Origin of the sequence: Streptomyces sp. ALB3, from assembly GCF_044385685.1 — a bacterium.
Taxonomy (GTDB): Bacteria; Actinomycetota; Actinomycetes; order Streptomycetales; family Streptomycetaceae; genus Streptomyces.
This window is the reverse complement of sequence record NZ_JBISCE010000038.1, coordinates 1-56,697: the sequence shown is the minus strand read 5'-3', so window position 1 is coordinate 56,697 and position 56,697 is coordinate 1. Positions and strand designations below refer to the sequence as shown.

Below are 56,697 nucleotides of genomic sequence, written 5' to 3'. Positions count from 1 at the left end.
CCGGGGCCCCAGAAGTCGAGCTGGAGGCCGCGTTCCTCCGCCGTCTGACCGCCGCGCTGGACCGAGTAGACGACCGGCACACCGAGGCGGCGGTACTCCGCGAGGAGGCGGGAGGTGTTGCGGAGCATGCCGGTGAGCGGCTGCTCCCCGGGCGGGAACGCGCCGAGGAAGTGGTTCTGCAGGTCGTGGACCAGCAGCACGGCCCGCGCGGGGTCGACGGTCCAGTCCACGCGGTTCGCGGGCAGTTCCGCTGCGGTCGGCAGGGCGTAGGACGGGATGGCGGGAAGAGCCATGGGTGGTGGAACCTTTCGGTGCCGCTCTGGGCGGAACTCGGTGCTGATCTCAGTGCCGGCCGGACACGGCGCGGCCGGGGGACGCGTCGGAACGCAGGCCCTTCTTGCTGACCTTGCCGATCCCTGTCTGCGGGAACGCCTCGACGAATTCGACGAGGTCGGGGATCTTGTACGCGGCGACACCGCGTTCACGCACGAGCCGTTTGACCGCCGGTGCCTTCAGAGGTTCGGCGCCCTCGCGCAGGACGACGTAGGCCAGGGTGCGCTCGCCCAGGTACTCGTCGGCCACCCCCACGACCGACACGTCGTGCACCGACGGGTGGCCGAGGATGATGTTCTCGATCTCCTCCGGGGCGACCTTCTCGCCGCCACGGTTGATCTGGTCCTTGGCACGCCCCTCGACGACGAGATGACCCGTCGGGGTGCGGCGCACGATGTCGCCGGTGCGGTAGAAGCCGTCCTCGGTGAAGGCCTTCCGGTTGTGCTCGGGAGCACGCCAGTAGCCGCGGATCGTGTACGGGCCACGGGTCAGCAGGTGGCCGAACCCTCCCTCGGGGACGTCCTCGTCCTCGTCGTCGACGACACGGATCTCGTCGTCCTCCGAGATCGGCAGGCCCTGGGTGGTGACCACGGTCTCGTGGTCGTCGTCCAGGCGCGTGTAGTTGACGAGCCCCTCCGCCATGCCGAAGACCTGCATGAGCCGGCAGCCCAGCGCGGGTTCCAGGCGGCGGGCCGCCGCCTCGCTGTACTTGGCTCCGCCGACGAGGACCAGGTCCAGGCTCGACAGGTCGTGCGCGGAGCCGGGCGCGGCCTCCGTCCACACCAGGGCGAGCGGCGGAACCATCCCGGTCATGGTGACGCGTTCGCGTTCGACGAGGGGGAACGCCGTCGCCGGGTCGGGGCTCGGGCACAGGACCACGGTCCCTCCGGCGTACAGCGTCCCCAGCCACCCCGGGGAGCTCATCGGGAAGTTGTGCGCGGCGGGGAGGAGGACGAGGAACCGGGTGGCGGCGTCGACACCGCAGATCTCGTTCGATCCGCGCAGCGAGTAGATGTAGTCGTCGTGCGTGCGCGGGATGAGCTTGGGCACACCGGTCGTGCCGCCCGACAGCTGGAGGAACGCCAGATCGTGCGGCCGGGGCTCGTGTCCGGTGTCCGTGGGCTCACACGGCACCTCCGAAAGCGCGGTGTGCTCGCCCGGTGAGCCGACGACGAACACGTGCCGCAGGCTCGGCGTGCGCTCCTTGACCTTCGACGCCAGCGCGAGATGGTCGAAGCCGGCGTGGCGGTCCGGAATCACGTAGGCCACGGCCTCGGTGAACGAGCAGAAGTACTCGATCTCCGTCTCGCGGTGCGCGGGGAGCGCGTAGACGGGCAGGGCGCCGATCCGGAAGAGCGCGAAGACGACTTCGATGAACTCGGCGACGTTCGGGAGCTGGACCACGACCCGGTCACCCGGGGCGATACCGCGCGCCGCGAGACCGGCGGCCAGCCGCGAGGCCCGCTCGTCCAGCTGCCCGTACGTCCACTCGCGGCGTCCGGGGGCCGGATCGACGACCGCCACGCGGTCCGGGTGGGCCGCGGCACGCTCGCGCAGCACCCCGCCGAAGGTCTCGCCGCGCCAGTGGCCCGCCGCGCGGTAGCGCTCGGCGAACTCGGCCGGCCAGGTGGGTGCGTCTACTGCCTGACGGGCGGTCACAGGGCGGCTCCCACGGCACTCAGGAAGGTCCGGAACTTGGCCCCGGTCTCCGCCGTCTCGGCGGCCGGGGAGGACTCCGCCACCACACCCGCGCCGGCGAACAGCCGCAGTGTGCGGCCCTCCGCCTCGGCGCAGCGGATGGTCACGACCCAGTCACCGTCGCCGTCCGCGTCCTGCCAGCCGACCATGCCGGTGTACGCGCCCCGGTCGAAGGGCTCGGACTCCGCGATGACCTGCCGGGCCGCCTCGGTCGGTGTGCCGCAGACCGCCGGAGTGGGATGCAGGGCCGACGCCAGGTCCAGGGCGGTGGACGACGGGTCGCGCAGCTCCCCGGTCAGGGTCGTCGACAGATGCCACATGGCGGCGGTCCGTACGAGGGTGGGGCGCTCGGGCACGTCCAGGCGCACGCAGAACGGCGCGAGTGCCTCGCGGATCGCGTCGACCACGACCGCGTGCTCGTGGAGGTCCTTCGGCGAGTCCAGCAGCGTGGCCGCCCTCCGCACGTCCTCCGCCAGATCACCGCTGCGCTGGGCGGACCCGGCGAGGGGGTTGGCGACGAGCCGGGCGCCCCTCCGTGCGACGAGGAGCTCGGGGCTCGCGCCCACGAGGGTGCGGCCGGGGCCGCTGGGGACGGCGAAGGTGTAACCGTCCGGGTCGCGGCGTGCCAGCCGGCCCAGCATGGCAGGCAGGTCCAGGTCACGCGTCGACGTCAGTTCCAGTGTGCGGGCGAGTACGACCTTGTCGAACTCCCCGGCACGCATGCGCCCCACGGCGGCGGCCACGGCCGCGGAGTACTCCTCGGCCGAGGGCACTTCTCTGATCCGCCACTCGTCGCCGTGTTCCACGGCCGGGCCGTGCAGGGCTATGAGCGGGTCCGCGCGCAGGGCGGGCGCCCGGCGGACCGTCTCCGGGACGGCGAGTGACGCCGCGTCACCGGGCGCGAACGGGATCGAGCCCATGACGACGGGGGCGGGGGCGCCGGTGCGTCGGGCGGCGTCAAGGACCTCCCTGACCCGCGAGGCCAGGGGCCGTGAGTCGTGGGGTACCGGCGCAGCGGTCCCGGAGCCCAGCAGGGTGTGCCGGGGGGTGGCGAGGAAGCGGTCGGTGCCGGGCCGGTAGGCCTCCAGCAGAGCGGTCGCCGCACCGGCGGAGTCGAGTGGGGGAGGAGCGGCAGGGACGCGCAGAGATGCAGACATGGGTGGTCTCCGGTGGGGAAGGCTCGAGCGTCGGCAGGAGGGCGGGGCGGAGGCGGGCTCAGGCGCGCAGGGTGGCTCCGCCGTCGACGTACAGGTCGTGCATGGTGATGTGGCGGGCGCGGTCGGACACCAGGAAGGCGACGGCGTCGGCGGTGTCGGAGGGGTCCGCGATCCGGCCCAGCGGTATGCCGGTGCGGTACGTCGCGGAGTCGCCCTCGATGACGCGGCGGGCCGCGGCCTCCTCGTCCCCCGCCGGCCACATGCCGCGCTGCATGTCGGTCAGGGTCGAACCCGGGGAGACGGTGTTGCACCGGACACCCCTGGACGCCACTTCGAGGCCGAGGCACTTGGTGAACATCACGGCCGCGGCCTTGGAGGCCGCGTAGGCCGCCATGTTCGTCCGGGGGATGCCCGCGGCGTTGGAGGCCACGGTCACGATGCTGCCGGAGCCCCGCTCGGTCATCCGGCGGGAGCAGGAGCGCGACACGTGGAACACACCGTGGGTGTTGACGGCGAAGGTGGCCGCCCAGTCCTCGTCCGACAGGTCCGCGACACGGGAACCGCGCAGGATCCCGGCCACGTTGACCGCGATGTCCAGGGGGCCGAGTGTGCTCTCGGCCTCCTCGACGAGGTCTTCGACGGCCGTGGGATCCGTGACGTCGAGTGTGCGGGCGGTCACCGGGCCGGCGTACGCCTCCTCCAGCGCGGCGATGCCGTCCATGGCCAGGTCGGTGGCGAGGACGCGGGCCCCCCGGGCGGTGAGCGCGCGCACGACCGCCTCGCCTATGCCGCGGCCCGCTCCCGTCACGAGGGCGAACCGGCCGGCGAGGTCCTGGTCGAGGCTCACTTGACCATGGCCTTCCGGATGTCGTCGAGCACGGAGACGGCTGCCTGCGCACCACCGAGGCTGGTCCACTTGGTCCCGTCGATGACCGTCGCGTGCTTCTCACGCACCGCGCCGAGCTGCTGGTAGGCGGGCTTCTCCGCGAGCTGGTCGAGCAGGGCGGCGTCGGTGCCCGCGTCCAGGGAGCCGATGAACAGCCAGTCGCCGTCGATCTCCCCGATGTTCTCGTCGCTCAGGGGTGTCGAGTGGCCCTCGCCCTTCTCGTTCTGGATACCGGGACGCTTGAAGCCGAGGTCCTTCAGGACGTCGCTGATGAAGACGCCCTGCTGCATGACGGCGGTGCCCTTGGCCGAGTAGCGGGCGACGGACACGCTCGCGCCGGCCCGCGCGCCGAGATCCTTCTTGAGGGCCGCGGCCTTCGTCCCGTAGTCGGTGAGGAACTTCTCGGCCTCGTTCGCCTTGCCGAGCGTCGTGCCGGTGAGCTGGAGGGCCTTCCTCCAGTCCTTGGTGCCGTCGATGGTGACCACTGTCGGCGCGATCTTCCGGAGCTGCGCGAGCACCTGCTCGTCGGCGAGTTGCCCGGCGAGGATCACGTCCGGCTTCGCCTGCACGACCTTCTCGATGTCCGGTCCGGTGACCGCGCCCACCACCGGGATGCCCTTCGCCTGGTCCGCCAGGTACTGAGGGGCGCCCTTCTGACCGCGTCCCGCCGTCAGGCCGACCGGTTCGACGCCCAGGGCGAGGGAGGCGTCCAGGTCCATCTCGCTGAGGGCGACCACGCGCTTCGGGTCGGCCGGTACCTTCACCTTCGTCCCGGTGGCGTCCGTGACCTGGGTCGTCACAGCGGCACCCGCGTCACCGGATCCGGCTTCGCCACCGGACGATCCGCAAGCGCCGAGGGTGAGCGCGCAGAGCGTGAGCAGGGTCGCAGAGACGACGGGACGTGCGATACCGCGGGACGAGGGGGACGAATACGGCGCCATGGCCTGGGATCTCCGTTTACTCAAGTGAATCCTGTTCCGGCAGGGCGCTCTCCGAAGCCTGCATCGGAGAGGAGCGGTGCGTGCGGCGCCACTTCAGGGCATAGGTGGGCCCATGACCCGCCGGAACCGGACGGGTTCAATTAGGTTAGGCTACCCTTATGTCGATAGCGCAAGGGGGTCGGCCGAGAACAGCCGGAATCCGCCCCTCCGAAGGTCCCCAGCCCCCGGGACGCCCAACCCTCCGGTACGCCACGGGACTTCTGATCCTTCTCGCGGTCCTCGTGCTGCTCTCCCTCGTCATCGGCACCGGAGGAAGTCCCGTCGCGCGCGCCTGGGACTTCCTCCTCGGCGACCCCGCGGCCCGCGCCGACGCCCAGATCCGGCTGGCCGTCATGGACGTACGCCTTCCGCGCACACTCGCCGCCCTCCTCGTGGGCACCTGCCTCGGCGTGGCCGGCTGTCTCCTCCAGGCCGCCACCCGCAACCCCCTCGCGGAGACGGGCCTGTTGGGCGTCAACTCCGGGGCCGCTTTCGCCGTCGTCCTCGGGCTCACCTTCTTCGGCGCCGACTCCCCGGGCGCGATGCTGGTCTGGGCCCTCGTCGGGGGCATGGCCGCGAGCGCGGTCGTCCTGCTCCTCGCCGGATCGGGGCGTACCGCCGGTTCGCCGCTGCGCCTCGTCCTGGCGGGATCCGCGCTCGCCGCCACCTTCCACGGCTGCACCTCCTACGTCCTGCTCGGCACCCGGTCGACCTTCGACACCTACCGGTACTGGACGATCGGCTCGCTCGCCGGAGTGCAGACGCACGACCTCGTACCGCTGCTGCCGCTGGTGGCGCTCGGCCTGCTCACCGCGTTCGGCTGCGCGCGCCCCCTGTCGGCGCTCGGCCTCGGGGACGACGGCGCCCGCTCGCTCGGCCACCACCCCGGCCGGATCCGGATGACCGTCGCCGCGGCCGTCTCGCTCCTGGCCGGCTGCGCGGTCGCCGTGGCCGGGCCCATCGCCTTCCTCGGGCTGCTCGCCCCCTACGCGGCCAGGGCGCTGGCGGGGCCCCGCACGGCGGCCCAACTCGTCCTGTCCGCACTGATCGCGGCCGACATCATGATCCTGGCCGACATCCTGGCCCGCATCGTCATCCGGCCCTGGGAGACCCCGGTCAGCGTGCTGCTCGCCTTCGTGGGCGGCCCCCTTCTCGTCTGGATCGCCCGCTCGTCCCGTCTGTCCACCGCCGGGGCCGAGGCATGACCGGCCTGAAGCGCACCGGGGGCCCGCTGCCGTACATCCCGCCGGCCGGCACCGCCGACGTGACACCTCCCGACAGCACCGTGCTGCGCACGGGGACGCTCTCGTGGCTCCTTCCGCGCCGAAGCGCGCTCGCCGCCGCGCTCCTGCTGCCGGTCATCACCGTGCTCACCGCCCTCGCGGTCATGGCGAGTTCGACCGGAATGAGCCTGACCGAAACCGTGTCCGGGCTCCTCGGCACGGGCGACCCCGGCACCGTCATGATCGTGCGGGACTTCAGGCTGCCCCGCATCTTCACCGGTCTCATGGTCGGCGCGGCACTGGGCGTCGCCGGCTGCCTCACCCAGACCCTCGCGGGCAACCGCCTCGCCACCCCCGACCTGGTCGGCGTCAACGACGGTGCCACGGCGGCAGTCGTGGCCGCCGCGGCGGGCTCCACCACCGGCATGGTCGGTGACTGGTGGCTCGGTCCCGTCGGCGCCGTCGCGGCCGCGGCGATCGTCGTCCTCTGCGCGGGCGGAGCGGGAGGCGCCGGCTACCGCGTCCTCGTCACGGGCATCGGCGTGTCCACCTTCATCGGCGCGGTGAGTGACCTCATCATGTCCCGCGAGAACGACAACACAGCGGGCGGCGTCTTCCTCTGGGCCGTCGGCAGTCTCAACGGACGGGACTGGAGCGTCGGTACGCCGATGGCGGTGGTCCTGCTCGTCCTGGTCCCGTTCGCCCTGGCCGTGGGCCACCGGCTGCAGCTCCTGCGCTTCGACGACGACGTCGCGGCCTCGCTCGGAGTCGACCTGCGCCGACTGCGCGCGGGAGCCCTCGCCCTCGCCGTCGCCCTCGCGGGCACGGCCGTCGGCGTCGGCGGTCCCATCGCCTTCGTCGCTCTCGCCGCACCGGTCCTCGCCCAGCGGCTGGCCGGACCCACCCGGGTCCCGGTCACCGGCTCCGCGCTGACCGGCGCGGCCCTGATCGCCGCCGCCGACGCCCTCGGACGCGTCGCCGCACCTGTCGAACTGCCCGTCGGAGTCGTCACCAGCGTCCTCGGCGGCCCCTTCCTCCTCTGGGTCCTGCTCCGTCCGGACCGCGCCACCGGAAAGGCCTGACCACCACCATGACCGACGCACCCCGCGGGACCGTCCCAGGTCTCGAAGTCAGCGCGCTCCACGCCGGATACCCCGGCCGCCCCGTCGTCGAGAACGTCGGGCTCACCGTCCCCGCCGGGCAGGTCGTCGCGATCGTCGGCCCCAACGGCTGCGGGAAGTCCACCCTGTTGCGAACCGTCGCGCGCCTGCACCGCCCCGATTCGGGCACCGTCCGGGTCGGCGGCGAGGACATCTGGGGGCTCAGCCGGCGCCGGGCCGCCCACCACGTCGCGCTGCTCCCCCAGTCACCGCGCGCACCCGAGGCCGTCACGGTGGCCGGACTCGTCCGCTACGGCCGCCATCCCCAGCAGGGACTGCTGCGCCAGTGGTCCAGGGAGGACGAGAGCGCCGTACGTGAGGCGCTCGACGCGACCGGGACGACGGAACTGGCCGCCGAGCGGCTGGACAGGCTCTCCGGCGGCCAGCGCCAGCGCTGCTGGCTCGCGATGGTCCTCGCCCAGCACACCCCGGTCGTCCTCCTCGACGAACCCACCAGCGCCCTCGACCTCGGTCACGCGGTGGAGGTCCTGGAGCTGGTGCGGGAGGTGGCCGCCACCGGACGCACCGTCGTCATGGTGCAGCACGACCTGGCGGCCGCGGCACGCTACGCCGACCTTCTCGTCGCCATGAAGGACGGGCGCGTCGTCGCCCGGGGCAAGCCGGACGAGACGGTCGACGAAGCCCTCGTGAAGGAGCTCTACGGAGTGGACGCCGACATACTCCGCGCGCCGGGCGACGCGTCACCGGTCGTGGTGCCGAGAAGCCGTCCGCTCACCGGGCAGCCGTGAGGTGCCCCGGTTCCCGCACCGACGGCCGGCGATGTCCCGAGGCCGTACAGAGGTCGAGGGACGGCGTCGGACCGTTCCGCCCGCCCGCGCGACCGGCCCCCTCGCCACACCGCGTTCCCGGCGGTTCAGCCGGCGAGCAGGTCCAGGAACGCCGTGAGCTTGTTCCTGGTCCGCTCGATCTGCTGCTCGACGGTCAGCGACTCCTCGAAGCGTCCGCCGGGGGCGGGGGTCTTCTTCCCGCGCACGTACAGGGAGCAGTCGAGGTCGGTGCAGATGTAGATGCCCACCGAATTGCCGTCCCGGCCCGCCTGTCCCCGCTTCCGGGCGGTCATCAGTGACACCCCGCCGCCAGGGTGCGTGGTCAGACAGACCGCGCACATGCTGCGGTGCAGGAATCCGCGCTGCTGGGAGGGGAAGCGGAGCGTGATGCCGGTGAGTTCGCCGCGCAGTTCGGTGACGACATAGCTCCGGTCCGGAGCCGAGAGGTCGCGCCAGCCCAGGAAGTCCAGATCTTCCCAGCGGCGCTCCTCGAGATCCCGGGGCACCGGCAGGCGCTTCGCCTCTCCCTTGGAACAGTTGACGAATGACGCCCGGATGTCCTGCTCGTTGACGGCTCTCATGGAGTCGACGCTAACTCTGCCTATGAGTCCTAGGCAAATAATTATTCTCCCTAGGTCAGGTCGTCGGGCGGAGCGATCCGCAGACGGCCTCGGCCATCCTCACCCGCGCGTCACGCCACCAGGTTGAGCGTGGTGTCCGAGACGCTCAGGCGAACGGACTGCCCCCAGGTCAGTTCCAGTGCGTCGGCCTCCATGCCGTCACCGAACACCACCATGCGGTCCGATTCGACGGTGAGCCTGAGGCCGTCCCGCGGTCCCAGTTCGCCCGCGACCAGCGACGTACCGGTGACCGGTGAGGGCCAGGCCTCACGCACGAACCAGACCAGCCGCGGGTCGGAGGGGGCGGGAAGTCGCAGCGGGCTGCCGCGCTCCAGCCACAGGGAGCGCAGCCAGCCGGTCGAGCCGGTCCCGGTGCCGACCAGTACGCCCGAGGACGCCTGGGACTCGCCGCCGTCACGGCCGCCGTCCGGGCCTATGCGGTAGCGGGCGGTCTGATGGCCCGGTGGCCCGAGGTAGATCTCGTTCAGGGCGAGCAGCCGCTGCGTGTCGTCGGCGACGGCCTCGGTCATCGTGAGGGCGTCCACCCGCGAGCCACGCGACACGGCGGCCCGGCACAGGGCCGCCGTGTCACCGGCCCGGTGGCGTACGAGGACCCCGGGGTTGCGGCCCGGGTCGGTGTCGATGCCCACCACGGGCTGTCCTGACAGGTACTTCGCGGCATTGGCGACCAGGCCGTCCTGTCCGGCCACGACGACCACGTCCTCGGGCCCGAACAGGAAACGGTCGAGGTCCGCCCGTTCCACCCGGGTCCGGCGCCACCGCAACGGCACGGAGGCCACCACCTCGGTGAGCGCCTGTTCGTTGCGCCGGTGGCGCTCGGCCACCTCCTCGATGGACCGGCCGCGTCCGGCGAGCACGAACGCGGCCTGCCCGTGCGTGCCGTGCCGGGCCAGCAGTTCCTCGTACTCGGTCCTGCGGTGCACCAGCACGGCACGCGGGGCCAGGCTCACGCCCGGGCCTCCGGCTCCGGCCTGCCGAGCCTGGCGAGCAGGCCCGTCAGGACGTCGGGGGAGAGGGTGAGGCTGTCGATGCGGGGCAGGTTCTCGGCCAGGCGCGTCGCGGCCAGGGCGTGCAGCGTGCCGGGGTCGACGTCCGCGTGGGCGCGCAGCCAGGCCGCCTGCGCCTCGGCGCGTGCCGCCCCGACCTCCCGCGCGGCTTCCGCCTCGGCGCGTGCCAGCCGCACGGTGCGGGCGGCCTCGGCGGCCGTGCGCACCTCGTCGGCCGCCGACTTCTCCTCGGCCTCCCGGCGGGCGTTGGTGCCCCGCTGGTCGACCAGCTGTTCCTCGCGGCGCGCGAGCTCGATCTTGCTGGCGAGCTCGTTCTCGGCGATGGTGCGCTCGCGCTCGACCGCGACGGCCCGGCGCTCGTACACCGACCGGTCGGCCTCCTGCTGGATCTGTTCCCTGGCGGGTGTGCGCAGGGCACGCTCGACCTCCGCCTCGGGGCGGATGGCGACGACACGTACGGCTACCACGTCGATGCCGGTGGCGGGCAGCCGCGGCTCGGCCGCGAGCCCGGTGGCGACCCGTTCCCGCACGGCGGCGACCCCGTCCACGAGCGCGGTGGCGAGAGGAGTCCTGGCCAGGACGTCCAGGGTGTGCTGCTGGGCGGTCTCGGTGAGCAGGGTGGCGATCTGTTCCAGGGGTGCGCCTCGCCAGACCCCGGTGTCGGGATCCACCGAGAAGTCGATGCGGGCGGCGGCCTCGGCGGGGTCGCTGATCCGGTAGGTGACCGTGGCCTGCACGGTGACGTCCTGGAAGTCGGCCGTGCGGGCGTGGAACGCCATCGCCAGCTCCCGGTCGTCGACCGGGATCTCGGAGAGCGCGGCGGACAGTGAGCGGTACCAGAAGCTCTGACCTGTCCCGTCGTGGGCGAGTTCCCCGCGCTTGTGGTGGCGGACGTGGGCGGTGGGCGCGGAGCGCAGGTGTCGCCATCCGAAGCGCCGGGTGATGTCGGCCATGTCAGGACCCCCTCTTTGTCGTCAGCAAGACGATAACGAGGGGACGCCCATATCGTCAATAGGACGAAAAAGGAGGTCGGGTCATCATGCGGCCGGCCGGTGGTCCGGGAACCACCGGCCGGCCGGGTGTGCGCCGTCCCCGTCCCCACGGTGCGGCGCGCGGGTGGACCGTCGTCATCCGCTGAGGCGACGGGCCACGTTCATCAGGTCCCGCTGTCCTGGGAGGCGGGCGGGGGTGAGGGGAGTCCGAGAGCCGGGAGCACGGCGCACTCGATGAAGCGGGTGAGGAAGGCGTCGTCCGCGTACCGCCCCTCCAGGAGCGGCCGGGCGCGCATGATGCCGAACACCTGGGCGGCCACGTACTCCGCCGCGGGGTTGCCGGCCTCGATCTCGCCTCGCCGGACCGCGCGCGCGACCATCGCGTCGATCGCCGCGACGGCCGGCTCGATCAGGGTGGAGCGCAGCGCGCGGAGAAGGTCGGGATTCTGGAGCGCGGCATGGGTCAGCGCGTGCATCAGCGCGGTGTCCTGGCCGGATGCCGCGTCCACGGCCTGGGCCGCCTCCCGCAGGTCGCCGCTCAGGCTGCCGGTGTCGATGTCCGAGAAGAGGGTCCGGCGCGTGCTGTGCAGTGCGGCGACGACCAGCTCCGGCTTGGAGCCCCACTGGCGGTAGAGCGTGGACTTCCCGCACCGGGTGCGTGAGGCGACGCCCTCCATGGTCAGCGAGTCGTAGCCGCTCTCCCGCACGAGGTCCAGCACGGCGGTGTAGAGCTCCTGCGCCCGCTCCGGTGTGATCTTGGAACGGCGTGACGCGAGTGCTGGCTCCTGCGCTGAAGCGGGCGACGGCATCTGCTTCCCTCTCTGCGGCTCTGCGGCTGGGGACCCTCGATACGCAGTATACCGATACGCCAGTGTACCGATACGCCTCCGTATCGGTACACTGGCGTATCGATACGGCGCGGACTGGCCATGCCGTACGTCGCGACAGCGCACCGTCAGCAAAGGGGCACGGGTGATGGACACCCGCAGTGAGCCTGTGGAGCGGGAGCCGGACGCCTCAGCCCGACCGCCCCTCGTCCGCGAGCTGCTTCTCGTAGCCGGACTCTTCCTCGTGTACAAACTCGGCCGGCAGGCCGCGAACGGCCACGTCGAGGAGGCCTTCCGCAACGCCGGACACGTCTGGAGCCTGGAGCGGGCCCTCGGTCTCCCCGGTGAAGGGGCCGTCCAGGGGGTCCTGCTGCACAGCCACACGCTCGTCCAGGCGGCGAACACCTACTACGCGGCCGTCCACTTCCCCGCCACGCTGGCGTTCCTGGTCTGGCTGTACCGGCGCCGCCCGCGCCACTACGTCCGCTCGCGCCGCGTACTGGCCGTGCTCACCGGCGCCGCGCTCGCCCTGCATCTGCTCTTCCCGCTCGCCCCGCCGCGGATGCTGCACGCCGCCGGTCTCGTCGACACCGCCCGGGCTTACGGCCCCACGGTGTACGGGGACACCCCGGCGACCGACTCGATGGCCAACCAGTTCGCGGCCATGCCCTCCCTGCACGTCGGCTGGGCCCTGGCCGTCGCCGTCGGCCTGATCGTCGCCACACGCTCCCGGTGGCGGATGCTGTGGCTCCTGCACCCGTTGCTCACCCTGCTCGTCGTCGTGGGCACCGCCAACCACTACTGGCTCGACGCCCTCGTGGTCTCAGCCCTGCTCGCCGTGGCCTACGCCGTGCTCCGGCTGCCCCGCGTGCCGGTCCGCGGGCACCGGCCCCGGCAGACGGTCGTCCCCACCCCCGGCTACGCGTCACCCGCCTACGCACGGCCTGGGGTACGGCGATGAACGCCACGCTCGTCGCCGTCGCCCTCTCCCTCGTCTCCGCCGGCGCCTACGCGGCCGCCGCGGTGGCGCAGGCCCGGCTCGCCGGCCGGGCCGGACGCTCCGGCGGAGCGCTGAGCCTGATGGGCCGGGGAGCCTGGTGGTCCGCGGTCGGCCTGAACGCCGGCGGGGCACTGCTGCACGTCGCCGCGCTGAAGTACGGGCCGCTCACCCTCGTCCAGCCGCTCGGCGCGCTCACGCTGGTCGCCGCGGTCCCGCTCGGGGCCCGTTCCGCGGGCCGCCGTGTCAGCCGCACCGAATGGCGCGGCACGCTCCTCACCCTCGTCGGCCTCGCCGCGCTGCTGCTCGCCGCGGGCGGTGCCGCGCCGCACGACACGCTGAGTCTTTCCGAGGCCCTGGGCGTCGGGGCCGCCACCATGGCGCTCGTCGCCGCTCTCAGCAGGCCGGGCACCCGGCCCGGTCTCCGCCACGCAGCGGCCTCGGGCATCACGTCGGGAGTGGCGTCAGCCCTCACCCAGACGCTGACGGTCGCAGCGACCGGCCACTCGGGTCCGCTGCTCAGCTGGCGCCTGGTGACCGTGGCGGTGCTCATCTCCCTCTTCGCGCTGGGCGGGCTGATGCTCTCCCAGACCGCCTACCGGGGAGGCCTCGGCGCCCCGCTCGCCGTCGTCACCCTAGCCAATCCGGTCGCCGCCGCCGCGATCGGCCTGATCCTGCTCGGCGAACGCCTGCAGGGCGGGGCGCTCGGCCTGGTCCCCGCGCTCGTCGGTGCCGCCGCCGCCGTGCGGGGCGTGATCCTGCTCAGCCGCGCACAAGGGCGCCCCGCCGCCGAGGCGCCTCCCGGCCCGCCCGGGGCCGTTTCCTCCCGGGTGGCCGCCCGGCAGCCGCCGAGGGTCGTCCTCGCGGGCCCGCCGCCGGCCGCGCCACGTGCCGGGGAGCCGTTCACCCTGCGTCCCGAGCCCGCCGGGACGGCGCGCGGGCCCGGTTAGGAACCCTCCTGGGGCCGGGGGGCGCTGCCGGCCCCGGGACCGGTCAGGTCGTCGATCGCCCGGGTCAGCCAGCCGGTCCAGAACGTCTCCAGGTCGATGCCCCCGCGCAGCACCAGGTGGCGCAGCCGGTCCTCGTCCGCGGTCCGTTCCGGCGGGAAGTCGCGGCGCTCGATCTCCAGGTACTCCGCCAGCTGCTCCTGATGCAGCACCAAGTGCCTGCGCAGCTCCCCGGCCAGCCCCGGGGCTCCGACCACGGCGGCTGCCCGCATCCGCAGCAGCAGCGGATCGCGGACGGGCCGGGGGTCCTCGGCGAGCGACACCCAGGCCGACAGCTCCTCGCGGCCCGCGGGCAGCACCTCGTACTCCTTCTTCTGCCCCCGGGCCGGCTGTGCGGCGGGCAGCACCCGGATGTGGCCGGCCTGCTCCAGCCGTCCCAGCTCGCGGTAGATCTGCTGATGGGTGGACGGCCAGAAGTAGCCGATCGACCGGTCGAACCTCCGTGTCAGTTCGAGACCCGACGACGGCTTCTCGAGCAGGGCGGTGAGGATCGCGTGCGGGAGTGACATGGAGTGCATCCTAGGCACCGTGGAACCGGGCGTTCACAGCTCCGCGGCGAGCTCCGTACCCTGGCGGATCGCCCGCTTGGCATCCAGTTCGGCGGCCACGTCGGCGCCGCCGATCAGGTGCACGGGCCGGCCGGCCGCGCGCAGCTCGTCGTACAGCTCGCGACGCGGTTCCTGCCCGGCGCACAGCACCACCGTGTCGACCGGCAGCAGGCGCTGCTCGCCGTCCACGGTGAGGTGCAGGCCCTCGTCGTCGATCCGGTCGTAGGACGCTCCCGCGATCATCGCCACGCCGCGGTGACGCAGTTCGGTGCGGTGGATCCACCCGGTGGTCTTCCCGAGCCCGGCCCCGACCTTGGTGGCCTTGCGCTGGATGAGATGCACCGTGCGCGGAGACTTCGGGCGTTCCGGTGTCCGCAGCCCGCCCCGGTCCGCGTACGCCGTGTCCACGCCCCACTGCCGGGAGAAGACCTCCGGGTCCAGGCTCGCCGAGTCGCCCCCGTCGGTCAGGAACTCCGCGACGTCGAAGCCGATTCCGCCCGCCCCCACGACCGCCACCCGGTCACCGACCTCCGCGCCGCCCTTCAGGACGTCCAGATAGCTCACCACGCTGGGGTGCCCCACGCCGGGGATCGCGGGAGTGCGGGGCTCGACCCCGGTGGCCAGGACGACCTCGTCGAAGCCGACGAGACCGGCGGCCGTGGCCCGGGTGCCGAGCCGGAGCTCGACACCCTCCTCTGCGAGGCGGGTACGGAAGTAGCGCAGCGTCTCGTCGAACTCCTCCTTGCCGGGGACCCGGCGCGCGACGTCGAGCTGGCCGCCGATCTCGTCGGCCGTGTCGAACAGCGTGACCGCGTGCCCGCGCTCGGAGGCCGTGACCGCGCAGGCCAGTCCGGCCGGCCCGGCGCCGACCACCGCGACGCGCTTGCGTACGCGGGTCGGTGAGAGCACCAGTTCGGTCTCGTGGCAGGCACGCGGATTGACCAGGCAGGAGGTGATCTGCAGGCTGAAGATGTGGTCGAGGCAGGCCTGGTTGCAGCCGATGCAGGTGTTGATCGCGTCGGCACGGCCCTCCGCCGCCTTCGCGACGAAGTCGGGGTCGGCGAGGAAGGGCCTCGCCATCGACACCATGTCCGCGCGGCCCGAGGCGAGGATCTCCTCGGCCAGTTCCGGGGTGTTGATGCGGTTGCTGGTCACCAGGGGCACGGAGACCGCGCCCCGCACCTTCTCCGTCACCCAGGTGAAGGCGCCGCGCGGCACGGACGTCGCGATGGTCGGGATGCGGGCCTCGTGCCAGCCGATGCCCGTGTTGATGATGGTCGCCCCGGCCGCCTCGATCTCCCGGGCGAGGTGGACGACCTCCTCCAGGGTGGAGCCCCCGGGCACCAGGTCCAGCATGGACAGGCGGTAGATCAGGATGAAGTCGGGGCCGACCCGCTCACGGACGCGGCGCACGATCTCGACGGGGAAGCGGATGCGGTTCTCGTACGAGCCGCCCCAGCGGTCCTCGCGGTGGTTCGTGGCCGCGACGACGAACTCGTTGATGAGGTAGCCCTCCGAGCCCATGATCTCCACACCGTCGTAGCCCGCCCGGCGTGCCAGCTCCGCCGCCCGGACGAAGTCCTCGACGGTCTCCTCGACCTCGTCGTCCGTGAGGGCGTGCGGGGTGAATCCGCTGATGGGGGCCTTGAGCGCGCTGGGCGCCACCAGGCCGGCGTGATGGGCGTAGCGCCCGAAGTGCAGGATCTGCATCGCGATCCTGCCGCCCGCGGCATGGACGGCCGCCGTGACCTCGGCGTGCTGCTCCGCCTCCGCCTCGGTGGTCATCTTGGCGCCACCGGGGAAGGAGCAGGCGCGCTCGCTGGGCGCGATCCCCCCGGTGACGATGAGCCCCACCCCGCCGCGTGCCCGGGCCGCGTAGAAGGCGGCCATACGTTCGAAGCCGCGCTCGACCTCTTCCAGGCCGACGTGCATCGAGCCCATCAGCACCCGGTTCGGGAGCGTGGTGAAGCCGAGGTCCAGCGGGCTCAGCAGGGTGGGGTACGGGCTCATCCGGGTCTCCTCGCAGGGGGCGTCGAGCCAGTTGTAGACCACCCGAGGGCCATTGTGCAACTAGTTGCACAATGGCGTTCGTCGCAGTCGCCCCAGGGCCGCTCCACGGATGGAGCAACACCACCGGCCTCGCGGCCCGGCCCGGACCAGAGTGGAGCCGTACGGCTCACCGCCGCTGCTCCTCCGTGTCGACGGGAGACACCCCATGACCTGCATCAACCGGCGTGACCTCGGACTTCTCGTCCTCAGGGTGGGCACGGGAGCCGTCCTGGCGGCCCACGGCAGCCAGAAACTGGGCGGGTGGTTCGGCGGTGGGGGCATCAAGGGGACCACGGCGGCGATGGAGGCCATGGGCTTCCACCCGCCCAAGCACAGCGCCCTGGCGGCCGGACTCGGCGAGGCGGGCGGCGGGGTGCTGCTGGCGCTCGGCCTCGCCACACCCGCGGCCGGCGCCGCCGCGGCGGGCACCATGGCGGGCGCCGTCGCCGTGCACGCGCCGGCCGGCTTCTTCGCCATGGGCGGCGGATACGAGTACCCGGCCTTCCTCGGCTTCACCGCCGCCGCGATCGGGCTGACGGGGGCCGGACGCTACTCCCTGGACCACGCCACCGGGCACGTCCTCGACCAGCCGTGGGTCGTCGCCCTCGCGTTCGCGGGCAGCGCCCTGGCCGCCGCTGCCGTCGTCGGCCGGCGGGCCAAGGGGCAGGCGGCGAACGAGCCGGGGGACGAGGGCGCGTAGCTCTCCGGCATTGATCGCCTTTTCAGGGGCATCCGGCAGTGCATGAATGCGAACGCGCTGTCGATGAGAGCACATGGCCAGGCCAGAAGAGCCGCCCGCAGCCGGGCCATGGACGTGGGAGCCCGTGCCGGCTTCGTGGCGCGGGGCGTGATCTACCTGCTCGTGGGCCTGCTGGCCCTGCGCATCGCCTTCTCCGACGGCGGCGGGAAGCAGGCCGACCGGGGTGGGGCCATCGCGGAGATCGCGGAGAAGCCCTTCGGGAACGTCCTGCTGTGGGCACTCGGTGTGGCACTGGCCGGTATGGCCCTCTGGCGCCTGTCCGAGGCGTTCTTCGGTACGGCGGGCCCGGACGGCAACAAGCCGAACAAGCGGGCCATGGCCGCCGGGCGCTTCCTCTTCTACGCCTTCGTGTCGTACTCCGTGCTCTCCTACGCCGCCGGGGACCAGGGCAGCGGCAGCGGATCGAGTGACCAGCAGACCGACGACGTCACGGCGCGCGCCCTGCAATGGACCGGCGGCCAGTGGATCGTGGGTATCGTCGGCGCCGGTGTGATCTGCGCCGGCCTCTGGATGGCGTACCGGGCCGTCACGCGTAAGTACCACAAGCACCTCAAGATGGGCGAGATGACGAAGAAGGTCCGTCAGGCCGTCGACGTCACGGGCGTGTTCGGCGGCACCGTGCGCGGCGCGGTCTTCGCCACGGCGGGCGGATTCGCGGTGGCCGCGGCCGTCCGGCACGAACCGGGCCGCGCCAAGGGCATGGACGACACTCTGCGTTCCTTCACCGAGACGCCCGCAGGGCCCTGGCTGCTCGTGCTCATAGCCCTGGGGCTCGCGGCGTTCGGCCTCTTCTCCTGGGCCAACGCCCGCTACCGCAAGATCTGAGGCGGAGCCCGGCCGCCGGGAGACGCCACCGGCGGCGCTCCCGGCCCCTCAAGTACCGGCCGCCCCTCAGTCGAGTCCTCGCGCCTCCTTGAACCGGGCCAGTCCCTCCGGCAGCCGGACCACCGGCTCCGGATAGGCGTAACGGGCCCGCTCCTGGTCCGGCAGTTTCCACGGCTCGTGCACGGCGGGTCCGGAGAGCCCCGCGAGTTCGGGCACCCAGCGACGCACGTACGCCCCGTCGGGGTCGTAGCGTCCGGCCTGCGTCACCGGATTGAGCACCCGGTTGGGCCGGCTGTCCGTGCCCGTCCCGGCGACCCACTGCCAGTTGAGCTGGTTGTTGGCGATGTCGCCGTCCACCAGCAGGTCCAGGAAGTGACGTGCCCCGGTCCGCCAGTCCACGTACAGCGTCTTGGTGAGGAAGCTCGCGGTCAGCAGCCGCCCCCGGTTGTGCATCCAGCCCTCGTGGAGCAGCTGCCGCATCGCCGCGTCGACCACCGGATAACCCGTGCGCCCCTCCTTCCAGGCAGTCGTCTCGTCCGCCGCCGCCCGGCCGGTGCGCCAGCGGTCCCCCCGTGTGCGGTAGTCGGAACGGGCCGCCGCCGGGCGGGCGGCGAGGACCTGGTGGTGGAAGTCCCGCCAGCACAGCTGGCGTACGAAGGCCTCGGCACCCGGTCCCCCCGCGGAGCGGGCGCGGCGGACCAGCTCCGTGGGGGAGAGCGTGCCGAAGTGCAGGTGGGGCGACAGCCGCGAGGTCGCGTCCCCCGCGAGGTCGTCGTGGCGCTCCTCGTAGTCCGCCAATCCGTGACCGCACCACGCGGTGAACAGTCCGCGCCCCTCGGCCTCCCCGCCCTGTGCCAGGCCGGGGGACAGCCCGCGCACACCGTCCCGCGACGGCAGAGGGGCGGATACCGGCCCCTCGGGCACAGGCACGGTGCGGGGCGCTCCGAACGGGGAACGGAGCCCTTCCTCGGACCACCGGCGGAAGTAGGGGGTGAAGACGGCGAAGTGGTCCCTGCCCGCCCCGGAGGGGACCACGGTGCCGGCCGGGACCACGGTGCTCACCGCGTCGTGCACGCTCAGCCGGCAGCGCACCGGCGCGAGCACCTCACGCAGCCGCTCCTCCCGGCGCTGCGCGTACGCGCTGACGCCCGCCGCCACATGGACCACCCCCGCCCCCGTCTCGGTGACGGCTCTGCCGACCTCGTCGGCCACGTCCCCCTGGCGGACGATCAGGCGCCCGCCGCGCTCCCGGAGCCCGGAGTCCAGGTCCCGGAGGCAGTCGGCCAGGAACGCCCGCCGGTTCGGGGCGCCGAAACCGGCGGCCTCCACGCCGTCGTCCAGGACGAACAGGGGCACCACCTCGTCGGCCGAGACGAGCGCCGCGTGCAGCGGGGGATGGTCGTGCAGCCGCAGGTCGGAGGTGAACAGGACGATCGCCACGGTCACAGCGGACCCCCCGCGGCGCCCCGGGCCGCCGCCCGGGCGATGTTGCGTGCCATCCCGCCGAAGACGACCGCGTGGAAGGGGGACACGCTCCACCAGTACGCGTGGCCGAGCAGCCCGGCCGGATGGAAGACGGCGCGCTGCCGGTAGCGCGACCGCCCGTCCTCTCCCTTCTCCGCGTACATCTCCAGCCAGGCCAGGCCGGGCAGCCGCATCTCCGCGCGCAGCCTGAGCAGCCGGCCGGGCTGGAGTTCCTCGACCCGCCAGAAATCGAGCGAGTCCCCGACCCTGAGCCGCTGGGCGTCCCGCCTGCCCCGGCGCAGGCCCACGCCGCCGATCAGCCGGTCCAGCCAGCCCCTGACCGCCCAGGCCAGCGGGAACGAGTACCAGCCGTTGTCACCGCCGATCCCCTCGACGACCCGCCACAGGGCCTCGGGGGAGGCGTTCACATCGAGCTCACGCACGTCCGTGTACAGACTCCCGCCCGCCCACTCCGGGTCCGTGGGAAGCGGGTCACTGGGAATGCCCGGAGTGGACGCGGACGACCACCGTGTCGTCACCCGTGCCTCACGCACCCTCTGCAGCGCGAGCGACAGAGCCGTGGCGAAGGAGAAGGGCTGCCCGGGGCCGTCCGGGACGTGCTCGGCGATGTCGTGCTCGTGGCACACGACCTCGTAGCGCAAGGACTCCGCGAGCGGCCGGGCGATCGAGGCGGGCACGGGGGTCACCAGGCCGACCCAGTGACTGGACAGGCCCGGTGAGAGCATCGGCACCGGCAGGATCAGCCGGTGGCGCAGCCCGGCGACCTGCGCGTACTTCTGCATCATGTCGCGGTACGTCATGACGTCGGGACCGCCGATGTCGAAGGTGCGGTTCACGTCGGCGGGCATGTGCGCACTGCCCACGAGGTAGCGCAGCACGTCCCGCACGGCGATCGGCTGGATCCGTGTCGACACCCAGCTGGGAGTGACCATCACCGGCAGCCGCTCGGTGAGATAGCGCAGCATCTCGAAGGACGCCGAGCCCGAGCCGATGATGACCGCGGCGCGCAGCGCGGTCGTCGGGACGCCCGAACCGAGCAGGATGCGCCCGACCTCGGCGCGCGAACGCAGGTGCGGGGACAGCTCTCCCACGGGGACGCCGGCGGGGGTGAGCCCGCCCAGATAGACGATGCGCCGGACACCGGCCGCCTTCGCCTGCTCGCCGAAGATCCGGGCCGCCTCACTGTCGGTCTTCTCGAAGCCGGGTCCGGCGGTCAGCGCGTGGACCAGGTAGTAGGCGATGTCGATGCCCCGCATCGCCGCGCCCACGGACTCCGCGTCGGTCACGTCCCCCTTGACCACGTCCACCTCACCCGCCCACGGGTGGTCCCGCAGCTTCTCCGGGCTCCGCGCCAGGCATCGCACCCGGTGGCCCGCCTCCAGGAGCCCGGGGACGAGGCGGCCCCCGATGTAGCCCGTCGCGCCCGTCACCAGACACCGCGGTCCTGCGCTGTCGTCGTTGCTCTCCATGACCCCTCGCTCCGGCTCGTGTCCTTCTCCCACGGTGTCCCCGTGCGGGCGGTTCCGCTTGCCGGCAGGCCCTGACGCGCCGAAGCCCACCCCACCGGGTGGCGGGGCAAGGCCGCGCGTCCCCACGAGCGTTCACGACTTCCCCCGTACGCGGAGGACCCGTACCCGTCGAGCCGATCCCGGGCCCGTGCGGAGACACCGAGGGCGGTACGCACAGCCGCCGCGTTCTCCGGGGCTGACGGGGGAGGGAGCCGGCATGCTTGCCGCGGGCGCCCCGCGCGGCGGTACGCGCCCTAGTATGAGGCGGTGAACAGTGCAGACGACCCTCGCGACGGATCCGGCACGGAGGCGGCGGGGGTGTCGGAGCTCCAGGCCCTGGCCGTGGAGCTGCGCCGGATGAACGGTGAGATCAACCGGCTGGTTCACTCGTTCGCGCAAGCCCAGGGCCTGCACGCGACCGACGTCCAGGCGCTGGGCGCGATCCTCGACGCCGACGTGCCGCTGACTCCCGGGCGTCTGCGTCAGCACCTCGGTCTGACGTCGGGCGCGGTCACCGCGTGCCTGGACAGGCTCGAGCGTTCCGGGCACATCAGGCGCGCGCGGGAGAGCTCCGACCGTCGTGTCGTGCACCTGTACTACGAGCCCGGGGCCAGGGCGGCGGCACGGTCCTTCTTCATGCCCCTCGCGGAGGCGGCGGCCGGCGCGCGCCGGCACGCGGAGCCCCAGGAGCTGGAAGCCGCCCTCCGGTTCCTCGGCCGGATGAACGGTGAACTCGGCCGGATGCAGGCTCCACGGCGCTGAACGGCCGCGCCGGTGCGGGATCACACCTCGGGGCATGTAATCTCAATCATTGAGATACATCATGATTGAGAGATCGCGGCCGACCCAGGAGTGCCATGTCCACCGCATCGAAGCCGGTTCGCCGGCTGATGTTCGTCCCCGTGTTCCTCGTGCTGGCCTGGCTCGTCGTCGGCGGTGCCTTCGGCTCGTACGCCGGGAAGCTCGGGGAGGTAGCAACCAACGACCAGGCCTCGTTCCTGCCCCGAAGTGCCGAGTCCACTCAGGTCGTCGAAGCCCAGAAGGAGTTCAGCCGGCAGGAGACCATGCCCGCCATCGTGGTCTGGACGTCGGACGAGGACGGCGGGAAGCTCGGTCCGGAGCAGCAGAAGGAGGCGACTGCCGCCCTCGCCTCGGTCGAAGGCGGGCCGGGGGTGGCCGGCGGGGTGAGCCCGGCGCTGCTGTCCGAGGACCGCGAGGCCCTGGAAGGCGTCGTCCAGCTGAGGCCGGACCTGGAGGACGAACTCCCTGACGTGCTCGCGGACATCAGGACCGCCGCGGAGGGCGTACCGGGAACGGTGGTCGGGCTGGCGGGCCCCGCGGCCTCCCAGGCCGACCTGTCGGACGCGTTCGCGGGTATCGACGGACTGCTCCTCGGGGTCGCGCTGGTGACCGTGCTCGTCATCCTGCTCCTCGTCTACCGGAGCGTCCTGCTTCCCCTGATCATCATCGTCGGCGCGGTCTTCGCGCTCGGCGTGTCCTGCGCGATCGTCTACGTACTGGCCGACCACGACGTCCTGCGGGTCGACGGCCAGGTCCAGGGCATCCTGTCGATCCTGGTCATCGGCGCCGCCACCGACTACGCGCTGCTGCTCACCGCCCGCTTCCGTGAGGAGCTCGGGCGGCAGCCGGACCGGTGGGCGGCGATGCGCGCCGCCCTCCGGGAGTCCGTCGGTCCGATCACGGCCAGCGCCGCCACCGTGGCCCTGGGGCTGCTGGCCCTCCTGCTCAGTGACCTGACCAACAACCGTGCGCTCGGACCCGTGGGTGCCATCGGCATCGTGTGCTCGGTCCTGAGTGCTCTCACCTTCCTGCCCGCCGTCCTGGTGCTGCTCGGCAGGGCCGCGTACTGGCCGTCCGGCCCGAAGAAGGGGCAGACCGAGGCCGAAACCGGTTCCACGGGCATCTGGGCGCGGATCGCGGGGCTCGTCGACCGCTCCCCGCGCAAGGTGTGGGCCGTCACACTGGTCGGCCTCGTGGCCTGTGCGGCCTTCATGCCCACGCTCAACTCCAAGGGTGTGCCCCTCGAGGAGATCTTCGTCAACGACGCCCCGTCCGTCACCGCGCAGGAGACCCTGGGCCGGCACTTCCCCGGCGGATCGGGCAACCCCGCCGTCGTGATCGCCGACGCCGACCGGTCGAAGCAGGTCGCCGCCGCCGCCGGCGAGGTCCCCGGTGTGGCGAGCGTGTCCGTGATGACCGCCTCCGGGCGCCCGGGTGCCGGGGAGCCGCTCGTCGTGGACGGACGGGTCCGCGTCGACGCCACCCTGGAGGACGCCGCGGACAGCGACGCGGCCAAGGAGACCGTCACGCGGTTGCGCGAAGCGGTCCATGCCGTTCCCGGCGCGCAGGCGCTCGTGGGGGGCTACACCGCTCAGCAGTACGACACCCAGAGGACCGCCGAGCACGACCGCAACATCATCGTGCCTGTGGTGCTGGTCATCATTCTCGTCATCCTGATCGGCCTGCTCCGCTCGCTCCTGATGCCGCTGCTCCTCGTGGCCACGGTGGCGCTCAACTTCCTCGCCACCCTCGGTGTCTCGTCGCTGGTCTTCGAGCATGTCTTCGGCTTCAGCGGCACCGACTCCTCCGTGCCGCTGTACGGATTCGTCTTCCTGGTCGCCCTCGGTGTCGACTACAACATCTTCCTGATGTCGAGGGTCCGCGAGGAGTCCCTGATCCACGGCACCCGTGAGGGCGTCCTGCGCGGACTGACCACCACGGGCGGGGTCATCACGTCGGCGGGTGTGGTCCTGGCGGCCACCTTCGCCGCCCTGGGGGTCATCCCGCTCGCCTTCCTGGTGCAGATCGCGTTCATCGTCGCGTTCGGCGTCCTCCTGGACACCCTCGTCGTGCGCTCCCTCCTGGTGCCGGCGCTGGTCAGGGACATCGGACCCACCGCCTGGTGGCCGGGCGCGCTGAGCAAGGGGCGCGAGAAGGCTGTCGAGGGTCAGGGGTCCTTGCCCTAGCGGGGGCCTCCTGCCCCGGGTGAGCCGGGGGCAGGCGAAGGCCGGGGGAGGGCCCGGGGCGACCGCGAGGTGCTGCCCCGGGCCCTCCGCCGTGTGCGCCGGGCCGGGTGGAGGTACCCGGTGGGAGCCGACTCATCATGTCCCCATGCGACAGAAGTCCCACCGGGACATTTCTGGGTGTAGCATGCAACTATGAGCGAAGCAGGGAACTCCCCGGACAGGCGCGGCCGCAAGGCGCGCAGGACCCGGGAGGCGCTGGCGCGGAGCGCGTTCGATCTGGTACTCGAACGCGGTCTGCGGAGCGTGACGGTCGAGGAGATCGCGCAGACGGCCGACGTCGACCGGCGCACCTTCAGCCGGTACTTCCCGAGCAAGGAGGCCGCCGTCCTCGACACAGTGCGGGGCGACGGCGACAGGATCAACCGAGCGCTCCGTGAGCGTCCCCCGGCCGAGGCGCCGCTCACCGCCTACCGGGGGGCCGTCCTCGACTGGCTCGACGACACGGAGTCTGAACCCTGGCACCGGAGGCCACGCGTCTTCGACCTGCTGGTCATGGCCGACGAGGAACCCACTCTCTACGCGGCGTACCACCACATCCGTGTGGACGCCCAGGCCGAGTCGGTGGCGATTCTCGCGGAACGGCTCGGTGTCGACCCACGGGAGGACCTGCGTCCCGCCGTGGCCGTCGCCGCGGGGGCCGGAGCGCTCCTCGCGGCCCAGGCGGCATGGGTGAGGGGCGGCCGGCCGGCCGCCCTGCCCGAGTTCGTCGTACAAGCCTTCGACGCCCTCTCCGTGAACCTGCTGGAACCCCGGCAGGACGGGCCGGCGCCCCACAGCACCACATAAGGAAGCACATCATGAGCACCACCCTCCCCACCGCCTACGAAGCGGAGTTCGCCGGCAAGGTCGCCCTCGTCACCGGCGGCGCGTCCGGCATCGGCCTCGCCCTCTCCCGGCGCCTCGCCGCGAGCGGCGCGAGCGTCGTCGTGGCCGACTACGACGAGCGGAGCGCCCGCGAGGCCGCCGAGGAGATCCAGGCCACCGGCGCCCGCGCCGCAGCGGTCCTCCTCGACGTCACCGACCCCGCCTCCGTCGAGAACGGTGTGCGGTTCGCCGTCGACACCTTCGGCGCGCTGCACCTCGCCGTCAACAACGCCGGCATCGGCGGACCCGCGCGGACCACCGGCGAGTACGGCATCGAGGACTGGAACAGGGTCGTCGCCACCAACCTCAGCGGAGTCTTCTACTCGATGCGCTACGAGCTCCCGGCCATCCTGGCCGCGGGCGGCGGCGCCGTCGTCAACATGTCGTCGATACTCGGCACCAACGGCTTCGCCGGTTCCCCGGCCTACGTCGCCGCCAAGCACGGTGTCGTCGGGCTCACCAAGACCGCCGCACTCGAGTACGCGGCACAGAACGTCCGCATCAACGCGGTCGGTCCGGGCTTCATCGACACCCCGCTGCTCCGCGACACCGACAGCCCGGCCCGCGACCACCTCGTCTCCCTGCACCCGGCCGGCCGCCTCGGCACGTCGGAGGAGGTCGCCGAGCTCGCCGCGTTCCTGCTCTCCGACCGCGCCTCCTTCATCCACGGCAGCTACCACCTGGTCGACGGCGGCTACTCCGCACCCTGACCCCGAGTGGCGCACAACCGCCTCGAGGGTCACAAAGGACGTACGGAGAACGAAGGAGTGTCATGAAAGCCGTCCAGTACCGCACCATCGGCGCCGCGCCCGAGGTCGTCGAGATACCCGAACCGGTGGCGGGACCCGGCCAGATCCTGCTGAAGGTCAGCGCCGCGGGAGTCTGCCACTCGGACATCGCGGTCATGAGCTGGCCCGCCGAGGGGTTCCCCTACGCACTGCCGCTCACCCTCGGACATGAGGGTGTCGGTACGGTCGCCGCGCTCGGCGAGGGCGCCGAAGGCGTCTCGGTGGGGGACGCGGTCGCCGTCTACGGCCCGTGGGGCTGCGGCACCTGCCCGAACTGTGCGGAGGGCCGGGAGAACTACTGCCTGCGCGCCGCCGACCTCGGCATCAACCCGCCCGGGCTGGGCAACCCCGGGGCCATGGCCGAGTACATGATCGTCGACGACGCCCGTCACCTGACCCCCATCGGCGACCTGGACCCGGTCAAGACGGTCTCGCTGACCGACGCGGGCCTCACTCCCTACCACGCGATCAAGCGCTCGCTGCCCAAGCTGCTGCCCGGGGCCACCGCCGTGGTCATCGGCACCGGCGGCCTCGGCCACGTCGCCATCCAGCTCCTCCGCGCCATGACCGCGGCACGCGTCATCGCGCTCGACGTCACCGAGGAGAAGCTGGCGCTCGCACGGGCCGTCGGCGCCCACGAGACCGTGCTGTCCGACGAGAACGCCGCAGCCAAGGTCCGCGAACTCACCGGTGGCCTCGGCGCCGGAGTGGTTCTCGACTTCGTGGGCGCCGAACCGACCGTGAGGACGGCCGGCGCAGCCGCCTCCGTCGACAGCGACATCGCCATCGTGGGCATCGGCGGCGGGCTGCTGCCCGTGGGCTTCGGTGTCCTGCCGTTCGCCACGTCGGTGTCCGCGCCGTACTGGGGCACACGCAGGGAACTCGCCGAAGTCATCGAGCTCGCCCACGCCGGAGCCGTCGACGTCCACGTCGAGACGTACTCGATCGACGAGGCCCCGCTGGCCTACGAACGGCTCCACGCGGGCCGCGTCAACGGACGGGCGGTCATCCTCCCCCACGGCTGACCGCCCGGGACGGCTCGCCGGTCGCGCCACCGGGCGACCGGCGAGCCGTCCCGCCTTCAGGGCGCAGCCGTCATCGTGTCCGTGCGGGTCAGCCGCACGGGCTCGGTGCCGGCGGAGCTGTGCCGCTCCGCCCAGTTCTCCAGCGCGGTACGGCAGGCGTGGTCGAGATGGCTGAGGCCGGAGAGATCCAGCGCGACGGGCCGGTCCTTGGGCAGGGCCTCCAGGCTGTCCAGTATCTTCGGCAGCCTCAGGAACGTCGCGTTGCCCGACAGACGGGCCCGCACGCCGTCGGCACCGCTGTCGACGACCTCCAGCCTGATGTGGGACGCGTCCCAGGCCGCCTTGGCCACCGACAGGGCCAGACCCGTCAGCACACCCTCGAACATGTTCACCGTGACGATCGCCACCGCCGTGACGACCAGGATCAGCGCCTCGCCACGGTGTCCCCGCCACAGTGCCATCAGCTGACGCACCGGAATGAGCTTCCATCCCGCGTGGATGAGGATGCCGGCGAGAGCGGGCAGCGGAATGAGAGCCAGCGTGGACGGGAGCAGCGCCGCGAACAGCAGCAGCCACACGCCGTGCATCACCCGGGAGGCCCGGGTCCGGGCGCCCGCCCGCACGTTGGCGGAGCTGCGCACGATGACCGCGGTCATCGGCAGCGCGCCGAGGAGTCCGCAGACGGTGTTGCCCGTACCCTGCGCCATCAGCTCCTTGTCGTACTCGGTACGCGGCCCGTCGTGCAGCCGGTCCACGGCGGCGGCGCTGAACAGGCTCTCCGCCGACGCGATCAGGGTGAAGGCCGCCACCGTCCCGAGCAGACCGAGGCCGGCGAGGCCGCCGAACTCGGAGAGCGCGGGGGTCTGTACGGCGTCGAGCAGGCCTTGGACCTGAACGGTCTCGACGGGCAGGCCGAACGCCGTCGATGCAAAGGTGGCCAGCACGACCGCCGCCAGGGCGCCCGGCACGGCCCGTACCCGCTTCGGCATCCTGTTCCACCCCACCACGAGGGCGATGGTCGCGGTGCCGACCGCGAGTGAGGCGAGAGCCGCCGGGCTGGACACGGCGTCGGCCAGCAGCCCGGGGATGCCGGCCATCTTCCCCGTACCGGTGGCCGGTGCCTCGAGCCCCGCGGCGGCGTACAACTGACCCGCGATGAGGACGAGGCCGATGCCCGCGAGCATGCCCTCGACGACCGAGACCGAGATGGCGCGGAACCAGCGGCCCAGCTTCAGCGCGCCCATGGCCAGTTGCAGCAGACCCGCCGCCAGCACGATCACGCCGAGCGCGGGCAGGCCGAAGCTCTGTACCGCTTCGAAGACGAGCACGGTGAGACCGGCGGCCGGCCCCGACACCTGCAGACTGCTGCCGCGCATGACTCCGGTGACGAGCCCGCCCACGATGCCGGTGATCAGACCCAGCTCGGCCGGGACGCCCGACGCGACGGCGACGCCCACGCAGAGGGGGAGAGCGACCAGGAAGACGACGAGTGACGCGGCGAAGTCCTGCCGCAGGTGCGGGAACTTGGCGGCACGGTCCATGGCGGCCCTCATCCCGTGCGGAAGGGGGCCGATCGGACGTCGCCGGGCGGGGGTGCCCAGGCGGCGCTGTCGCTGACGTGCGGGATCTCGACCACGGGGTGATCGACACGGAATGGCATGAGTGTGGTTCCTCCTGGCGCGCCGGAGCATGGCGCGTAGGCATAGGTATGAGAAGTGAGGGCCTGGGGGGCAGGGCGACGCGACCCTGGTCCGTGCGTCCCGGAGGAGCGGGGGCAAGGGCAGCCGGCCGAGCGCGCGGATCAGCTCAGCAGCGGAAGACCTGGAGCACGGGGGAGGAATGTGCGGCCGATGATCTGGGGGCGCCGTGCGCGCCGCTCATCGCGACGGCGGCAGCCGGTGCGGGCGCTCCGCCGGTGTCACCCGTCACCGCGGAACGTGACGGCGCCTCGGGCGCGGGAACGGTCGCGGAGCGATGCCGGTCACGGTGGCGCAGGAGGCCGTTCGGCTCACCCCCGCGGTCAGCTGTGCCGCAGGTGCCGTACGCGCCGTGCGTCTCTCCCGTGGCCGCCTCCGGGAAGCTTTGCGCCAGGATCTCCGGGGCGCGCGAGGGCGCGTCCGCCGAGGGTGCGCCGGAGTACGGGGCCAACAGGAGGCCCATGAGGAACGCGAGCACGAATCGGGCCGCCGCCACTCGCACGCTTCACCTCCTCCTGGACTTCATCGTCCTTCGGGACGCTAACAGGCCGGAAGACTTATGGAGTTAACCCTTTGGGAAGAGTCCGAAATTCGATCCCAATGAGCCGAATGGCTTTGCGCAACGCCGTGGCCTGGGAATGTGCCGGACCTTCGGTTCTCAGTATTCGAGACCGTCCGCGATTGTATGGCTCCTGCATATGCCGGTCGGGTAGCAATCGCGCTTTCGTACTGAGGTTCGGCGATCGGATAACTGCGACACGCCGGAATGGGCACAGGTAAAAGCGGGAACGCCGTCGGTCCGCTTTCTCGCCACGTGACCGGTCCGACGCCTCCTACGGCGACGTGGACCCGCGCGGTGGGGCGAAGTCCGCCGCGAGCTGTTCCGGGGTACGGGGCCCGGGGGCCTCGGCGTCCAGCAAGCCGTGCGCGCGCAGCAACTGAGCGGCCGCGATGCCCCAGGGCAGGCGAAGACCCGCTTCCCGCAGGAGGTCCGTACGCGCCAGCATCGTGGACGCGTCGCCGGCACGCACGCCGGCCGGCGTGAGGATCGCGGCGTCATCGGCCCAGCGCAGCGCGAGGTCGACGTCGTGCGTGGCCATCATCACCGTGGTGCCGCTGTCCCGGAGCGTGCCGAGGGTGGCGAGCAGGCGCTCCTGGCCGTCCGGATCGAGCCCGGCGGTCGGCTCGTCGAGGATCAGCACCCGGGGCCGCATCGCGACCGCACCCGCGATGGCGGTCCGTTTGCGCTGGCCGTAGGAGAGCAGGTGGGTGGGGCGGTCCGCCAGGGCGCTGATGTCGAGGGCGGTGAGTGCCTCGTCCACCCGGGCCCGGACCTCGGTGTGGGGCAGACCCAGGTTCAACGGTCCGAACGACACGTCCTGGGAGACGGACGCCGCGAACAACTGGTCGTCCGGGTCCTGCACCACCAGCTGGACCGTCGTGCGTAGCCGGGTCAGCCCCTTGCGGTCGTACGTGACCGGCCTGCCCAGCACCGCCAACTGCCCCTCGCGTGGGCGGAGTCCTCCGCTGAGCAGCCGCATCAGCGTGGTCTTACCGCTGCCGTTGCGGCCGAGCAGGGCGAGCGCACGTCCTTCGCGCGCCTCGAAGTCGAGTCCGGTGAGGACGGCGGGCCCGTCCTCGTACGCGAAGGACGCACCGCGCAGGGCCAGCAGCACCGGTTCGCTCATGACAGCGGCCTCTCCAGGACGAGGGTCAGGGCGGTGAGAGCCCCGAGCAGAGCGATGCTCAGGGTGACGAACCGGGCGGAGACGCGAGCCTCGGGTACCAGGACACGCAGGGTCCCGTCGTAGCCACGCCCCGCGAGCCCCGACTGCAGGCGCGCGGCGCGGTCGAAAGCCCTGATGAACGCGGTCGCTCCGAGCCCCGCCATGGACCGCCAGGCGGCGGCCCGGGTGGTGTGCCCGAGCCGCGCCGCCTGGGCCTCCCTGATCCGGCGCATCGAGTCGAGGAGCAGGAAGCTCATGCGGTAGGTCACCAGGGCCACGTCCACCACCGGCGCGGGCACCCCCGCTTTGACCAGGCGGGGAAGCAGGTCGGACATCGGTGTGGTGAAGGCGAACAGCAGGACTCCGAGTGACGCTGCGGAGGTGCGCAGCAGCAGCTCCCCGGCACGGGCAGGCCCCCCGTCGGCCAGGGCGACGAGCCCTTCGGGCCCGCCGACCTGCACGAGGAGTGTGGCCGCCCCGGTGGCGCAGAAACCCAGGGGGACCCGGTACGCCCGCCACAGGTGGCGGCCCCTCACACCCGCCGGCCCCAGCAGCAGGGCCAGAGCGGTGACGAGGACGAGTGCCGCGCCGGGCCAGGACGGCAGTGAGATCGCCAGGACGGTGAGTCCCGGACCGAGCACGGCCTTGTCCACGGGGTGACGGCGGCGCCAGCGACTGCTGTGCGCCGCCGCGTCGATCGGCAGCACGTGGCTCAGTTCCTCCGGGCCGCGGACTCCCCGGCACCGGCACCGGCACCGGCACCGGCACCGGCACCGGCACCGGCACCGGCACCGGCACCGGCACCGGCACCGGCACCGGCACCGGCACCGGCTTCGGCGGCGGTGCCGGCCTGCTGTGCGAGCGCGCGCAGCTCGCCCTGACGGCGTCCGCGCCGTACGCCGAAGTAGTAGGCCAGGACGCCTGCGCCGAGCGCTGCCTGAAGCGCGAACAGCGCCGACTCGATCTCACCGGACGGCGGTTCGTACAGGGGGGAGAACCAGGGCTCGTAGTCGGGATCGATCTCCGTGATCGCTGTCTCCGCCTGGGCGTCGGCGCCCGCGAACGGCTCCTTCTCGTCGTCGCCGAGGCCGAGGGCCAGCGGCATGACGGCCAGCGCCGCCACGACGAGCAGCAGGAGCAGGTTGATCTTCGTGTTCCTGGTCATCGCGCCGCCGCCTCCGTCCCGGCCGCCCCGGCCCGGGGCCGCTTGCCGGCGAGGAAGACGCCGAGCCTGGTCAGATCTCCCTTGCTGGACTGCACGAGGAGCCGCATGACCAGCACGGTCAGAAGCCCTTCGCTCACCGCGAGCGGAATCTGGGTGACCGCGAAGATGGAGCCGAACTTGCCGAGCGCACCGACGAACCCGCTGCCCGGGTCCGGGAAGGCGAGCGCCAGCTGCACACTGGTGACGCAGTAGGTGGAGAGGTCGGCGACGAACGCCCCGAAGAAGACCGCCACCATCAGCGGTACCTCGTACCGGCGCAGCAACCGGTAGACCGCGTATCCCGCCCACGGGCCGACGACCGCCATCGAGAAGACGTTGGCGCCGAGCGTCGTCAGGCCGCCGTGGGCCAACAGCAGTGCTTGGAACAGCAGGGTGATGGTGCCCAGGACCGCCATGACCGGCGGGCGGAACAGGATGGCTCCCAGCCCCGTGCCGGTGGGATGCGAACAACTCCCCGTGACCGAGGGGATCTTCAGTGCCGAGAGGACGAACGTGAAGGCCCCGGAAGCTCCCAGGAGCAGCGTGCTCTCAGGATTCTCCCTCACCTCACGCGTCAGTGACCGGACTCCGTGGACGACGAACGGCGCGGACGCGACACCCCAGGCGATCGCGTGCGCCGGGGGCAGGAAACCCTCGGCTATGTGCATGACGCAGCAGACCCTCTCCAGCACCTCGTGGATGGTTGAAGTGCCTTGGCCGGTCTCCTGGCTTACGGGTACCACCGCCCGAACTCCGCCTTCCCGGGTCACAAGGACCCAGTGGCTGCCCGCGAGGGCCGGAGCCGGACTTCCCGATCACAGTGGCGAGGGCCGCACCGGCATCACACCGATTTCCCGTTCACCAAGGCGTGGTGACAGTAGTGCCAGGTGGGGGCGGATGACAAGCGGGAACCCGCCGGGAGCGGCATGCGCCGAGCGGCCGGAGGCCGGGCCCCGGCAGGGCGGTGCCGGGGCAGGGCGCGACGGCCCGGTGAGGAGGGGCCGGAGCCGGTACACGGGGAAAAGGCCGGCGGCGGCGTGTACGCCGGTGAGGTCCCCGGCCGAGCGGAGGCTGCCGCACAGGACGCCCGACGAGTACGGCCCACCGGGCGGGAGGCCTGGTGTGCAGCCGCCCGGCGAGCCGCGAGCCGCCCGCCGGCACCCGGGCCGCCTCGCCGTCCGGCACGCCCGGCGGGTTCGTCCCGTGACGGCCAGTCGGATCGTTTTGGCGCGGCGGATGGCGGACACCGGCCGGTATTTCCCGTCCGCAGCGTTATTCGGGGGAACAGTCGGTCGACACAACCCCCACGGAGAAGGAGCGCAGGCCATGACCGACACCGAGAGCGGCCGGCCCGATGAGGACGCGGAGCGTCCCGTACTGACCAACCGGCAGGGGCATCCGGTCTACGACAACCAGAACCAGCGCACGGTCGGCGCCCGCGGCCCCGCGACCCTGGAGAACTACCAGTTCCTGGAGAAGATCAGCCACTTCGACCGCGAGCGCATCCCGGAGCGCGTCGTGCACGCCCGCGGAGTGACCACGTACGGCTACTTCGAGGCGTACGGCAAGTGGGGTGACGAACCCATCAGCCGGTACACCCGCGCCAAGCTGTTCCAGGAAGCCGGCAAGCGCACGGACGTGGCCGTTCGCTTCTCCACCGTGATCGGTGGCCGGGACTCCTCCGAGGCGGCCCGTGACCCGCGGGGGTTCGCCGTGAAGTTCTACACGGAGGACGGCAACTGGGACATGGTCGGCAACAATCTGGGCGTCTTCTTCATCCGGGACGCCATCAAGTTCCCCGACGTCATCCACGCGCTCAAGCCCGACCCCGTCAGCCACGAGCAGAAGCCCGCCCGGATCTTCGACTTCATGTCGCAGACGCCGGAGAGCATGCACATGCTGGTCAACCTGTTCAGCCCGCGCGGCATCCCGGCCGACTACCGGCACATGCAGGGATTCGGGGTCAACACCTACAAGTGGGTGAACGACGAAGGCCACACCGTGCTGGTCAAGTACCACTGGATGCCCAAGCAGGGCGTCGCCAGCATGACGGAGGAGGACGCGGCGAACGTCCAGGCCACCGAACTGGGGCACGCGACGAAGGACCTCTACGAGGCGATCGGGCGCGGTGACTTCCCCGAATGGGAACTCGTCGTCCAGATGATGTCCGACGACGAGCACCCCGAGCTGGACTTCGACCCGCTGGACGACACGAAGACCTGGCCCGAGCAGGACTTCCCCCCGCGTCCGGTGGGACGCATGGTCCTCAACCGGGTCCCGGACAACTACTTCGCCGAGAACGAGCAGGTCTCGTTCGGAACCGGTGTGCTGGTCGACGGGCTCGACTTCTCGGACGACAAGATGCTGGTCGGCCGTACGTTCTCGTACAGCGACACCCAGCGCTACCGAGTGGGCCCGAACTACCTGCAGCTCCCGGTCAACCGGGCCAAGAACGCACGCGTGGCCACCAACCAGCGGGACGGCCTGATGGCGTACGACAACGGCCATCAGGGTGAGAACCCCGAGGTCAACTACGAACCGTCGATCACCGGGGGCCTCCGGGAGGGCCGCTACCCGGCGCACGAGGAGCAGGGTCCGCAGATCCAGGGACGGCTCACCCGGGCCAGGATTCCGCGCACGAACGACTACCTGCAGGCCGGTCAGCGCTACCAGCTGATGGAGGAGTGGGAGCGTGACGACCTGGTCAAGAACTTCACGGACCTGTTCGCCCAGTGCACCCGCCCGGTCCAGGAGCGCATGGTCTGGCACTGCCTGATGACGGACAGCGAGCTCGGCCGACGCGTCGGCGAGGGTCTGGGCATCGCCCCGGGTGATGTCGCGCACCTGCCGCCCCTCGCCACCCAGAAGCTCGACGACGACGAACGCAAGCGGCTCGCCCGCCTCGGCGACAACCCGCCGCGGGACGTCACCGGTCTGACGATGACCCACTGCGTACCGAACAAGCGCCACACGGTCACCCGCTGAGTCCCGGCCCCGCCTCCAGCACCCCCCGGCACCTCCCGTGAGGCGACCCGACCGCGTCGGAGACGGGGCAGCGGACGCCGGACGGGCGGTCCGTCGGATCGCGGCCCGCCCGCCCGGGTGAGGAGTGGCGGGCCGACGAGCCGGGCTCGTTCGCCCGGCCCCCAGGGGGACCCGGCCACAGCGCCACCACCGGGCGGGCGGTGCATTTTCGCGCCCGGGTGCCGGCTGCGCTGCCCGCCGCCGCGCCACCACAAGGGCGCGTACGGATCTCGCCGCGGATGACGAGCCCGGCCGGACCGGCCGTCCGGACCAGGCGGGCTCGCCTGGTCCGGACGGGAGGACGTGGCCGTCGACCGCCGCCGGCGCAGGGCGGCGGGGCCTCCCCGCCACAGCGGCGTGGTCCCGACGGGGGAGTGCCGCACCGCACTCGGAGACCGGCCCCCCGATCAGCCGCGTGAACAACCCTGCGGGTCGACGCCTAGGTCACCGGACGCGCTTGCCCGTGGTGGCCTTCTTGGCCGTGCGCTTGGTGCCGGCCGTCTTCTTCGCCGGGGTGGCGCGCGAGGGGCCGGCCGCCTCGGCGGCCTGCTTCTCGCTGCCGGCGTCCGCGGTGCTGAGGGCCCCGGCGCTGTTCTCGAGGTGGGCGCGGACGAACCACTGGAACTGCTCGAGGGAGCGGAGGTGCTCGATGAGCAGGTCCTCGGTGACCGGATCGACGGAGGATGCCTTCGCCGCGGCCTTCCGGTGGTCCTCGATGATGCCCGCGTAGACGAGGTCGAGGGCTCCGAGGTGGGCGATCGCGTCAGCTCTGCCGACGCTGTAGTCGTCCCACGTCCGCTCGGCGACCAGAGCCCCGGCGGTACCACGGGGTTCGCCGCCCAGGGCCGAGATGCGTTCGGCGGCGGAGTCCGCCATGTCCCGCACAGCCACGGTCTGGGGGTCCAGCATCTCGTGCACGGCGATGAAGTGGGGGCCGGTCACGTTCCAGTGGATGTGCTTGAGGGTGAGCGCCAGATCGTTGAGTGAGTGCAGACGCATACTCAACAAGTCGATCATCCGCCCCCCTTCCCTGGTGCTGAGGCCGGGAACCGTGTAGCGCGGGGTGGAACTCTGAGGCGACATGATGCTCCTGCAACGATGGGACGGTCTGCCGCTACTCATCTCCCACGGGGACTGCACGCGTCACGCGCGCCGGCGCCGGAAACCACTTGACCGGCCCTGCGGAAAGCGGCCCGGCGCGGCGTGCTCGCGGCATCCGGATCCGCCGTTACCGGGCGCCACGCGGCCCGGTGTCACAGCGGCGTCCGCACCTGCCGTCGGCCCCACGGTCCCCTCGGGACCGGTTGCCTCCCGCGCGCCGGGGTCAGGCCCCCGCCCGCTGGTCGTTGCTGTCCTGGCGCAGCTGATCGGTGTGCCGGGTGATGGTGTCGACACGGGCCGCGAGATCGGGGTGGTCGGCCGTCAGGTGTGTGCGGCTGTCGGCCAGGGGAGCGATGAGGTTCGCGGCGTCGTTGTCGGCCAAGGCGGCGGTGAGCCGGCTGACCGGGGTTGTGGGGAGGTCGGTGAGAGCGGTGATCTGGCCCGCGAGCTGGCGCAGGTCGGCCGCGTTGTCGCGGGCCCAGGTACCGACGCTGCGGTCGGCGGCGCGATGGCTGCGGGTGGCCTCCACACGCTGCTCGCCGGTGGTTCCGGGGGAGCCGGGGCGTACACGCAGATAGCGGCGCTCGGCGGCCTGACGGCTGGCGACGCCCAGAGGCTGGGCCAGGTCGGCCCAGCTGGTGCCCGCCGCGCGGGCCGCCTCGATCAGCCCCGGCTCCCACCCGGCCAGTCGGTCGCGCAGTTGGCGCAGCAGGAGCAGCGCCTCGAGTGCCTGCTCGGAGTCCGTCTGCCCCTCGTCGGGGCGCGCACCGTCCGGCGCCGTCTGAGCTGCACGGACGGCCTCGTCGATCGCTTTCAGCGCTGCTGCCGCAGCGGCGAAGGACGTGGGATCGCCGGTCCGGCGAGATGCGTTCATGGACGCCCCCTTCTTTGTGTCACCCTCTTGACGACATGATGTTTGTCATCGCTTGGACGACATGTTACAACGGTGTCGGACGCAGCGCATCGACAGTCACCGCCTGGCCGGTGGAGAGGACGTCGCGCTGTCGCCGCGAACCGGACCATCTTCCGCGACCCGACCGGATCCCCCAGCCGTCATGGGTGCCCCTGGGCCCCGAGCGCACCAGGGCCGGGGATGCTGACCTTGCGGATCCCGGTCGTCGAGTGCTGGGAACCCGCACGATCGCCTCCGCGCAGAGCCCGGCCGCAAGCAGACCGGCACCTTCGGCTCTCCGGGAGGCGTGGCGTCCGCGCCCGTTCAGCGCGACGGCCGGCCCGGTGGAGACGGGCCGGCCGTCGCGCCGAACGAGGTGTCGTCAGGGTGCCGCCCGTGAAGGATCCAGGGCGCGGGGTCAGAGGGCTCGCTCGTCCCGCTGCCGCACGGGACCGCGCAGCGAAAACCCAGGCCGGCTGGGTGAGCCGGCCTGGGTTCCGGGTGGGGAAGGTGGTGCTGATCAGTGGTGGCCGTGGGCGGTGTCGGACGCTCCGCCGAAGAGCCGTGCGACAGCGCGGAAAGGCAGGGTCACGACGGTGGCGACGGCCCCGCCGATAGAGCGAAATACGTCTGCGATCGCCTTCAGCATGTGAGTTCCTCCCTTTCGGTGGCATCACGGCGTTCGTAAGGCCGCGATGCGGTGTTCATCCCGCTGGTACCCGGCTCGGATGCGAGGAAACGCATGCCTTTCGGTCCACGGCGAATGAGAAGGCCCCCGCGACCGGAGTAATTGCCGCAGGGCTCGGGAATTTCCGGGCGGACGGGCAGGCCGGCCGGGACACGTCAGCGGCGGACCGTGGCCGGACCGTCACGGATGCCCCGGCCGACACGCGCGAGCGCAGGTCGCGCGGTGCCCCACCGTCCCTGCCGCGCGGCGTCAGCGACGGCAGCGGTGTCCCGGTCCCGTAAGGCGGACGGGGCACGCCGGAACCGGCGGGGATGTCGCTCATCGGGCGCCCGAGTCCCGCACGCACGCAAACACCGCCGAATGCGCGGAGTTTCCCACTGCTCTCCCGGGAGTGGCGTGCGAGGCTTTGTCAGCGGCGATATCCCGCAGGCGGCGAATGCTCCGGAAGCCCGGGAGTGACATGCGAGTGGGACATGAAGGACCGGGTACTCGTGGCGTGTGTTTCACGAGGGCTGGAGGGCCGATGGCTGCACGGAACCGATTGATCGCACGTCCTGTGGAAGACGTCTGGGCGGTCCTCGCGGACAGCACTCTGTACGGCGACTGGGTGGTCGGCACGTCCGGGACGAGGCCTGGCAAGGGCACATGGCCGCAACTCGGATCGAGCATCACGTACACGGTGCGCCTCGGACGGTGGTCGGTCACCGGAAGCACGGTCGTGCGGCGCTGCGAGGCGCCCCGGACGCTGGAACTCGAGGCGGACAGCGGGCGGCTCGGCACGGCACGGATCGCCGTCGAGGTGCGGCCGTGGGGCGAGGACTCCTTGGTGATCATCGACGAACACCCCCTGCGGGGACCGGCCGGCGCGCTGCACAACTCGGTGGCGGAAGCACTCATACAGGTGCGCCACCGCAGCATGCTGGCCCGCCTGGCGCACGTCGTGGAGAGCGCTGCTCGCCAGCGCGAGTCCGCCGGTCCCAGGGATGACCGAGCGGCTGTCTGAGGGCCCGCGTCACTGACCGTCACGAGAACGCAGGAGGTAACGATGCCGGACGCGGTGATCATCGGTGCTGGGCCCAACGGCCTCGTAGCGGCCAATCTGCTCGCCGACGCCGGATGGAGCGTCGAGGTCCTCGAGGCGCAGCCCGAACCGGGTGGTGCCGTCCGCAGCGACAGGGGCGTCCACCCCGACTTCGTGAGCGACGTCTTCAGCGCCTTCTACCCGCTGGCCGCGGCCTCCCCGATCCTCGCCGACCTGCGCCTGGGGGAGGACGGGCTCAGCTGGAGCCGCGCCCCGCGTGTGCTGGCACACCCGTTGGCGGACGGCCGGTGCGCCGTCCTCGACAGTGGGTCCACGCGCACCGCCGAAGGCCTGGACGCCTTCGCGCCCGGCGACGGAGCCGCCTGGCTCGATCTGTGCGCCACATGGGAACGCCTCGGCCCTGACATCATCCGTGCCCTCTTCACCCCGTTCCCCCCGGTGCGTCCGGCGGTCCGTCTCGCCGCAGGGCTCCGGGCTGCCGGGGGCCTGCGGCTGGCACGGTCCCTGCTGTTGCCCGTACGCCGCCTGGGGGAGGAGCAGTTCCGGGGAGAAGCCGCGAGGCTGCTGCTCGCGGGCAACGCGCTGCACGCGGACCTCGGTCCCGAGGCAGCGGGCAGTGGAGGCTTCGGGTGGCTGATGTCCATGCTCGGACAGACGTACGGCTTCCCGGTGCCCGTGGGCGGGGCGGGAGCGCTCACGGACGCCTTGGTGCGGCGGCTCGAGCGGCACGGCGGCGCGGTCCGCTGCGGGGAGCGCGTCAACGAGGTCGTGGTACGCGGCGGACGTGCCGTAGGCGTGCGCACGGCGAGCGGCGAGGCGGTGCCGGCTTCCCGGGCCGTGCTCGCCGACGTGTCCGCACCCGCGCTCTTCGGTGAGCTGCTCGACGCACGGCATCTGCCCGGCAGCCTGCTGAACGACCTGCGCCGGTTCCAGTGGGACTTCGCCACCTTCAAGGTCGACTGGGCGCTGGACGGTCCGGTGCCCTGGACGGCGGGGGAGGCGTCCACGGCGGGAACGGTCCACCTGGCCGACGGCGTGGACGGCCTCACCCGGTTCGCCGCGCAGATCGCGACGGGGCAGGTGCCGGACCGTCCCTTCCTCCTGTTCGGGCAGATGACGACGGCTGACGCGACGCGCTCCCCGGCGGGGACCGAATCCGCCTGGGCCTACACCCACGTACCGCACCGGATCAAGGGTGACGCGGGCGGGGACTCGCTGACCGGGCTCTGGGACCGGCGGGAGCAGGAGGCCATGGCGGATCGCGTGGAGAACGAGATCGAACGCTGGGCCCCCGGTTTTCGCTCGCGGGTCAGGTCCCGCCGGGTCCTCGCGCCGCCCACGCTGGAGGCCATGGACGCGAACCTGCACGGTGGAGCGATCAACGGAGGCACCGCGGCGGCGCACCAGCAGCTGGTGTTCCGGCCCATGCCCGGTACAGGCCGGCCCGAGACACCGGTGAAGGGTCTCTTCCTCGCCTCGGCGTCCGCGCACCCCGGCGGCGGTGTGCACGGTGCGCCCGGCGCCAACGCGGCCCGCGCGGCGCTGCGCGGTCGCCGCTCCCCAGTGGTCCGGGTCCCCTGGCGGGTCCGGGCCGGGCAGACCGCCGAGGACTGACCGGCGCCGGCCCCGGTGACGCGACTGCCCGGTAGCCAGGACCTGGGTCCGGCCGGCCCTCGTGAGCGGCGCACCACCGATCGGTGTCAGGTGGACCACACCACCCTGCCGTCGTGCACGATGACCACCTTGGCGTCGGCCCGGAGGACCAGCCGGGCGCCCGCGTGGTCATGGGTCCGGGAGGCCCAGATCGCGCGGTCGTCACCGTTGTGGATGACGAGGTTGCCGTCGGGCTGGAAGATCGCCCGGTGGTTCTCGCCGAAGGTCATGGACGCCCAGATGGGCTTGCCCTGCTCGTTGAGGACGACGAGGTTGCCGTCGGTCTGCATCACCATGCGGATGCGATTGGTGGTCCAGGCCTGATTGACCTGCAGGACACTGGGCGCGGAGAACGTCACCGTGGACCAGTCCGGCTCGGGGGCCGCCTTCGGCTTCGGCTTGGACTTGGGCTCGGCCTTGGGCGTGGCCTTGGGCGTGGCCTTGGGCTTCTCCGCGGCCGGGCTGCCCGTGCCGGGCTCCGGCGCGGGCGCGGGAGCGGCGGCCTGCGGTGTTCTGGTCTTCCCGGGCTTCTCCTTGCCCGGGGACGCGCTCGCTGTGCCGGCCACGTAGTCCTCGATGGCCGCGGGGGCGGAATCCGGGTCGAGGACGGTGCCGGCACCCTCCGCCGCCGGCCGCACGGCGGTGCTCTCCTGCTCCCTGTCGTTCGCACTTCCGACCAGCAGCAGGGGTATGGCGACCAGCGCGGCGCCGAGGAAGGCGGCGCCCGCCAGGATCGGCGTGCGGGGGCGCCCTCCGTCGACGCCGGTGCCGGTCCTCGCGCCCGGTGCCGTCCCGGCGGCCGTCGCCAGGCCGATGCCCTCCTCGGGCGCCCCGGCCGATGAGGGCGGGGGTGCGGTGGTGGTGGCGGAATCACCGGCGGGGGCGGCGACGGCCTCCGTCTCGGGGCCGGCGGCCGGACGTGGCGCCTCCTCGGGCGGTGGGACGGGCACGGGCGGTGAGCCGGCCGCCTCTTCGCCGGATGCGGCCTGCGCCGCGGTGTTCGCGCCGGGGGAAGGAGGCTGGGGGGACATGTGGTTGCTTCTCCTCGGTGGCAGACCTGCCGGCAGGCAGGAGGCGGGGCGGAAGAACGAACGCCGGGGCGCCTCGCGGGCGTCGGCGACCGACGCGTCGAGGCGGGCCGGACCGGCCCGGTCCTCGTCGTCGCGACCCACCCGACCCGGCGGGTCGGGCGGCGGCCGCCCCGCGCCCTTTGCTGCGAGGTGCTCCCGTACGGCCTCGGCCCGGACGGCCGGGCCGGGAAGGCGCCGTACGTCGAAGGGCCCGAGGACGTACCCAACGTAGTCCGTCGCGGAGAAGACGCACGGTCCCCGGCCCCGGGCGCCTCCGTCGCTTTGTCCTCCCACGCCTCACTGATCCCGGAAAGTTCTCACTTCGGGCACGAAACGGGCACGGAGGAGGCCGATACGGATCTTCCGCACATGCCTACGGGTGGTGCTCATGTGACATCCTGTTGACTCCCCGATCTGATCAGCGTCGGCGCGCGCGTCGCCATGCGCGAACTGAGACACCGTCACATCCAAGAGCCCAGGTGGAGATGTACCCCGGAGAACGGCAAGAGGGCCAGGACGCCGCCTCGTTCGCCATGCCGGAGGCCTCCGGGCCGGCCCTCGGCTCCGCGGCACCTGGCCCCGACAGCAACGGGGGTGCTCCCCCCTCCGGCATCCCTGAGGCCGTCAAGGCTGCCGGCCGCCGTGCGCCGGGGCACTGGATCGGAGTGGTGGACCCCGAGTGGACCGAGGAGCGCACGCCGCCGGAGTGGGCGGTGCTGGGGGAGTGGCGGTCCGAGGAGAGCGGGGACCTGGGGGAGTACCGCGCCAATCCCGCGTACCGCCCCTCGGCGCGCGTCCTCGGCTGGCCGGAGCCCACCGACCCGGTGGACGCGGCGGCACAGCGAGCCGCCACCGGCTACGGCTCGGTGGAAGCGGCGCTCGCGGCGCTGGCGGAGGCGGAGGTGTCCGTGGTACGCGCGCCGGACGGCGGGCCGCTCACGGCCGCCGGACGGGACGGGGCCCCGGTGATCCTGGTGTTCACCTCACCCGCACACGAGTTCATGTCCGCGGCACTTCGGCATGACACCGTGGCGGGACGGGAACTGGCCCGTTCACCGGGAGGGCCCGGAACCATGCTGATGGTCAACGCCGGGGCCGCGGCCCCCCTGTTCGTCCCGGCGGACAGTCTGCGCGGCCCCGAGCGCGCCGCAGGCGGCGCGGCGGAGCCGGCAGCCGGCGCCTCGGTGTCCGCAGCCGGCGCCACGGCGGAGGAGGGCCCCCTCGCCCCCGTCGGTGCGGTCCGGCCCACCGGCCTCGATGCGGCGGAACCCTCCGCCCGCCGGACCGACAGCCCATCCGGCCCCTGGCCGCCCCACACCACAGGGAGGACCCCGTGACGCGTTCGCCCCAGCACCCCTCCACCACTCCGCGGACCCGCGCCGTGTCCGCTTCCGAAGGCGGGGAGACGACCGCGGGCGGTACCACCGCCACGACCGCCGCCCCCGCCGCGCCCCCGTCCGAGCCGGCAGAGCCGAAGACCGGGGCGGAGGCCGGGGCGTCCGCTACGACGGCGCCGGAGTCCGGGGAGACCGGGAGCGGAGAGGCGACGGACGGAGGAACCGGGAAGGAGACGGCGGAAGGCGAGAAGGCCCCCGGCCGCCGAGGCGTGACGGAGCCGGAGCCCGGGCCCGGGGCCTCCCCCGACGCGCGGTCCGTGCCGGAAGCCGAGCCCGATGCCGCCGCCCAGAGCAGGCTGCCCGCGCTCGTACGCACCATGACCGCGACCGCGATCGGCCGGCCGCAGCAGCAGACGGGGCCCGTGGGCAGGCCGGGCAAGGCGGTGCTGGCAGGGGCGGCGGTCGCGGGGGCGCTGCTCGTGTCGGTGCCGTTCCTGGTGTTCGCCGGGAACGACGACAAGGACCCTGAACAGCCGTCGGTGGCGGCGGCGGGGACCGTGCTCGACGGCAGCGCGCAGGAGACCCCGGGCGACTTCGCGGTGACCGATCCCGCAACCGGTTCCCCGGAAGCCACCGAGAAGGACACCGACAAGCCGGATACACCCGGGAAGCCGGTGAAGCAGGCCCCCGCCCCCGCCGCGGAGCGTGACACGGCCGAGGACGCACCGAAGAAGGCCGCCGGTACGAAGGACGAGCCGAAGAAGGACAGCGGGGAGAAGGCGACGGGCGGGGCGAAGAACCAGCCCGCGAAGGCCGGCGGTACCGCCGTCACCTTCAGCGCCCCCGTCTCCTTCCGCAGCCATCTCTCCGGCCGCTGCATCGACGTACCGGACCACGACTTCAGCGACGGCAAGGCACTGCACGTGTGGGACTGCAACAACGCCCCCGCACAGCAATGGCAGTTCGCCTCCGACGGGACCGTCCGCATCAAGGGCATGTGCCTGGACGTGGCCAATGCCGACTTCAGCAACGGCACGCCCCTCCAGATCGTCTGGTGCAACGGCAACGCCGCCCAGAAGTTCGCCCTGAACGGCAGTCACGACCTGGTCAACACGGTCGTCGGCATGTGTGTCGACATCAAGGACGGCAACCGGAGCAGCGGGGCGGCGCTGCAACTGTGGAGCTGCACGGGTTCCGACAGTCAGAAGTGGAGCGTCTGACCGGGCGCCCCGAGTCCGGGAGCACGGCTCCCGGGGACCGCGTGCCCCGATGACGGGGCATGATGGCACCGTCGGCTCGTCGACGCGCCCCCGGCGATGAGGGGTGCTTGCGGAAGACGCCGTCGTAGCAAGGAGGTTGGTGCGTGTCGCGCCAGGTACTGTCGGTCGGTCCCACGGACCGGTATCGGACGATCGGTGAGGCGCTCGCCGCAGCCCGTACCGGTGCGCTCATCAGCGTCCGGCCCGGGACGTACGCCGAGAACCTGGTGATCCACACCAGGGTCACCCTCACGGCGGCCGAGGGGCGGGGGACGGTGGAGATCCGGCCGCGTTCGGGCAGCGTGGTCGCGCTGCGCGCGGACGCCGTGATGTTCTCGGAGCTGACCCTGCGCGGCGGCGACGCCGAACTGCCGGCCGTGGACGTGCGGCGCGGGCAGGCCGCGTTCGACGGCTGTGAGATCGTCGGCGCGGCCTGGACGGCGATGCTGGCCGGGGGGACGGGTTCCCTCGCGCTGCGCGACTGCCGGGTGAGCAACCCGCAGGGCGCGGGCATCGTCGTCACGTCGACCACACCCACCACCGTGGAGTCCTGCACGCTCGAACATCTGGGCACCAGTGGCCTGGTCCTCGCGGAGCAGGGCGAGGCACGCGTCCGTGACTGCACGGTGCGTGACGCCCGCGGCAACGGCCTCCTCGCCAACGGCGAGACCCGCGGCAGCGTCGAGGACTGCGACATCTCCTCGACCGACAAGCCCTCCATCGCCCTGGAGCAGGACTGTGCCGTCTCGGTGATCCGCACCGTGGTCCACGACACCAGCACCGGCGTGCACCTGAGCAGCGCCGGCCGCACGACACTGGAGGACGTGCGCGTCACCGGCGCCTCCGGAAACGGGATCACCCTGGCCGGGGGCACCGACCCGGTACTGCGGCGCTGCCGCGTCTCACGCGTCCGCGGCCACGGCGTGCTCGTCACCGACCGCGCGCGCGGCACCTTCGAGGACTGCTGGGTGGACGGCGCGCAGGGCGCTGCGCTGCGCGTCGCCGGAGCCGCCTCGCCGGCGCTGACCGGGCTGACGGTGCGCGACTGCGAAGGCACGGGACTGCTCCTGGAGGAGGACTCGGCAGCCGAACTGGACCGCCTCGAAGTGATCGGCGGCTCGCCCGCGGTCGCGGTCCTGGGCGGCGCCAACCCGCTGCTGCGCCGGGCCCGGCTGGTGGAGCCCTCCGGCGACGGCATCGCGGCCACCAGGGACGCCCGGGGCCGGGCCGAGGACTGCGAGATCGTCCGGCCGAAGGGCGCGGGCGTCCGCGTGGCCTCGGGCAGCACCCTCTACCTGGCCGGAGGCGGGGTGTCCGACACGGCCACCAGCGGCCTGGTCGTGGAGGACGGTGGGAACGTCACCGTCCGCGACTTCCGCGTCGAGATGTCCGGCGAGGAGGGCGTGGTGGTCGCCGCCGGCGGCGAGCTGACCGCCAACCGCACCGCGGTGCACGCCGCCAAGGGGCACGGCTTCCTGTTGCGTGAGGGCGCGCTGGCCTCACTCAGCGGCTGCGAGTCCACCGGCGGCGCCCAGGACGGCTTCCGGGTGGAGTCCACCGCGCCGGTCTCGCTGGTCAACTGCCTCGCCCGGGAGAACGAGGGCGGGGGCCTGGTGCAGACGGCGCCCGGTGAACGTCTCGCGGTGGACGGCCTCAACAGCACGGGCAACGGCAAGCGTGACGCCTGGGGCACCGGCAGCGCGGAGAACACCGACCCGGCCGGGTCCGGCGCCGCTGACGGCCCGTCTCCGGACCGCGCGGACGGCCCGCTCGGCGCCCTCAACGCGCTGATCGGACTGGAGAACGTCAAGCAGCAGGTGCGCACCCTGGTCAACCTGACGCAGCTCGCCCAGCGCCGCGAACAACTCGGCATGCCCGCCCCGCCCATGAGCAGGCACCTGGTGTTCGCCGGCCCGCCCGGCACCGGCAAGACCACGGTCGCCCGCCTCTACGGCGCGATCCTGGCCGAGCTGGGGTCGCTGCGCAGCGGGCACCTGGTGGAGGTCTCACGCGCCGATCTGGTCGCCCAGGTCGTCGGCGGCACGGCGATCAAGACCACCGACACGTTCCAACGGGCGCTCGGCGGAGTGCTGTTCATCGACGAGGCGTACACGCTCACCGCGGACAGCGGCAACGGTGGCGCGGACTTCGGCCGCGAGGCCGTGGACACCCTGCTGAAGCTGATGGAGGACCACCGCGACGACGTGGTGGTGGTGGCGGCCGGTTACTCCCGCGAGATGGAGTCCTTCCTCGGCTCCAACCCGGGACTGGCCTCACGCTTCTCACGGACCGTCGAGTTCGAGAACTACTCGGTGCCCGACCTGGTCGCGATCATGGACAGCATGTGCGCCCAGCACCAGTACGAGCTGGGAGAGGGCACCGCCGAGGCACTCGCCGCGCACTTCGGGGCGATGCCGAGGGACGCCGGATTCGGCAACGGGCGCGCCGCACGAGGGGTGTTCGAGGAGATGGTGGACAGGCAGGCGGTACGGCTCTCCGCGCAGCCCCAGGTCAGCGAGCGCGACCTGCGGCTCCTGCTGCCGGACGACGTCTCCGCCACCGCCGCCGCGACGGCGGGCTCCGCCGTACCGGACGACGACCCGCTGACGCGCCTGGGCGACATGATCGGTCTGGCCGAGGTGAAGCGCGAGGTCGCGGACCTGGTCAACCTCATCACGACGGCCCGCCACCGTGCCGCCGCCGGGTTGCCGGTTCCCTCGCTCAGCAACCATCTGGTCTTCACGGGCCCGCCCGGCACCGGCAAGACCACCGTCGCGCGCCTCTACGGCGAGGTGCTGACGCAGCTCGGTGTCCTCGACCGGGGCCAGCTGATCGAGGCCGCCCGCGCCGACCTGGTCGGCCGGTACATAGGCCACACCGCCCAGCTCACCCGTGAGGTCTTCGAACGGGCCCGCGGCGGCGTGCTGTTCATCGACGAGGCGTACACCCTCACCCCACGCGGCGGCGGCGCCGACTTCGGCCAGGAGGCGGTGGACACCCTGCTGAAGCTGATGGAGGACCACCGCGACGAGGTGGTCGTCATCGTCGCCGGCTACACCGACGAGATGGAGCGCTTCCTCGCCTCCAACCCCGGTCTGTCCTCCCGGTTCCCCCGGCGGATCACCTTCGCCGACTACTCGTCGGAGGAACTGGTCACGATCGTCCGCGCCCAGGCCGCGCACATGGGGTACGAGTGCGGGCCCGGCACAGGGCCCCTCCTCAAGGAGTACTTCGACTCCCTGCCCCGGGACCGCTCCTTCGGCAACGCCCGGCTGGCCCGCCAGGTGGTCGAGTCGATGGTCACCCGCCAGGCGGGACGGCTCAGTTCGCTGGCCGCACCCACCCTTGACGACCTGCGGGTCCTCCTCCCCGCCGACGTCACGGCCGCGTCACCGGAGGTGGCGCCCCGATGAGCCGTTCCGTCCGCGATGCCGCCCGCCTGCTGTCCGGCGCCGGCCTCGCGGCCGCACTGCTGCTGCCCACAGCCGTCCAGGCACAGGCGGCGCCCCCCTCACGCGCCCCCGCGGCCGACGGGAAGAAGGGCCAGGAACTCCCGGGTATGCCCTCGGCTCTCGACCCCGGGGCCGACGAGGTGGCCTGCACGCCCGCCTCCCGCGAGAAGGCCAGGAAGCAGGACTGGTCGCGCCAGCGCCTCGACGTGGACCGGCTGCACCGGCACAGCACCGGTGCGGGCGTCACCGTCGCACTGATCGGCACCGGTGTCGATCCCGGGGCGGAGGGGCTGAAGGGCAGGGTCGACGCCGTGGGTACGGCCGGTGACGACTGCGTGGGGCTCGGTACGTTCCTGGCCGGGCTGATCGCCGGAACCGGCGGTGACAGCCCTCGTCTGGCCGGACTCGCCCCGGGCGCGGAGATCCTGGCGCTGCGCGGCACCGACCGGCGCGGGCGGGCGAGCGCCGGCCTCGTCGTGGAGGCGCTGCGCGAGGCGACAGCTGCCCGGGCCGACGTGATCGCCGTGGCGGTGGCGCTGCCGGGCCAGGACGCGGCGCTGAGCGGTGCCGTGGCCGAGGCGCGCCGCGCGGGCGCGGTGGTGGTGGCAGCGGCGGCACCGGAACCGCCCTCCCGGGGCGGCACCGAGGAGATCCGGTCCCGCACCTACTGGCCGGCCGGGGATCCCGGCGTCCTCTCGGTCGCCGACATGCTTCCCGGCGGCGCCCGCCCGGACGGCTCCGTCCCCACCGGCGGCATCGACCTGGCCGCCCCCGGCGCCGGGGTGGTCTCCGGCGGTCCGAGGGGCGACGGCCACTACCTCGGCGGCGGCGTCGCGGTGGCCACGGCCTACGCCGCCGGGGCCGCCGCACTGGTCCGAGCCGCCCACCCCGACGAGTCACCGGACGATGTCGTCCGCCGTCTGACCGCGACCGCCTATCCCGCCGACATCCCGCAACTGGACGCCTACGCCGCTGTCACCACGGTCCTCGGAGCCCCGGCGGGCGCCCCCGGCGCGGAGCGGGCCACGGATCCCGTGACCGTCCGCGACACCTCCGCGGCCGACCGCGCCACCGGCCGCGCCACCCTCTTCGTCCTGCTCGGCTCCGCCGCCGTGCTCTCCGTCCTCTGGGCCGGGTTCGCGTTCTCCCGCGCCCGTGCCCGGGGATGGCGCCCGGCGGACGCGGGCGGGGCACGTACGGAGTGAGCAGCGGGTCCTGACGGAGCGAGACCCTCCTGAGGTACGCCTCAGGAGGGTCTCGTCGTCCGGTGTCAGTCCAGCTGGCCCGGGCTCTCCTCGACCAGAGCCGTCTGCATCAGCCGCGGCCGGCGACGCGCGATGTGGAGGGCGCGGCCCGGCGGGAGGTTGAGGGGCTTGGCGTCGCCGAAGAGGCGGCCTTCCGTGGGCGGGCAGGAGAGCAGGACCGCGGGGTTGTTGGCCTCGTCGAGTCGCCGGATGAGACCGTCGCTGAGGCCGCGGCCGGCCCCCATGGCACTACGGGCGACGACCAGGTGCAGACCCATCTCGAAGCCGAGCGTCAGGTTCTCGAAGAGCGGCTCGAAAGGACTCTGGAAGGAGTTGCCGGAGACCATGTCGTAGTCGTCGACCAGGACGAACAGACGCGGGCCTGTCCACCAGTCGCACCGGCGCATGCGGGCGGGGGCGATGTCGGCACCGGGAACGCGGGTCTTCATCGCGCGGGCCGCGCCCTCGATGGTCTCCTTGAGGTTGTCCAGGGAGATCACGTGCCCGATGCGGTACTCCTCCGGGACGGCGTCCACCAGGGTGCGGCGGTAGTCCACCGCGATGATCTTCGCCTCCTGGGGGGTGTAGCGGGCGGTGATGCCCTGGGTGATGCCCCGCAGGAGATTGGTCTTGCCGCTCTCCGTGTCACCGACCACGATCAGGTGCGGCGTACGGCTGAAGTCGTGCCACACCGGTTCCAGGGCGTCCTGGTCGATGCCGAGTGCGAGACGCATACCGCCGCCCTCGGTGGCCTCGGGCGCGGGGAGCTCGGCCAGCGGGAGCCGGTGCGGCAGCATCCGAACCTGCGGGGCGGGTGCTCCCTTCCAGTGCCGGGAGATCTCGGCCACCAGATGCGTGACGCCGTCGCCGAGGTCGTCGAGGGATCCGCTGCCGTCCAGCCGGGGCAGGCCGGCCAGGAAGTGCATCTTGCTGTCGGCGGTGATGCCGCGACCGCCGCTGCGCGGCACCGCCCGGGCCTTCCGGGTGTCGATCTCGGAGTCCATCGGGTCACCCATCCGCAGTTCCAGGCGGGTGGCGGCCTGGTCACGGACCTGGGCGGACAGCTCCACCCAGCGGGTGGTGGTGATGATCAGATGGATCCCGTAGTTGAGCCCCCGGGCGGCGAGTTCGTTGAACTTGGGGATGAGGCCGTCGTAGTCCTGGCGGACCGTGGACCAGCCGTCGACCACCATGAACACGTCGCCGAAGGGCTCGTCGGGGAACTCCCCGGCCGCGCGGCGGCGGCGGTAGGACTGCATGGAGTCCAGGGTGTGGTCCACGAAGAACTGCTCACGGCGGGCGAGCAGCGTCATCACCTCGGCGACGGCCCTGTGCACCCGCTCCGGGTTGAGCCGCGCCGCGACACCGCCCACGTGGGGGAGGGCGGCGAGCTGGGAGAGGCCGCCACCGCCGAAGTCGAGGCAGTAGAACTGGATCTCGGCCGGAGTGTGGGTGAGCGCGAGGGCGGCGATCAGCGTGCGGGCGAGTGTGGACTTGCCGCTCTGCGAACCACCCGCGACGGCGACGTGGCCACCGGCACCGGAGAGGTCCACCACCAGGGGGTCACGGCGCTGCTCGAAGGGCTTGTCCACGAGCCCGACCGGTACCCGCAGCCTGCCGGTGCCGGACCAGCCGGCGGCGGTGAGGCCGCGCTCCGGGTCGGGAGAGATCCCCGGCAGGAGGGCGTCCAGCGGGGACGGCTCGTCCAGCGGCGGCAGCCACACCTGGTGGGCGGCGGGCCCGGAGCCACGCAGCCGGTCGAGGGCGACGTCCAGCAGAGCCTCCTCGTCACCCGCCTCCTCGGTCTCGGGCTCCGGCTCGGTGGCGGGATCCAGGGTGCGGGGCACCACCCAGCCGCTGGTCCACGGCACCACCTGGCTGGCCACCCGGGCCTGCACCACCGCGCCGGTGCGGCGCCGGTACGTTCCCGAGGAGTAGGCGGCACGGAAGCGGGTCAGGGCCTCCACGCCGGACTTGAGATAGCCGCTGCCCGGCTGGGCCGGCAACTCGTAGGCGTCGGGGACGCCGAGCACGCCACGGCTCTCCATCGCGGAGAAGGTGCGCAGGCCGATGCGGTACGACAAGTGGCTCTCGAGCTGGTGCATGCGGCCCTCGTCCAGTCGCTGCGACGCGAGCAGGAGGTGGACCCCCAGGGAGCGGCCGAGGCGGCCGATCATCACGAAGAGATCCATGAACTCCCGGTGTGCGGAGAGCAGCTCGCTGAACTCGTCGACCACCACGAACAGGCTGGGCAGCGGGGCGAGCCGCGCTCCTCCGGCGCGGGCGCGCTCGTACTCGAGGGCGGAGGTGTAGTTGCCGGCCGAACGCAACAGCTCCTGGCGGCGGATGAGTTCACCGTGCAGGGCGTCCTGCATGCGTTCCACCAGGGCGACCTCGTCGGCGAGGTTGGTGATGACGGCGGAGGTGTGAGGGAGCTCCTCCAGACCGAGGAAGGTCGCGCCGCCCTTGAAGTCGACCAGGATGAAATTGAGGGTCTCGGAGGAGTTGGTCAGGGCGAGCCCCAGGACGAGGGTGCGCAGGAGCTCGCTCTTCCCGGATCCGGTGGCGCCGATGAGCATGCCGTGCGGGCCCATGCCGCCCTGGGCGGACTCCTTGATGTCGAGGTCCACCGGACGGCCGTCCACGCCGACCGCGATCGGCACCCGCAGGCGGGCGGAACCGGTGTGCCGGTCGAAGAGGGTGTGCGGGTCGTGCCGGTGCAGGTCGGGGATGCCGAGCAGGGTGGTCAGCTCGACATCGGTGTCCATCGGCTGTGCGATGTCGGTGCCCAGACTCATCCGGCGGGGAGTGAGCAGCCGGGCCAGTGACTCCGCGCCCAGGGGGCCGAGCCGGTCGGGCCGGCCCAGCGGCACCGAACGCTCCTTGCGGCTGCGGTCGGTCCGCACCAGGCTCACCTGGCCGGGCCCGACGGTCAGCCGCAGCGTGTTGCGGCCGGGGCGCCAGCGCAGCGCCCCGGATATGTCGAGTGCCAGGGCGTTGCGGTAGCCGTGCCCCTCCCAGCGGTGGCCCTCAGGAACGGTGACACCGTCCAGGACGACGATCGTGTAGGGCTCGTCGCGGCCGGGGCGGGCCTCCGGATCGAAACCGGGGCGCTCGGCGAACTCGGCCCCCAGCAGGTCGTCGAGCTCCGTCAGGTCCGCGGTGATGCGGCGGGCCTGGCCGGCGCCGTCCTCCTCGTGCGGGTCCAGGGCGTGCGGCAGCCACTTAACCCACTCCCAGTCGGGCCGCCGTTCGTCGCTGACGCACAGGGCGATCCACAGCTCCTCGGGCGCGTGGAACACCGCGAGCTGCCCGAGCACGGCGCGGACCAGGGAGCGCACCGCTTCGGCGCCGGGGCCCTCGCCGTCCCCCGCCGGCGGCGGGGTGCCCGGCTCGGCGGGCTCCTGTCCGGGCGTCTCCTCGGGGCGCAGCAGGATGCGGGCCGAGGAGCGCAGGTAAAGGCCGAGGGGCTGTTCGGGGATGGTGGAGTAGGCACGGATGAATCGGCGCAGGGCGTGCGCGCAGAGGGGCTCGAGGTCCTCCACCGGGCGGGTGGAGACCGGGTTGAGGGTGAGGGCGAGCTGCTGCTCCCCGACCGCGAGCCGGACCTCGCCGAAGTCCTCGTCCGTCGGGCGGCGTTCCCACAGCCGTGAGGTGCGGGCCAGGGAGCGGAGCGATGCGGGCTCCGGGTGGCGCCAGGCGAGCGCCCGCTGCTGCTCCGTGATGGTGGCCCGGACCCGCTTGCGGGTCTGAGCCAGGTAGCGGAGGTAGTCGCGGCGCTCGCCCTTCAGGCGCTGCTTGCGCTCGCTGGAGCGGCGCATCAGCTGCCCGAGCAGCATGGCACCGGCGGAGAGCGCCATGACGCCCATCGCCAGATACATGAAGACGCTGTTCCCACCGCCGGGCCGCAGGAACATCAGCATCATCGACACCGACATCAGGGCCATCGGCAGGTAGGTCCAGATCGCCGAGGTGTCGGGCACCGTCTCGGCGAGGACCGGCGGCTCCTGCAGGGTCAGTTGCCCCTCGGGCATCTCCGGCCCGCGCCTGCGGGCGGGGCGGCGAAACAGCACGACACTCAAGGGAACAGATCCTCCGGTTCACTGACTTCCCGGCCCGCACCGCAATTCCGGCGCACCCGGTGGTGGAAAAGGCCGCACCGCGCGATTCACCCGGGCCCCGCATGACGGACGGTGAACGCCGGATGAATGTCTCGAGCGGATGGCAGGGAGCGGTCAACTTCCGTGATGCCCGACCACATTTCGGATAAATGGAGTCCGATCCGCAGCACGACCCGGTGGTCGTAGGCAGTAGTGTGCATTCACGGAACGCGACCTGTCCACGCGGGGCGGTCGTCACCGGGTCCGCGGACGCACATTCCGTGCCCGGGCCCCCGGTTCGGGGCCGCACAGGCCTTCCGTACTGTTCGCACATCCCCTCTCGCGGGGAAGTCCTCCTGTCAAAGCCTTCCGGAAGACGAGAGTTCAGCTGATGACCGACAGCGCGGTGGCCGAATCGTGCCGCCTGACCGTACGTGCACCGAGCGTCAGTATCGATCTGGCGGTGCCTGCCGACGTGCCGGTCGCCGATCTGCTCCCCACCCTGCTGCGGTACGTCGGCGAGGAGGCCGAGGAAGCCGGGCTCGACCACGCCGGCTGGGTGCTCCAGCGCCTGGGGGACGCCCCGCTCGACGAGGAGACCACCCTGGCACGCGCCGGGCTGGCCGACGGCACCGTGCTCCACCTGCGCCCCCACACCGAGGCGCTGCCCGAGGCACGGCTCGACGACCTGGTCGACGGGATAGCCGAGACCGTGGGCCGGCGTCTGCACACCTGGCACCCCGGGGCCGCACGCGGCCTGCTGGTCGGCACAGCCGTGGCCACCGTGGTGACCGCCCTCGTGCTGGTCTTCCGGCCGGGGGTGACGACGGGCTCCGGTGCCTCCAGGGCGGCCTGCGCGGCCGTCGTCGGACTGCTCCTGCTCGCGGGCGCGGGCTCTGCCAGCCGCGCCGTCGGCGACCGTCTCTCGGCGACCGCGCTCGGCCTGCTCGTCGCACCCTGCCTGGCGCTCGTCGGATGGGTACTGCCCGGTGGCGACCTCACCGGCCCCGACGCGGCACAGGTGGTGGGCGCACGACTGCTCGCGGCCGGCGCCGCCGGAGCGGGGGGCGCGGTCCTCGCGCTGGCCGCCACCGCCGTCGGAGCCCCGGCCCTGCTGGCCACCGCGACGGTCGCGGTGGCCACCGCGATCGCCGGGGCCCTGGTGGGGTACACCGGCCTCGACGCGCCGGCCGCGGTGGCGCTGGTGGCGACCGTGGCGGTGCTCGCCGCGGGGGCGGTCGCACCGTTCGCCTTCAAGCTGGCCGGGATGCGGATGCCGTCCCTGCCGTCCACCGCCGGTGAGCTGCAGGAAGGCATCGACCCGTACGCGGGCGACGAGGTCGCCGAGCGCACCGAACTGGCCGGGCGATGGGTCACCGCCCTCTTCGGCGCCACCGGCGCCGTCGTCGCGGCCGCCCTGGTGGTCCTCGCCGAGAACCCCGACCTGCCCGAGGTGCTCACCGCCCTCGCGCTCAGCCTCCTGCTGCTCCTCCACTGCCGGGGCCTGGTGCACATCGGCCAGCGACTTGCCCTCGCGCTGCCGGGGATCTGGGGGCTGCTGCTGATGGCGCGCGCCTGGGCGGTGGACAGCGACGCGGACGGCCGCGTCGTGGTCTTCGGAGTACTGCTCGCCGTGGCGGCCGGACTCGTGACCGCCTCCTGGACGGTGCCGGGGCGTCGGGTGCTGCCGTATTGGGGCCGTGCGGCGGAACTGGCGCACACCGGCCTCGCCGTCGCGTTGCTGCCGCTCTGCCTGTGGGTGGCCGGCCTCTTCGGCTGGCTGCGCGGCCTGTTCGGCTGAGCACACCCGTACGCCGGTACACGCAAAACGAGTTGAGGAGAGGCTGTGCAGTCCAAACGCGACCAGGTGCAGGCCCACGGTTTCATGATGGGCAGGCTGAGTTCGGGCCTGCTGACGGCTGACCCGGACGCCCCGGAGAGCCCGCTCGGGCGCACCACCCGGGGAGTGGTCTTCGGCGTACTGGTCACCCTCCTGGTCGGCGCGGGCGCCACCGTCTACGGGCTGCTGCGCCCCGGCGGCAACGACGGCTGGCGCGACGGCAGGAACCTGGTGGTCAACCGCGACACAGGGGCCCGGTACCTGTGGACCGGCACCGACGGCGTACTGCATCCGGTACGCAACTACGCCTCCGCGCGACTGATCGGCGGCTCGGACCTGGCGACCGTGGACGTCGCCACCGCCTCGCTGCGGGACGTTCCCGTGGGGTCCCCCGCCGGCATCCCCGGCGCACCGGACACCCTGCCAGGACCCGGCCAGCTCGACGGCGGAGCCTGGCACATGTGCGTCACCGGACCGGACGGGGCGGAGCCCAGCACGTCCGGAGCCGTGACGGGGACCGGGGTGGAGGAGCCGGGCGCCACCACCCTGGTCGCGGGGGCGCCGCTGGACTCACGCGGTGTCGCCGGGGACCGCGGGGTGCTCGTACGGGGTCCGGACCGCACCGAGTACCTGGTGTGGCGGGGCAGCCGGCTGGCGCTGGACCGCGCCTCGGACGCCCGCAACGCCCTCGGTTACGGTTCCGAGCGGCCGATGCCGGTCTCGGCGGCCTTCCTCGACGCCTTGGCTCCCGGACCCGCCCTGAAGCCGCCCGAGGTCCCGGGGCGGGGCGGGAAGGGCCCGGTGCTCGGTGGTGAAGCCAGCCGGATCGGCCAGCTCTTCGAGGTCAGCGTGCCCGGCGGAGGAACCAGCTACCACCTGCTGCGGCAGGACGGCCTGGTGCCGCTGACCCGGCTCGGCGCGGCGCTTGTACTGGGCGACCCGGCAACGCAGAAGGACGCCTACGCGGGGCAGTCACCGCAGGTGCGCGCGGTCGGCGCGGACGCCCTGCGCGAGCACCGGGCGGCGGACGCGGGCACCGCGGGGTCGGCGGAACTGCCGGAGACGCCTCCGGCCCCGCAGCCGGCGCCGCGCGGCACGGCGCTGTGCGCGCAGGTGGACGGCGACGACGGTGGAGCCCGGATCAAGTCGGTGCTGGTACCGCTGGCCGAGCTGGCACCGGTCGCGGTGTCGGAGGGAACCGCCCAGCCGCTGCGGGCGGCCTGTGTCCGGACGGACGCCACGGTGGTGCGGCCGGGGCACGGCGCCCTGGTCCGGGCCCTGAACGCGAGCGGCGCCGCGCACGCCGGGACCACCTACCTGGTGGCGGAGAACGGCGTGAAGTACCGGGTTTCGGCCAAGGACTCCCTGGCGGCGCTCGGTTACGCGGAAGGGGACATCGGCTCGGTCCCCGCACCACTGCTCGCAGCCCTCCCGACGGGTGCGGACCTGGACCCGGCCGCCGCCTCCGGCGCCGCGAAGCCCAAGGTCACAGCTCCGCGCTGCGGTTCCGGGACGGGGGAGGAGCAGGACGGGGAGAAGGTTGGTGCGGAGCGGGCGGAGGACACGTCCGGCGCGGTCGCCACCACGTCCTGAATTCCGGCATAAACCGCATACGGCGCCGGAGAAGTGAAAAGGGAGGGCCGGAGTGACTTCCTGCTGAACTCTTGTCACCTCCGGTCCCATTCGACGTACATGGAGCCCGCCGGTAAAGCTCAGGAATAGCTCAAATTTTTTTCACGGCCGCACCTGTGACGGCCCACTCGGGGACGCACACGCTCTGTGGGAAACGGACCGCCCGGATGACCGGTTCCGCTATTCGGCTGCCCGTTTCCCGACCGAATCGGGTCGAGGCGCCGAGTTGGCGCCCCACCGCCCCGGACGGTGGGCGGGCCGCGTTCATTTCCGGGAAACATTTGGCCAACTCCATTGCCGCGCCGGGATTCTCGCGAGCTGACCTATGCTCAAATCTTCCCTGCATACGTTGCGCCGGGCGGTGGATTCTCTTTAGCCTCAGCGGCAACGGTGCGAGGAGACTCGCCTGAACGAAGGGAGCGTGACATGGCGGACGGTTCCGGCAGGAAAGCGGACTATGCCAAGGGCTTGGGAGGTGTCTCCTCCCTGGAGTCGGCCCGGGCCGCGGTGGAGAAGATCCAGAACAACGTGGCCGAGGTCGCGGCGCGTTCGGGCGTCGGCGGTGACGAGGGCCAGGCTCTGCTGAAGCTCTTCCGCAGCTGGAACTCCGAGGCGCAGAAGGTCGTCGTCCAGATCAGCAAGATGATCGACGCGCTCCAGGAGAACGTGACCTCGGCCAACCGCCTGGCGAAGGAGAACCAGGACCTGACCGAGGTGCTCAACAGCAAGACCAGCCAGGGCGTCTTCGAAGCGCTGCGCTGACCCACCCCTGCGGCCCCGGCCCCTCCGAGGAGGCCGGAAACCGTGAGCTTCCCGGGCCACCGACGCCCGGCCACCCGAAGGAGACACCATGGCCGACGGCATCATCGATGTGCAGTACTCCACGGTCCGGAACGCGATCGAGGAACTGAAGGGCCAGACCCAGCAGATCATCACGACCCTCAACAACCTCGAGGACGAGCTGAAGCCGCTCGTGATGTCCTGGGAGGGCGACGACCAGCAGATGTACCGCGGAGTCCAGGCGGAGTGGGACCAGGCCACCAAGAACATGGCACTCCTTCTCGGCGACAGCGGCGACCTGGTCCAGAGCATCCACGACAACCACTCACGCGACGAGCGCAGGAGCGCCGACAACTGGGG

47 protein-coding genes and 1 riboswitch (1 of these 48 only partly in view) are annotated in these 56,697 nt (G+C 72.5%); of the genes, 23 read left to right on the top strand and 24 right to left on the bottom strand.

Going from position 1 to position 56,697, the window contains the following annotated elements; translation table 11 throughout:
• The 5 genes in view from ACHFIV_RS24070 to ACHFIV_RS24050 are tightly spaced (at most 58 nt apart) and all read right to left on the bottom strand, a layout consistent with a single transcriptional unit that may run on beyond the window.
• A protein-coding gene (locus tag ACHFIV_RS24070; RefSeq protein ID WP_398972698.1) for an isochorismatase family protein crosses the window boundary here: on the bottom strand, nucleotides 1–293 show its start. 340 nt of this gene lie to the left of the window's left edge; the window shows 293 of its 633 coding nt (coding positions 1–293); its start codon is at nucleotides 291–293; its stop codon lies off the left edge, out of view.
• Nucleotides 294–342: 49 nt separating this feature from the next.
• Complete coding sequence (locus tag ACHFIV_RS24065) at nucleotides 343–1,992, bottom strand: (2,3-dihydroxybenzoyl)adenylate synthase (RefSeq protein ID WP_398972695.1); 1,650 nt, start codon at nucleotides 1,990–1,992, stop codon at nucleotides 343–345.
• Complete coding sequence (locus tag ACHFIV_RS24060) at nucleotides 1,989–3,188, bottom strand: isochorismate synthase (protein WP_398972693.1); 1,200 nt, start codon at nucleotides 3,186–3,188, stop codon at nucleotides 1,989–1,991. The genes ACHFIV_RS24065 and ACHFIV_RS24060 overlap by 4 nt, the downstream gene beginning before the upstream one ends.
• Before the next feature lie 58 nt (nucleotides 3,189–3,246).
• Nucleotides 3,247–4,035 carry a 2,3-dihydro-2,3-dihydroxybenzoate dehydrogenase gene (locus ACHFIV_RS24055; RefSeq protein ID WP_398972691.1) on the bottom strand — a complete coding sequence of 263 codons (789 nt, stop codon included), beginning with the start codon at nucleotides 4,033–4,035 and terminating at the stop codon, nucleotides 3,247–3,249.
• A complete protein-coding gene (locus ACHFIV_RS24050) occupies nucleotides 4,032–5,015 on the bottom strand; it encodes an ABC transporter substrate-binding protein (protein ID WP_398972687.1) in 984 nt (327 codons plus the stop codon). The genes ACHFIV_RS24055 and ACHFIV_RS24050 overlap by 4 nt, the downstream gene beginning before the upstream one ends.
• A gap of 158 nt (nucleotides 5,016–5,173) precedes the next feature.
• On the opposite strand from ACHFIV_RS24050, the gene ACHFIV_RS24045 reads away from it, so the two are divergent.
• From ACHFIV_RS24045 to ACHFIV_RS24035, 3 genes are read left to right on the top strand one after another with little or no spacing between them, the layout of a single operon-like run.
• A complete protein-coding gene (locus ACHFIV_RS24045; RefSeq protein ID WP_398972684.1) occupies nucleotides 5,174–6,259 on the top strand; it encodes a FecCD family ABC transporter permease in 1,086 nt (361 codons plus the stop codon).
• Nucleotides 6,256–7,359 carry a FecCD family ABC transporter permease gene (locus tag ACHFIV_RS24040; RefSeq protein WP_398972681.1) on the top strand — a complete coding sequence of 368 codons (1,104 nt, stop codon included), beginning with the start codon at nucleotides 6,256–6,258 and terminating at the stop codon, nucleotides 7,357–7,359. Before ACHFIV_RS24045 ends, ACHFIV_RS24040 begins: the two co-directional genes overlap by 4 nt.
• Before the next feature lie 8 nt (nucleotides 7,360–7,367).
• Nucleotides 7,368–8,186, top strand: coding sequence for an ABC transporter ATP-binding protein (locus ACHFIV_RS24035; RefSeq protein WP_398972678.1), 819 nt, complete (start codon nucleotides 7,368–7,370; stop codon nucleotides 8,184–8,186).
• A gap of 125 nt (nucleotides 8,187–8,311) precedes the next feature.
• Here the strand turns inward: ACHFIV_RS24035 and ACHFIV_RS24030 are convergent, their stop codons facing one another.
• The 4 genes from ACHFIV_RS24030 to ACHFIV_RS24015 form a co-directional block, all read right to left on the bottom strand.
• Nucleotides 8,312–8,806 carry an FBP domain-containing protein gene (locus ACHFIV_RS24030; protein ID WP_398972675.1) on the bottom strand — a complete coding sequence of 165 codons (495 nt, stop codon included), beginning with the start codon at nucleotides 8,804–8,806 and terminating at the stop codon, nucleotides 8,312–8,314.
• Between the two features lie 110 nt (nucleotides 8,807–8,916).
• Nucleotides 8,917–9,816, bottom strand: a complete 900-nt coding sequence (locus tag ACHFIV_RS24025; RefSeq protein ID WP_398972672.1) for a hypothetical protein — start codon at nucleotides 9,814–9,816, stop codon at nucleotides 8,917–8,919.
• A complete protein-coding gene (locus ACHFIV_RS24020; protein ID WP_398972669.1) occupies nucleotides 9,813–10,826 on the bottom strand; it encodes an SPFH domain-containing protein in 1,014 nt (337 codons plus the stop codon). Before ACHFIV_RS24020 ends, ACHFIV_RS24025 begins: the two co-directional genes overlap by 4 nt.
• A 203-nt stretch (nucleotides 10,827–11,029) precedes the next feature.
• Entirely contained in the window at nucleotides 11,030–11,674 is a 645-nt protein-coding gene (locus ACHFIV_RS24015; protein WP_398972667.1) for a TetR/AcrR family transcriptional regulator, read from the bottom strand.
• Nucleotides 11,675–11,840: 166 nt separating this feature from the next.
• On the opposite strand from ACHFIV_RS24015, the gene ACHFIV_RS24010 reads away from it, so the two are divergent.
• Nucleotides 11,841–12,653, top strand: a complete 813-nt coding sequence (locus tag ACHFIV_RS24010) for a phosphatase PAP2 family protein (protein ID WP_398972664.1) — start codon at nucleotides 11,841–11,843, stop codon at nucleotides 12,651–12,653.
• On the top strand, nucleotides 12,650–13,639 hold the full coding sequence (locus ACHFIV_RS24005) for a hypothetical protein (RefSeq protein WP_398972661.1): 990 nt from the start codon (nucleotides 12,650–12,652) through the stop codon (nucleotides 13,637–13,639). Before ACHFIV_RS24010 ends, ACHFIV_RS24005 begins: the two co-directional genes overlap by 4 nt.
• Here the strand turns inward: ACHFIV_RS24005 and ACHFIV_RS24000 are convergent.
• Complete coding sequence (locus tag ACHFIV_RS24000) at nucleotides 13,636–14,205, bottom strand: PadR family transcriptional regulator (protein WP_398972659.1); 570 nt, start codon at nucleotides 14,203–14,205, stop codon at nucleotides 13,636–13,638. The genes ACHFIV_RS24005 and ACHFIV_RS24000 overlap by 4 nt on opposite strands.
• A 33-nt stretch (nucleotides 14,206–14,238) precedes the next feature.
• Nucleotides 14,239–16,254: an oxidoreductase gene (locus ACHFIV_RS23995; RefSeq protein ID WP_398973014.1), complete on the bottom strand. Its 2,016-nt coding sequence runs from the start codon at nucleotides 16,252–16,254 to the stop codon at nucleotides 14,239–14,241.
• A gap of 205 nt (nucleotides 16,255–16,459) precedes the next feature.
• Here ACHFIV_RS23995 and ACHFIV_RS23990 point away from each other — a divergent pair, with 205 nt between their 5' ends.
• Both ACHFIV_RS23990 and ACHFIV_RS23985 read left to right on the top strand, forming a co-directional pair.
• Nucleotides 16,460–16,993 carry a DoxX family protein gene (locus ACHFIV_RS23990; protein WP_398972657.1) on the top strand — a complete coding sequence of 178 codons (534 nt, stop codon included), beginning with the start codon at nucleotides 16,460–16,462 and terminating at the stop codon, nucleotides 16,991–16,993.
• 42 nt (nucleotides 16,994–17,035) lie between these two features.
• Complete coding sequence (locus tag ACHFIV_RS23985) at nucleotides 17,036–17,878, top strand: DUF1206 domain-containing protein (protein ID WP_398972655.1); 843 nt, start codon at nucleotides 17,036–17,038, stop codon at nucleotides 17,876–17,878.
• Between the two features lie 66 nt (nucleotides 17,879–17,944).
• On the opposite strand, the gene ACHFIV_RS23980 is transcribed toward ACHFIV_RS23985, so the two are convergent.
• A complete protein-coding gene (locus ACHFIV_RS23980) occupies nucleotides 17,945–19,324 on the bottom strand; it encodes a cryptochrome/photolyase family protein (RefSeq protein WP_398972652.1) in 1,380 nt (459 codons plus the stop codon).
• Nucleotides 19,321–20,832 (bottom strand): SDR family oxidoreductase, encoded by a 1,512-nt coding sequence (locus ACHFIV_RS23975; protein WP_398972649.1) that lies wholly within the window; start codon nucleotides 20,830–20,832, stop codon nucleotides 19,321–19,323. The genes ACHFIV_RS23980 and ACHFIV_RS23975 overlap by 4 nt, the downstream gene beginning before the upstream one ends.
• A gap of 306 nt (nucleotides 20,833–21,138) precedes the next feature.
• On the opposite strand from ACHFIV_RS23975, the gene ACHFIV_RS23970 reads away from it, so the two are divergent.
• From ACHFIV_RS23970 to ACHFIV_RS23950, 5 genes are all read left to right on the top strand, one after another.
• Nucleotides 21,139–21,633 carry a MarR family winged helix-turn-helix transcriptional regulator gene (locus tag ACHFIV_RS23970; RefSeq protein WP_398972646.1) on the top strand — a complete coding sequence of 165 codons (495 nt, stop codon included), beginning with the start codon at nucleotides 21,139–21,141 and terminating at the stop codon, nucleotides 21,631–21,633.
• Nucleotides 21,634–21,728: 95 nt separating this feature from the next.
• On the top strand, nucleotides 21,729–23,858 hold the full coding sequence (locus ACHFIV_RS23965; RefSeq protein WP_398972643.1) for an MMPL family transporter: 2,130 nt from the start codon (nucleotides 21,729–21,731) through the stop codon (nucleotides 23,856–23,858).
• Nucleotides 23,859–24,050: 192 nt separating this feature from the next.
• Entirely contained in the window at nucleotides 24,051–24,704 is a 654-nt protein-coding gene (locus ACHFIV_RS23960; protein ID WP_398972640.1) for a TetR family transcriptional regulator, read from the top strand.
• A gap of 11 nt (nucleotides 24,705–24,715) precedes the next feature.
• Nucleotides 24,716–25,492, top strand: coding sequence for an SDR family NAD(P)-dependent oxidoreductase (locus ACHFIV_RS23955; RefSeq protein WP_398972637.1), 777 nt, complete (start codon nucleotides 24,716–24,718; stop codon nucleotides 25,490–25,492).
• Nucleotides 25,493–25,554: 62 nt separating this feature from the next.
• On the top strand, nucleotides 25,555–26,595 hold the full coding sequence (locus tag ACHFIV_RS23950) for an NAD(P)-dependent alcohol dehydrogenase (RefSeq protein ID WP_398972634.1): 1,041 nt from the start codon (nucleotides 25,555–25,557) through the stop codon (nucleotides 26,593–26,595).
• A gap of 56 nt (nucleotides 26,596–26,651) precedes the next feature.
• Here ACHFIV_RS23950 and ACHFIV_RS23945 read toward each other — a convergent pair whose 3' ends face one another.
• The 6 genes from ACHFIV_RS23945 to ACHFIV_RS23920 form a co-directional block, all read right to left on the bottom strand.
• On the bottom strand, nucleotides 26,652–28,136 hold the full coding sequence (locus ACHFIV_RS23945) for a SulP family inorganic anion transporter (protein ID WP_398972632.1): 1,485 nt from the start codon (nucleotides 28,134–28,136) through the stop codon (nucleotides 26,652–26,654).
• 265 nt (nucleotides 28,137–28,401) lie between these two features.
• Nucleotides 28,402–28,794, bottom strand: coding sequence for a hypothetical protein (locus tag ACHFIV_RS23940; RefSeq protein WP_398972629.1), 393 nt, complete (start codon nucleotides 28,792–28,794; stop codon nucleotides 28,402–28,404).
• Between the two features lie 331 nt (nucleotides 28,795–29,125).
• On the bottom strand, nucleotides 29,126–29,980 hold the full coding sequence (locus tag ACHFIV_RS23935) for an energy-coupling factor ABC transporter ATP-binding protein (protein ID WP_398972626.1): 855 nt from the start codon (nucleotides 29,978–29,980) through the stop codon (nucleotides 29,126–29,128).
• On the bottom strand, nucleotides 29,977–30,726 hold the full coding sequence (cbiQ, locus tag ACHFIV_RS23930; protein ID WP_398972623.1) for a cobalt ECF transporter T component CbiQ: 750 nt from the start codon (nucleotides 30,724–30,726) through the stop codon (nucleotides 29,977–29,979). The genes ACHFIV_RS23935 and cbiQ overlap by 4 nt, the downstream gene beginning before the upstream one ends.
• Before the next feature lie 5 nt (nucleotides 30,727–30,731).
• Nucleotides 30,732–31,184 (bottom strand): energy-coupling factor ABC transporter substrate-binding protein, encoded by a 453-nt coding sequence (locus ACHFIV_RS23925; protein ID WP_398972621.1) that lies wholly within the window; start codon nucleotides 31,182–31,184, stop codon nucleotides 30,732–30,734.
• On the bottom strand, nucleotides 31,181–31,891 hold the full coding sequence (locus ACHFIV_RS23920) for an energy-coupling factor ABC transporter permease (protein WP_398973011.1): 711 nt from the start codon (nucleotides 31,889–31,891) through the stop codon (nucleotides 31,181–31,183). The genes ACHFIV_RS23925 and ACHFIV_RS23920 overlap by 4 nt, the downstream gene beginning before the upstream one ends.
• Before the next feature lie 30 nt (nucleotides 31,892–31,921).
• A riboswitch (cobalamin riboswitch) is annotated at nucleotides 31,922–32,104 on the bottom strand.
• Between the two features lie 445 nt (nucleotides 32,105–32,549).
• Here ACHFIV_RS23920 and ACHFIV_RS23915 point away from each other — a divergent pair.
• Entirely contained in the window at nucleotides 32,550–34,208 is a 1,659-nt protein-coding gene (locus ACHFIV_RS23915) for a catalase (RefSeq protein WP_398972619.1), read from the top strand.
• Nucleotides 34,209–34,691: 483 nt separating this feature from the next.
• Here ACHFIV_RS23915 and ACHFIV_RS23910 read toward each other — a convergent pair whose 3' ends face one another.
• The 3 genes from ACHFIV_RS23910 to ACHFIV_RS23900 form a co-directional block, all read right to left on the bottom strand.
• Nucleotides 34,692–35,330 (bottom strand): Dps family protein, encoded by a 639-nt coding sequence (locus tag ACHFIV_RS23910; RefSeq protein WP_398972616.1) that lies wholly within the window; start codon nucleotides 35,328–35,330, stop codon nucleotides 34,692–34,694.
• A gap of 241 nt (nucleotides 35,331–35,571) precedes the next feature.
• Nucleotides 35,572–36,222, bottom strand: coding sequence for a type III effector protein (locus tag ACHFIV_RS23905; RefSeq protein ID WP_398972613.1), 651 nt, complete (start codon nucleotides 36,220–36,222; stop codon nucleotides 35,572–35,574).
• 538 nt (nucleotides 36,223–36,760) lie between these two features.
• Complete coding sequence (locus tag ACHFIV_RS23900; RefSeq protein WP_260255977.1) at nucleotides 36,761–36,889, bottom strand: LPFR motif small protein; 129 nt, start codon at nucleotides 36,887–36,889, stop codon at nucleotides 36,761–36,763.
• Between the two features lie 562 nt (nucleotides 36,890–37,451).
• Between ACHFIV_RS23900 and ACHFIV_RS23895 the strand changes: the two genes are divergently transcribed.
• Nucleotides 37,452–37,931: an SRPBCC family protein gene (locus ACHFIV_RS23895; RefSeq protein ID WP_398972610.1), complete on the top strand. Its 480-nt coding sequence runs from the start codon at nucleotides 37,452–37,454 to the stop codon at nucleotides 37,929–37,931.
• A 42-nt stretch (nucleotides 37,932–37,973) separates the two neighbouring features.
• Entirely contained in the window at nucleotides 37,974–39,584 is a 1,611-nt protein-coding gene (locus ACHFIV_RS23890) for a phytoene desaturase family protein (RefSeq protein WP_398972607.1), read from the top strand.
• 86 nt (nucleotides 39,585–39,670) lie between these two features.
• Here ACHFIV_RS23890 and ACHFIV_RS23885 read toward each other — a convergent pair whose 3' ends face one another.
• On the bottom strand, nucleotides 39,671–40,654 hold the full coding sequence (locus ACHFIV_RS23885; protein WP_398972604.1) for a mannose-binding protein: 984 nt from the start codon (nucleotides 40,652–40,654) through the stop codon (nucleotides 39,671–39,673).
• A gap of 524 nt (nucleotides 40,655–41,178) precedes the next feature.
• Here ACHFIV_RS23885 and ACHFIV_RS23880 point away from each other — a divergent pair.
• From ACHFIV_RS23880 to ACHFIV_RS23865, 4 genes are all read left to right on the top strand, one after another.
• Complete coding sequence (locus ACHFIV_RS23880) at nucleotides 41,179–42,030, top strand: type VII secretion system-associated protein (RefSeq protein ID WP_398973008.1); 852 nt, start codon at nucleotides 41,179–41,181, stop codon at nucleotides 42,028–42,030.
• Nucleotides 42,027–43,250 (top strand): ricin-type beta-trefoil lectin domain protein, encoded by a 1,224-nt coding sequence (locus ACHFIV_RS23875; RefSeq protein ID WP_398972601.1) that lies wholly within the window; start codon nucleotides 42,027–42,029, stop codon nucleotides 43,248–43,250. Before ACHFIV_RS23880 ends, ACHFIV_RS23875 begins: the two co-directional genes overlap by 4 nt.
• 143 nt (nucleotides 43,251–43,393) lie before the next feature.
• Nucleotides 43,394–46,702, top strand: coding sequence for a right-handed parallel beta-helix repeat-containing protein (locus ACHFIV_RS23870; RefSeq protein WP_398972598.1), 3,309 nt, complete (start codon nucleotides 43,394–43,396; stop codon nucleotides 46,700–46,702).
• Nucleotides 46,699–47,946, top strand: a complete 1,248-nt coding sequence (locus tag ACHFIV_RS23865) for a S8 family serine peptidase (protein WP_398972595.1) — start codon at nucleotides 46,699–46,701, stop codon at nucleotides 47,944–47,946. The genes ACHFIV_RS23870 and ACHFIV_RS23865 overlap by 4 nt, the downstream gene beginning before the upstream one ends.
• A 65-nt stretch (nucleotides 47,947–48,011) precedes the next feature.
• Here ACHFIV_RS23865 and eccCa read toward each other — a convergent pair whose 3' ends face one another.
• Nucleotides 48,012–52,067 (bottom strand): type VII secretion protein EccCa, encoded by a 4,056-nt coding sequence (gene eccCa / locus ACHFIV_RS23860; RefSeq protein ID WP_398972592.1) that lies wholly within the window; start codon nucleotides 52,065–52,067, stop codon nucleotides 48,012–48,014.
• A 409-nt stretch (nucleotides 52,068–52,476) separates the two neighbouring features.
• On the opposite strand from eccCa, the gene eccD reads away from it, so the two are divergent.
• The 4 genes from eccD to ACHFIV_RS23840 all read left to right on the top strand — a co-directional run.
• Nucleotides 52,477–53,886 carry a type VII secretion integral membrane protein EccD gene (gene eccD, locus ACHFIV_RS23855; RefSeq protein ID WP_398972589.1) on the top strand — a complete coding sequence of 470 codons (1,410 nt, stop codon included), beginning with the start codon at nucleotides 52,477–52,479 and terminating at the stop codon, nucleotides 53,884–53,886.
• A gap of 45 nt (nucleotides 53,887–53,931) precedes the next feature.
• Nucleotides 53,932–55,518 (top strand): type VII secretion protein EccB, encoded by a 1,587-nt coding sequence (gene eccB, locus ACHFIV_RS23850; RefSeq protein WP_398972586.1) that lies wholly within the window; start codon nucleotides 53,932–53,934, stop codon nucleotides 55,516–55,518.
• A 465-nt stretch (nucleotides 55,519–55,983) separates the two neighbouring features.
• A complete protein-coding gene (locus tag ACHFIV_RS23845) occupies nucleotides 55,984–56,319 on the top strand; it encodes a hypothetical protein (protein WP_389196478.1) in 336 nt (111 codons plus the stop codon).
• A gap of 88 nt (nucleotides 56,320–56,407) precedes the next feature.
• On the top strand, nucleotides 56,408–56,697 hold a 290-nt coding region (locus tag ACHFIV_RS23840; protein ID WP_398972582.1), incomplete at its 3' end, for a WXG100 family type VII secretion target.

What these genes read in the sequence shown, in the direction of transcription:
- ACHFIV_RS23965 (WP_398972643.1), top strand. Translation starts at nt 21,729, where the DNA reads ATGTCCACCGCATCGAAGCCGGTTCGCCGGCTGATGTTCGTCCCCGTG.
- ACHFIV_RS24060 (WP_398972693.1), bottom strand. Translation starts at nt 3,188, where the DNA reads ATGTCTGCATCTCTGCGCGTCCCTGCCGCTCCTCCCCCACTCGACTCC.
- ACHFIV_RS23895 (WP_398972610.1), top strand. Translation starts at nt 37,452, where the DNA reads ATGGCTGCACGGAACCGATTGATCGCACGTCCTGTGGAAGACGTCTGG.
- eccD (WP_398972589.1), top strand. Translation starts at nt 52,477, where the DNA reads ATGACCGACAGCGCGGTGGCCGAATCGTGCCGCCTGACCGTACGTGCA.
- ACHFIV_RS24035 (WP_398972678.1), top strand. Translation starts at nt 7,368, where the DNA reads ATGACCGACGCACCCCGCGGGACCGTCCCAGGTCTCGAAGTCAGCGCG.
- ACHFIV_RS24040 (WP_398972681.1), top strand. Translation starts at nt 6,256, where the DNA reads ATGACCGGCCTGAAGCGCACCGGGGGCCCGCTGCCGTACATCCCGCCG.
- ACHFIV_RS24050 (WP_398972687.1), bottom strand. Translation starts at nt 5,015, where the DNA reads ATGGCGCCGTATTCGTCCCCCTCGTCCCGCGGTATCGCACGTCCCGTC.
- ACHFIV_RS23905 (WP_398972613.1), bottom strand. Translation starts at nt 36,222, where the DNA reads ATGAACGCATCTCGCCGGACCGGCGATCCCACGTCCTTCGCCGCTGCG.
- ACHFIV_RS23910 (WP_398972616.1), bottom strand. Translation starts at nt 35,330, where the DNA reads ATGTCGCCTCAGAGTTCCACCCCGCGCTACACGGTTCCCGGCCTCAGC.
- ACHFIV_RS23865 (WP_398972595.1), top strand. Translation starts at nt 46,699, where the DNA reads ATGAGCCGTTCCGTCCGCGATGCCGCCCGCCTGCTGTCCGGCGCCGGC.
- ACHFIV_RS23955 (WP_398972637.1), top strand. Translation starts at nt 24,716, where the DNA reads ATGAGCACCACCCTCCCCACCGCCTACGAAGCGGAGTTCGCCGGCAAG.
- ACHFIV_RS23925 (WP_398972621.1), bottom strand. Translation starts at nt 31,184, where the DNA reads ATGACCAGGAACACGAAGATCAACCTGCTCCTGCTGCTCGTCGTGGCG.
- ACHFIV_RS23945 (WP_398972632.1), bottom strand. Translation starts at nt 28,136, where the DNA reads ATGGACCGTGCCGCCAAGTTCCCGCACCTGCGGCAGGACTTCGCCGCG.
- ACHFIV_RS23880 (WP_398973008.1), top strand. Translation starts at nt 41,179, where the DNA reads ATGTACCCCGGAGAACGGCAAGAGGGCCAGGACGCCGCCTCGTTCGCC.
- ACHFIV_RS24020 (WP_398972669.1), bottom strand. Translation starts at nt 10,826, where the DNA reads ATGGCCGACATCACCCGGCGCTTCGGATGGCGACACCTGCGCTCCGCG.
- ACHFIV_RS23975 (WP_398972649.1), bottom strand. Translation starts at nt 20,832, where the DNA reads ATGGAGAGCAACGACGACAGCGCAGGACCGCGGTGTCTGGTGACGGGC.
- ACHFIV_RS23960 (WP_398972640.1), top strand. Translation starts at nt 24,051, where the DNA reads ATGAGCGAAGCAGGGAACTCCCCGGACAGGCGCGGCCGCAAGGCGCGC.
- ACHFIV_RS23900 (WP_260255977.1), bottom strand. Translation starts at nt 36,889, where the DNA reads ATGCTGAAGGCGATCGCAGACGTATTTCGCTCTATCGGCGGGGCCGTC.
- ACHFIV_RS24005 (WP_398972661.1), top strand. Translation starts at nt 12,650, where the DNA reads ATGAACGCCACGCTCGTCGCCGTCGCCCTCTCCCTCGTCTCCGCCGGC.
- ACHFIV_RS24010 (WP_398972664.1), top strand. Translation starts at nt 11,841, where the DNA reads ATGGACACCCGCAGTGAGCCTGTGGAGCGGGAGCCGGACGCCTCAGCC.
- ACHFIV_RS23995 (WP_398973014.1), bottom strand. Translation starts at nt 16,254, where the DNA reads ATGAGCCCGTACCCCACCCTGCTGAGCCCGCTGGACCTCGGCTTCACC.
- ACHFIV_RS24015 (WP_398972667.1), bottom strand. Translation starts at nt 11,674, where the DNA reads ATGCCGTCGCCCGCTTCAGCGCAGGAGCCAGCACTCGCGTCACGCCGT.
- ACHFIV_RS23935 (WP_398972626.1), bottom strand. Translation starts at nt 29,980, where the DNA reads ATGAGCGAACCGGTGCTGCTGGCCCTGCGCGGTGCGTCCTTCGCGTAC.
- ACHFIV_RS24000 (WP_398972659.1), bottom strand. Translation starts at nt 14,205, where the DNA reads ATGTCACTCCCGCACGCGATCCTCACCGCCCTGCTCGAGAAGCCGTCG.
- ACHFIV_RS23920 (WP_398973011.1), bottom strand. Translation starts at nt 31,891, where the DNA reads ATGCACATAGCCGAGGGTTTCCTGCCCCCGGCGCACGCGATCGCCTGG.
- ACHFIV_RS23985 (WP_398972655.1), top strand. Translation starts at nt 17,036, where the DNA reads ATGAATGCGAACGCGCTGTCGATGAGAGCACATGGCCAGGCCAGAAGA.
- ACHFIV_RS23885 (WP_398972604.1), bottom strand. Translation starts at nt 40,654, where the DNA reads ATGTCCCCCCAGCCTCCTTCCCCCGGCGCGAACACCGCGGCGCAGGCC.
- ACHFIV_RS23950 (WP_398972634.1), top strand. Translation starts at nt 25,555, where the DNA reads ATGAAAGCCGTCCAGTACCGCACCATCGGCGCCGCGCCCGAGGTCGTC.
- ACHFIV_RS23890 (WP_398972607.1), top strand. Translation starts at nt 37,974, where the DNA reads ATGCCGGACGCGGTGATCATCGGTGCTGGGCCCAACGGCCTCGTAGCG.
- ACHFIV_RS23845 (WP_389196478.1), top strand. Translation starts at nt 55,984, where the DNA reads ATGGCGGACGGTTCCGGCAGGAAAGCGGACTATGCCAAGGGCTTGGGA.
- ACHFIV_RS23990 (WP_398972657.1), top strand. Translation starts at nt 16,460, where the DNA reads ATGACCTGCATCAACCGGCGTGACCTCGGACTTCTCGTCCTCAGGGTG.
- ACHFIV_RS23915 (WP_398972619.1), top strand. Translation starts at nt 32,550, where the DNA reads ATGACCGACACCGAGAGCGGCCGGCCCGATGAGGACGCGGAGCGTCCC.
- ACHFIV_RS24030 (WP_398972675.1), bottom strand. Translation starts at nt 8,806, where the DNA reads ATGAGAGCCGTCAACGAGCAGGACATCCGGGCGTCATTCGTCAACTGT.
- ACHFIV_RS24045 (WP_398972684.1), top strand. Translation starts at nt 5,174, where the DNA reads ATGTCGATAGCGCAAGGGGGTCGGCCGAGAACAGCCGGAATCCGCCCC.